Origin of the sequence: Pseudomonas sp. SJZ080 (assembly GCF_007828295.1) — a bacterium.
Classification (GTDB): domain Bacteria; phylum Pseudomonadota; class Gammaproteobacteria; order Pseudomonadales; family Pseudomonadaceae; genus Aquipseudomonas; species Aquipseudomonas migulae_A.
The window spans coordinates 10,743-68,413 of record NZ_VIUK01000022.1; the positions used below are offsets into that span (position 1 = coordinate 10,743).

Consider the following 57,671-nt stretch of genomic DNA (forward strand, 5'->3'; position numbering starts at 1 on the left):
CCTTGGAGTCTGGTGTTCGGTTTCTCGCCGCTGTTTACGGTGCTGGTGCCGGCGGGTGTCTTCCTGCTGCGCCGAGCCGGTTGATTGCACTCTATAAAACACACGAACTTGTAGGAGCCGGCTTGCTGGCGATGGGTGCTCGGCGGTCATCCAGACCCACCGCGGCGCCTCTATCGCCAGCAAGCCGGCTCCTACAGAGACCGCCACGTCCAGGATCTGCTGGGGCCTTGGAGTCTGGTGTTCGGTTTCTCGCCGCTGTTTACGGTGCTGGTGCCGGCGGGTGTCTTCCTGCTGCGCCGAGCCGGTTGATTGCACTCTATAAACCACACGAATTTGTAGGAGCCGGCTTGCTGGCGATAGAGGCGCCGCGGTGGGACTGGATGACCGCGGAGCGCCCATCGCCAGCAAGCCTGCTCCTACAAAAGTCGTCTAAAACGCCCCTGTCGCAAGACCGGGGCGTTTTTGTAGGTGCCGTCTGACCTGCGAACGTGACGCTTGCGCCGTGGATCAGGTACAATTCCCGGCTATTTTTCGGCGGGCTATGCCTGCAGCCTTTTTGAGTGTTGATCCGTGAGTGATTTGAGTCATATCCGCAATTTCTCCATCATCGCCCACATTGACCATGGCAAGTCGACGCTGGCCGATCGCTTCATCCAGATGTGCGGCGGCCTTGCCGAGCGCGAAATGGAAGCCCAGGTGCTGGACTCCATGGACCTGGAACGTGAACGCGGGATCACCATCAAGGCCCACAGCGTCACTCTGTATTACACCGCTCGCGATGGCATCAAGTACCAGCTCAACTTCATTGACACCCCGGGCCACGTTGACTTCACCTATGAAGTCAGCCGGTCGCTGGCGGCCTGTGAAGGTGCGTTGCTGGTGGTCGATGCCGGTCAGGGCGTTGAAGCGCAATCGGTAGCCAACTGCTACACGGCCATCGAACAGGGCCTGGAAGTGATGCCGGTCCTGAACAAGATCGACCTGCCACAGGCCGACCCGGAGCGCGTCAAGGAAGAAATCGAAAAAATCATCGGCATCGATGCCACCGACGCAGTCGAGTGCTCGGCCAAGACCGGCCTGGGCGTCGATGAAGTGCTCGAACGTCTGGTTCACACCATTCCTGCGCCGACCGGCAACATCGAAGATCCGCTGCAAGCGTTGATCATCGACTCCTGGTTCGACAACTACCTGGGCGTTGTTTCCCTGGTACGCGTGCGCCACGGCCGTGTGAAGAAGGGCGACAAGATCCTGGTCAAATCCACCGGCAAGATCCACCTGGTGGACAGCGTCGGTGTATTCAACCCGAAACACACCCCTACCGCTGACCTGAAGGCCGGTGAAGTGGGCTTCATCATTGCCAGCATCAAGGACATTCACGGTGCACCGGTCGGTGACACCCTGACCTTGAGCTCGACGCCAGACGTCGACGTGCTGCCCGGCTTCAAACGCATTCAGCCGCAGGTCTACGCCGGTCTGTTCCCGGTCAGCTCCGACGACTTCGAAGATTTCCGCGAAGCCCTGCAAAAGCTCACGCTCAACGACTCGTCCCTGCAGTACACCCCGGAAAGCTCCGACGCTCTGGGCTTCGGCTTCCGTTGCGGGTTCCTCGGCATGCTGCACATGGAAATCATCCAGGAGCGCCTGGAGCGCGAGTACGACCTGGACCTGATCACCACGGCGCCGACGGTAATTTTCGAGCTGTTGCTGAAAACCGGTGAAACGATTTACGTCGATAACCCGTCGAAGCTTCCCGACCTGTCCTCGATCGAAGACATGCGCGAACCGATCGTGCGGGCCAATATCCTTGTGCCGCAAGAGCACCTGGGCAACGTCATTACCCTGTGCATCGAGAAGCGTGGCGTGCAGCACGACATGCTGTTCCTCGGCACACAGGTGCAGGTGACCTACGATTTGCCGATGAACGAAGTGGTCCTGGACTTCTTCGACCGTCTCAAATCCACCAGCCGCGGCTATGCTTCGCTGGACTACCATTTCGATCGTTATCAATCGGCTAGTCTGGTGAAACTGGATGTGCTGATCAACGGTGACAAGGTCGACGCCCTGGCGCTGATCGTGCACCGTGACAACGCGAACTACAAAGGTCGCCAGTTGACCGAGAAGATGAAAGAACTGATTCCGCGGCAGATGTTCGACGTGGCAATCCAGGCCGCCATTGGCGGTCAGATTGTGGCGCGGACAACCGTCAAGGCACTCAGAAAGAACGTATTGGCCAAATGCTACGGCGGTGACGTCAGCCGTAAGAAAAAACTGCTGGAGAAGCAAAAGGCCGGTAAGAAACGCATGAAGCAAGTCGGCAACGTGGAAATTCCACAAGAAGCCTTCCTTGCAGTGCTCAGGTTGGATAGTTAGGTCCTATGTCACTAAATTTCCCGCTGTTGCTGGTCATCGCCGTGTTCGTCTGCGGCCTGTTGGCGTTGCTCGATCTGATTTTCCTGGCGCCGCGTCGGCGTGCCGCCATTGCCTCCTATCAGGGCAGCGTCAGCCAGCCTGATGGGATGGTGGTCGAAAAACTGAACAAAGAGCCGTTGCTGGTCGAGTACGGCAAGTCGTTCTTCCCGGTGTTGTTCATCGTGCTGGTGCTGCGTTCGTTCCTGGTGGAGCCGTTCCAGATTCCTTCCGGCTCGATGAAACCGACCCTGGACGTCGGCGACTTCATTCTGGTGAACAAGTTTTCTTACGGGATCCGCCTGCCGGTGATCGACAAGAAAGTCATCGAAGTCGGTGATCCGCAGCGCGGCGATGTGATGGTGTTCCGCTACCCAAGCGATCCGAACGTCAACTACATCAAGCGTGTGGTCGGCCTTCCGGGTGACCAGATCCGCTACACCGCCGACAAGCGTCTGTTCGTCAACGGCGAGTCGATTGCCGAGCAACTGGTCGGCTCCGAGCCGGGCACGCTGGGCAGCGCAGAGCTCTACAAGGAAAAACTCGGCGTCGCCGAGCACCTGATCCGCAAGGAAATGAGCCGCTATCGCGCATCGCCGGACCATACGTGGACCGTGCCTGCCGGGCACTACTTCATGATGGGCGACAACCGCGACAACTCGAACGACAGTCGCTACTGGGATGATCCGAGCATTCCCAAGGATCTGCTGGGCATGGTTCCCGACAAGAATATCGTCGGCAAGGCCTTCGCAGTCTGGATGAGCTGGCCGGAACCCAAACTCAGTCACCTGCCGAATTTTTCGCGGGTTGGCCTGATCAAGTAATCACACACGGCGCTGTTGAACACAGCGCCGAATGCATTTCTGGAACCGCCACAATCGGCGCCAGACGCATGAAAACAATGATATTCAGGACGTAATTTTTGAACACAGCGTTAATTGTCCCAAGCCTGCGCCACACCACGGCGATGGCGGTGGAATCCAGCCACGAACTCAGCGTGGGTAAACCGTGAGCGTCTCCTTAAGCCGTCTAGAGCGTCAGCTCGGCTACACCTTCAAGGATCAGGAACTGATGGTCCTGGCCCTGACTCACCGCAGCTTTGCCGGGCGCAACAACGAACGCCTGGAATTCCTTGGTGATGCCATCCTCAACTTCGTTGCCGGCGAGGCGCTGTTCGATCGCTTCCCGCTGGCCCGCGAAGGCCAGTTATCGCGTTTGCGCGCACGTCTGGTGAAAGGTGAGACGCTGGCAGTACTGGCCCGCGGTTTCGATCTGGGCGAGTACTTGCGTCTGGGTTCCGGCGAGTTGAAAAGCGGTGGTTTCCGTCGCGAGTCGATTCTGGCCGATGCCCTGGAAGCGTTGATCGGTGCGATCTACCTGGACGCGGGCATGGACGTGGCGCGCGAGCGCGTGCTGGCCTGGCTGGCCGGAGAGTTCGAAGGCCTGACGCTGGTCGACACCAACAAAGATCCAAAAACCCGCTTGCAGGAATTCCTGCAGTCGCGTGGTTGTGAGCTGCCGCGTTACGAAGTGGTGGATATCCAGGGTGAGCCGCATTGCCGGACGTTCTTCGTCGAATGTGAAATCACCTTACTGAATGAAAAAAGCCGAGGTCAGGGTGTGAGTCGTCGTATTGCCGAACAGGTAGCGGCCGCCGCAGCACTGATTGCCCTGGGTGTGGAGAATGGCAATGACTGATTCAACCGCAACACGCTGTGGCTATGTTGCCATCGTCGGCCGTCCCAACGTGGGCAAGTCCACGCTGCTGAACCACATCCTCGGCCAGAAGCTGGCGATCACTTCGCGCAAGCCTCAGACCACCCGCCACAACATGCTGGGCATCAAGACCGAGGGCGCCGTGCAGGCGATCTACGTCGACACCCCGGGCATGCACAAGGGCGGCGAAAAGGCCTTGAACCGCTACATGAACAAGACCGCTTCGGCGGCGTTGAAAGACGTCGACGTGGTGATCTTCGTGGTGGATCGCACCAAGTGGACCGACGAAGACCAGATGGTCCTCGAGCGCGTCCAGTACGTGACCGGCCCGCTGATCGTGGCGCTGAACAAGACCGATCGCATCGAAGACAAAGCCGAGCTGATGCCGCACCTGACCTGGTTGCAGGAGCAGCTGCCGAACGCGCAGATCATGCCGATCTCGGCCCAGCACGGGCATAACCTCGACACGCTGGAGCGAGTGATCGCCGAGCACCTGCCGGAAAACGATCACTTCTTCCCGGAAGACCAGATCACCGACCGCAGCAGCCGCTTCCTCGCCGCCGAACTGGTGCGTGAGAAAATCATGCGTCAGCTGGGCGCCGAGCTGCCGTACCAGATCACCGTGGAAATCGAAGAGTTCAAGCAGCAGGGCAAAACCCTGCACATCCATGCCTTGATCCTCGTCGAGCGCGATGGCCAGAAGAAAATCATCATTGGTGACAAGGGCGAGCGCATCAAGCGTATCGGCACCGAGGCGCGCAAGGACATGGAGCTGCTGTTCGACTCCAAGATCATGCTCAACCTCTGGGTGAAAGTGAAAGGCGGCTGGTCCGATGACGAGCGCGCCTTGCGTTCGCTGGGTTACGGCGACCTGTAAAGCGTCTGGCAGCACATGGATCTACTGTGGGAGCGGGCTTGCTCGCGAAGAGGATGTAGCATTCAGCATTAATGTTGGCTGTTGCACCGCATTCGCGAGCAAGCCCGCTCCCACATTGGTTTTGGCTGTTTGTAAAACGGCATTCCGTCATTGAGAGCTCCATGTCCCAGCCCATCGGCCAACCCGCCTACGTCCTCCACTCCCGCGCCTACCGTGAAAACAGCGCGTTGGTGGACTTCCTCACGCCGCAAGGTCGGCTGCGGGCGGTGTTGCGCAGTGCGCGGGGCAAGGCGGGGACGCTGGCGCGGCCGTTCGTACCGCTGGAAGTCGAGTTCCGCGGCCGCGGTGAATTGAAGAATGTCGGGCGCATGGAAAGTGCCGGTACGTCGACATGGCTCATCGGTGAGGCGCTGTTCAGCGGTCTCTATCTTAATGAACTGCTGATCCGCCTGCTGCCCTCCGAAGACCCGCACCCCGCTGTCTTCGATCACTACGCCGCGACGTTGCTTGCGCTGGCCGAAGGCCGTCCGCTGGAGCCGTTGCTGCGATCCTTCGAATGGCGCTTGCTCGACGATCTCGGTTATGGCTTCGCGCTGACCACCGACATCCACGGCGAACCCATCGCCCCGAATGGTCTCTATCGTTTGCAAGTGGACGCCGGCCTGGAGCAGGTCTACCTGCTGCAACCCGGTCTGTTCAACGGCACCGAGTTGCTGGCCATGGCCGACGCCGACTGGTCAGCCCCCGGCGCGTTGTCCGCCGCCAAACGTTTGATGCGTCAGGCATTGGCCGTTCATTTGGGCGGTCGTCCGCTCGTCAGCCGCGAACTGTTTCGCAAGCCTTAGTCTCCCCGTATGCTGTGCGCCGAATCTTTAAATTCAGGAGTGCTTCCGTGACCACCAGCAATCGCATTCTTCTTGGCGTGAACATCGACCACGTTGCCACCCTGCGTCAGGCCCGGGGTACTCGTTATCCCGATCCGGTCAAGGCAGCACTGGACGCGGAAGAGGCGGGCGCCGATGGCATCACTGTGCACCTGCGCGAAGACCGTCGGCACATCCAGGAACGTGATGTGCTGGTGCTCAAGGATGTGCTGCAAACCCGCATGAACTTCGAAATGGGCGTCACCGAAGAAATGATGGCGTTCGCCGAACGCATCCGTCCGGCACACATTTGCCTGGTACCGGAAACCCGCCAGGAACTGACCACCGAAGGCGGCCTGGACGTGGCAGGGCAGGAAGCGCGGATCAAGGCTGCGGTGGATCGCCTGGCGAAGATCGGTTGCGAAGTGTCGCTGTTCATCGATGCAGACGAGCGGCAGATCGAAGCGTCCCGTCGCGTGGGTGCTCCGGCGATTGAGTTGCACACCGGTCGTTATGCCGATGCCGAGACGCCGACGGACGTGGCTGAAGAGCTGAAGCGCGTGGCGGATGGCGTGGCGTTTGGCCTGGCCCAGGGGCTGATCGTCAATGCCGGCCACGGTTTGCATTATCACAACGTTGAAGCGGTCGCGGCGATCAAGGGCATCAACGAGCTGAACATCGGCCATGCACTGGTGGCACATGCGTTGTTTGTCGGGTTCAAGTCGGCGGTGTCCGAGATGAAGGCATTGATTCTGGCCGCCGCAAAAGCCTAAGCCGAACACAAAACCAAAATGTGGGAGCGGGCTTGCTCGCGAAGGCGGTATATCAGTCGACATCAACGTTAACTGACACACTGCCTTCGCGAGCAAGCCCGCTCCCACATTTGATCGTCGCTGTTTTGTTAAAGCTGCGGGGTTTCCTGATTCGGCTTGGTCTTGTCGACTCCCGGCACATGCAGATTGCCCTCGGCGACCTGATTGCCCTCCAGCTGCGGCTGCGTCACCCACGTCAGGATGTCGTAGTAGCGACGGATGTTCGCCACAAAATGCACCGGCTCGCCGCCGCGGGCGTAGCCGTAACGGGTTTTGCTGTACCACTTCTTTTCGGACAGGCGCGGCAGGATTTTCTTCACGTCCAGCCACTTGTCCGGGTTCAGCCCTTCCTTGGCCGCCAGTTTGCGCGCGTCATCCAGGTGACCGCTGCCGACGTTATAGGCCGCCAGTGCAAACCAGGTGCGGTCCGGCTCCTGGATCGATTCGTCCAGCTGCTCCTTCATATAAGCCAGGTACTTCGCGCCGCCCATGATGCTTTGCTTGGGGTCCAGGCGATTGGACACGCCCATGGCCTGGGCGGTGTTCTGGGTCAGCATCATCAAGCCGCGGACGCCGGTCTTCGAGGTGACGGCTGCTTGCCACAGCGATTCCTGATAACCGACCGCCGCCAGCAGGCGCCAGTCGACTTTCTCTTTCTTGGCGTAGGTTTTGAAGTGCTGCTCGTACTTGGGCAGCCGTTGCTGCAAGTGCTGCGCGAAGGTGGTGGCGCCCATGTAGCCGAGTACATCGACGTGCCCGTAGTAGCGGTCTTTCAGGCGTTGCAGAGTGCCGTTCTTCTTCACCTTGTCGAGGTAGTCGTTGATCTCGTTGAGCAGGCTGTTGTCGTCGCCGGCCGCGACGGCCCAGCTCTGGTTGCTGGCGTCACCGAGGTCAAAGGCGACCCGAATGTTGGTGAAGTAGACCTGGTTCATTGCCACTTCGTTGGAGTCGACCAGGGTCAGGTCGATCTGGCCTTCATCCACCATGCGCAGCAGGTCGACGACTTCAACCGCGTCGGACTCTTCGTACTCAATGCCGGGAAATTTCTGTTTCAGCTCCGCCAGTTGCCCGGCGTGGGTGCTGCCCTTGAGCACCATGATCTTCTTGCCGACCAGATCCTTTGCATCGGTCGGCCGCGACTGGCCATTGCGATAGATGATCTGCGGGGTGACTTCCAGGTAGGAGTGGGAAAACCGCACCTGCTTCTTGCGCGCTTCGCTGCTGACCAGGCCGGCTGCTGCGATGACCGGGCCGTTGGGCTTGCCCACCTGGTTGAACAGGTCGTCGAGGTTGTCGGCGGTTTCGATCTTGAGTTCGACCCCCAGATCCTCGGCGAAGCGCTTCACCAGCTCGTATTCGAAGCCGGTTTCACCGTTGCGATCCTGAAAGTAGGTGGCGGGGCTGTTTCGGGTAACCACCCGCAGCACGCCATCCTCCTTTACGCGCTCCAGCGTGTTGGGTTTATCAACACAGCCACTGAGCACCAGGAAGAGTCCGGTTGCGATCAGCCATTTGGCGTACCGCGGACGCAAAGCCGTTGGGGAAAACATCTGCGCAGTATACGCAAAGGACCACGAGCGCCATATCTCGACAGCGAAGGCCTTGTCTGCTAGAGAGCGAAAAACCACTCTGGAGCCCGCAGGAATGGGCCTGCTCCCCATTTTGTGACACAAAAAATAACACCTGGCGGACCGCTGTTGCAGGCCTGAATACCCGGCCCGACGTCCGGGTGACGCCGCCCGTACCGTTTCGGGTGATGTCGCGGGCGGTTTAGGCTAGAATGCACGGCCTCAAAGCACACCCCTTCCCGAGGCTGTCCCGAAGATGTTGATCCTGCGCGGCGCTCCTGCCCTTTCTGCCTTTCGCCACAGCAAACTCCTTGAGCAACTGAGCCAGAAGGTTTCGGCTGTCAGCGGCTTGTATGCTGAATTCGCTCACTTCGCCGAAGTTACCGGCGTCCTGACCGGCGACGAACAGCAGGTGCTCGCGCGCCTTCTGAAGTACGGTCCAAGCGTTCCGGTCCAAGAACCGACCGGTCGCCTGTTCCTGGTGTTGCCGCGTTTCGGCACCATCTCGCCGTGGTCCAGTAAAGCCAGCGACATCGCTCGCAATTGCGGGCTGAGCAAGATCCAGCGCCTGGAGCGCGGCATCGCGTTCTACGTGGCCGGCCAGTTCAGCGACGCCGATGCGCAGCTGATCTCTGACGCGCTGCACGACCGCATGACCCAGATCGTTCTCGGCAACCTTGAACAGGCCGCCGGCCTGTTCAGCCATGCCGAGCCGAAACCGCTGACCGCGATCGACGTCCTGGGCGGCGGCCGCGCCGCGCTGGAAAAAGCCAACACCGAGCTGGGCCTGGCCCTGGCCGAAGACGAGATCGACTACCTGGTCAATGCCTTCGTCGGCTTGAAGCGCAACCCGCACGACATCGAACTGATGATGTTCGCCCAGGCGAACTCCGAGCACTGCCGTCACAAGATCTTCAACGCCAGTTGGGACATCGACGGTCAGAGCCAGGAAAAAAGCCTGTTCGGCATGATCAAGAACACTTACCAGATGCACAGCGAAGGCGTTCTGTCCGCTTACAAGGACAACGCTTCGGTGATCGTCGGTAACGTGGCCGGCCGTTTCTTCCCGGACCCTGAAACCCGCCAGTACGGCGCGGTGCAGGAACCGGTGCACATCCTGATGAAAGTCGAAACTCACAACCACCCGACCGCGATCGCTCCGTTCCCGGGTGCGTCCACCGGTTCCGGTGGCGAGATTCGCGACGAAGGCGCGACCGGTCGTGGCGCCAAGCCAAAGGCCGGCCTGACCGGCTTCACCGTATCCAACCTGCAGATCCCTGGCTTCGAACAGCCGTGGGAAGTGCCATACGGCAAGCCTGAGCGCATCGTCACCGCGCTGGACATCATGATCGAAGGCCCACTGGGCGGCGCCGCGTTCAACAACGAATTCGGTCGTCCGGCCCTGACCGGTTATTTCCGTACCTTCGAACAGTCGATCACCACCCCGCGTGGCGACGAAGTTCGTGGTTACCACAAGCCGATCATGCTGGCAGGCGGCATGGGTAACATCCGTGCCGAACACGTACAGAAAGGCGAGATCACCGTCGGTTCCAAGCTGATCGTACTCGGCGGCCCGGCGATGTTGATCGGTCTGGGTGGCGGCGCGGCTTCCTCCATGGCCACCGGCACCAGCTCGGCTGACCTGGACTTCGCTTCGGTACAGCGCGAAAACCCTGAGATGGAACGTCGCTGCCAGGAAGTCATCGACCGTTGCTGGCAGCTGGGCGACAAGAACCCGATCAGCTTCATCCACGACGTGGGCGCGGGCGGTCTGTCCAACGCGTTCCCGGAACTGGTGAACGACGGCAATCGTGGCGGTCGCTTCGAACTGCGCAACATTCCAAACGACGAGCCGGGCATGGCCCCGCACGAAATCTGGAGTAACGAATCCCAGGAACGTTACGTCCTGGCGGTTGGCCCGGCGGACTTCGAACGCTTCCAGGCGATCTGTGAACGTGAGCGTTGCCCGTTTGCCGTGGTCGGCGAGGCCACTGCCGAGCCGCAACTGACGGTCACCGACAGCCACTTCGGCAACAGCCCGGTGGACATGCCGCTGGAAGTGCTGCTGGGCAAAGCCCCGCGCATGCACCGTTCGGCCGTTCGTGAAAACGAACTGGGTGACGACTTCGATCCGTCGACACTCGAGATTGCCGACTGCGTCGAACGCGTTCTGCATCACCCGGCCGTGGCGAGCAAAAGCTTCCTGATCACCATCGGCGACCGCACCATCACCGGCCTCGTGGCCCGTGACCAGATGGTCGGCCCGTGGCAGGTTCCGGTGGCCGACGTTGCCGTCACCGCCACCAGCTTCGACGTCTACACCGGTGAAGCCATGGCCATGGGCGAGCGTACTCCGCTGGCACTGCTGGACGCTCCTGCGTCGGGCCGCATGGCCATCGGCGAAACCCTGACCAACATCGCCGCGTCGCGCATCAACAAGATCTCCGACATCAAGTTGTCGGCGAACTGGATGTCCGCGGCCGGTCACCCGGGTGAAGACGCGCGTCTGTACGACACCGTTAAAGCGGTCGGCATGGAACTGTGCCCTGACCTGGGCATCACCATTCCGGTGGGCAAGGACTCCATGTCCATGGCCACGCGCTGGAATGACAATGGCGAAGACAAGACCGTCACCTCGCCGATGTCCCTGATCGTGACCGGTTTCGCGCCAGTGGCTGACATCCGTCAGACCCTGACCCCGGAATTGCGCATGAACAAAGGCACCACCGACCTGATCCTGATCGACCTGGGTCGTGGCCAGAACCGCATGGGCGCCTCGATCCTGGCCCAGGTTCACGGCAAGCTCGGCTCGCAAGCGCCGGACGTCGATGATGCCGAAGACCTGAAAGCTTTCTTCGCCGTGATCCAGGGCCTCAACGCCGACGGTCACCTGCTGGCGTATCACGACCGTTCCGACGGTGGTCTGCTGACCAGCGTTGTGGAAATGGCCTTCGCCGGCCACTGCGGCCTGAGCCTGAACCTCGACGGTCTGGCAGAAACCTCCGCCGACATCGCCGCGATCCTGTTCAACGAAGAACTGGGCGCCGTGATTCAGGTTCGTCAGGACGCCACCCCGGACATCCTCGCGCAGTTCAGCGCTGCTGGCCTGGGCGACTGCGTGTCGGTGATCGGTCAGCCGATGAACAACGGCGAGATCAACATCACCTTCAATGGCGACACGGTGTTCGAAGGTCAGCGTCGTCTGCTGCAACGTCAGTGGGCCGAAACCAGCTACCAGATCCAGCGTCTGCGCGATAACGCCGACTGCGCCGAACAAGAGTTCGACGTGCTGCTGGAAGAAGACAATCCGGGCCTGAGCGTCAAGCTGAGCTACGACGTCAACCAGGACGTCGCTGCGCCTTACATCAAGAAAGGCATCCGCCCACAGGTTGCCGTGCTGCGTGAGCAGGGCGTCAACGGCCAGGTGGAAATGGCCGCCGCGTTCGACCGCGCAGGTTTCAATGCGATCGACGTGCACATGAGCGACATCCTGGCCGGCCGTGTCGACCTGAACGACTTCAAGGGCATGGTCGCTTGCGGCGGTTTCTCCTACGGCGACGTGTTGGGTGCCGGTGAAGGCTGGGCCAAGTCCGCGCTGTTCAACAGCCGTGCTCGCGATGCGTTCCAGGGATTCTTCGAACGTAACGACAGCTTCACCCTCGGCGTGTGCAACGGTTGCCAGATGATGTCCAACCTGCATGAGCTGATTCCGGGCAGCGAGTTCTGGCCGCACTTCGTGCGTAACCGTTCCGAGCAGTTCGAAGCCCGCGTTGCGATGGTTCAGGTCCAGGAGTCGAACTCGATCTTCCTGCAGGGCATGGCCGGTTCGCGCATGCCGATCGCCATCGCGCACGGTGAAGGTCATGCCGAGTTCGAAAGCGAGGAAGCGTTGCTGGAAGCCGATCTGTCGGGTTGCGTGGCGATGCGTTTCGTCGACAACCACGGCAAGGTCACCGAAAACTACCCGGCCAACCCGAACGGTTCGCCGCGCGGGATCACCGGTTTGACCAGCCGCGACGGCCGCGTAACGATCATGATGCCGCACCCGGAGCGTGTGTTCCGCGCTGTGCAGAACTCGTGGCGTTCGGAAGACTGGAACGAAGATGCACCGTGGATGCGTATGTTCCGTAACGCTCGCGTGTGGGTTAACTAAGCGCCGTGTACAAGCTCAGCTTTTTTGTTCCTGACAGCCATGTCGAGGTGGTCAAGAGCGCCGTATTCGCTGCCGGTGGCGGGCGGATCGGGGCTTACGATCACTGCGCGTGGCAGGTGTTGGGCCAGGGCCAGTTTCGCCCATTGGACGGCAGTCAGCCGTTCATTGGTGAAGCGGGGCAGGTCGAACGGGTCGAGGAATGGAAAGTTGAGCTGGTGGTGGCGGATGAGTTGATCCAGTCGGTGGTGGCGGCTTTGAAACAGAGCCATCCCTACGAGACACCGGCTTACGAAGTGTGGCGGCTGGAGGATTTTTGATCCTCTGGCTGCTGTAATGAAAAACCCGCTTCGGCGGGTTTTTTGTTGCCTGCAATTCATCGAACCTACACCGCCCTTGTAGGAGCCGGCTTGCTGGCGATGGCGGTTTAACAATCAACGTTGAGGGTGGCTGTTCGACCGCTTCGCCAGCAAGCCGGCTCCTACAAGGGATAGCGTTCATTCATCCACAAAAAAGGCGACTTCCCTCGCGGGAGTCGCCTTTTCTTTACCGCCGCTAAAACTTACTCGGGCAGTTTGTATGCAATCACATAGTCACCTTGCTTGGTGCCCAGCGAACCGTGACCGCCCGCAACGACCAGCACGTATTGCTTGCCGTCCTTGCCGGTGTAGGTCATCGGCGTGGTTTGCGCGCCTGCAGGCAGGCGACCTTCCCACAACTGCTTACCGTTTTTCACGTCGTAGGCACGCAGGTACTGGTCAAGGGTGCCACTCAGGAAGCCAACGCCACCACCAGTGGTGATGGTGCCACCCAGGCTAGGCACGCCCATGCTCAGCGGGATCGGAACCGGCGAGCTGTCGCGCACGGTGCCGTTCTTGTGCTTCCACAGGACTTTGGCGGTGGTCAGATCGATCGCCGCCACATAGCCCCACGCCGGCGCCTGGCACGGCAGGCCCATTGGCGACAGCAGTGCTTCGAGGACCACGCCGTACGGCGCGCCTTTGTTCGGCTGCACGCCTTCGGTTTCGCTTTTACGCGGGCCTTGGGCAGCGATTTCGGCGGCCGGGATCATTTTCGATTTGAACGCCATGTAGCTCGGGTTCACGAAAGCGATCTGGCGCACCGGGTCAACCGAGATGCCGCCCCAGTCGAACACGCCGAAGTTGCCTGGGTACACGATCGAACCCTGCAGCGACGGCGGGGTGAACGGGCCGTCGTAGCGCATGGACTTGAAGTCGATCCGGCAGATCAGTTGGTCGAACGGCGTCACGCCCCACATGTCGCGCTCTTGCAGAGGCGGCGGCATGAGGTTGAGGTCGGATTTCGGTTGGGTCGGCGAGGTGTGATCACCTTCGACAGCGCCTTGCGGAACCGGCACTTCGTTGATCGGCACGATCGGTTGGCCGGTGCTGCGATCCAGCACGTAGATGCTGCCTTGCTTGGTGGACGCGAGAACCGCCGGCTTCACGCCGTCAGCGGTTTTCAGGTCCATCAGGGTTGGCTGGCCACCGACATCCATGTCCCACAGGTCATGGTGGGTGAACTGCATGTGCCAGCGCACGTGCCCGGTGTTGATGTCGAGCGCGGTCAGGCCGGCGGCGTGCAGTTCCGATTCAGGGGTGCGCGCACCACCGAACTGGTCCGGGGTCTGGTTGCCCATCGGCAAGTAGAGCATGCCGAGCTTTTCGTCGACGGCGAACATGGACCACATGTTCGGCGAGTTGCGGGTGTAGACCTTGCCTTCGGCAATCGGCGTGGTGTCGTCCGGGTTGCCGCTGTCCCAGTTCCACACCAGTTTGCCGGTGTGCACGTCGAACGCGCGGATCACGCCGCTTGGCTCGTCGGTGGAAACGTTATCGGTGACGTGACCGCCAATCACCACCAGGTCTTTGGTGACGGCTGGAGGCGAGGTGGAGTAGTAGCCACCGGCGTTGAAGCCGCCGATGTTGGCGCTCAGGTCGACCTGGCCTTTGTTGCCGAAGTCTTCGCACATCTTGCCGGTGTCGGCGTTCAGGGCGATCAGACGGGTGTCGGCGGTCGGCAGGAAGATCCGGCGCGGGCAGACGCTGGCGACGGGAGCGCTGGCAGTGCCGGTCGGGCTCTGCTCGGACGCGTAAACGGCGTCATCGTGATACGACACGCCACGGCAGGTCATGTGCGCCCAACCCTTGAAGTTCGCCGCGTTCTGCGTGGAGAGCTTCGGATCGAAACGCCAGATTTCCTTGCCGGTGTCCGGGTCAAGCGCGATCACCTGGCTGTGCGGCGTGCAGACGTAGAGCATGCCGTTGACTTTCAGCGGGGTGTTTTCGGCGGTGGTTTCACCCGGATCGTTCGGCCCCGGCAGGTCGCCGGTGCGGTAGGTCCAGGCCGGAACGAGCTTGTTCACGTTCTGCGGAGTGATCTGCGCCAGTGGCGAGTAACGATCACCGTGGGCGCTGCGGCCGTAGGAATTCCAGTCGCCATCCGGCATGGCTGGCGCGGTGTTGGTCATGCCCGGGACGCTGTCGCGGTCCAGTTGGCCCTTGATTTCACCGGGGTTGGTGAACTGGCTGGCCAGTGCGGCAACGCCCGCCAGCACCACGGCGATGCTCAGTGCGCCGGTGCCCATCGGTGCGGGACCGGTGATCAGCAGTGGGCGACGGAACCATGGCAGCAACATGACGATGCCAAGGGCGAACAACATGGCCAGGCGCGGCACCAGTTGCCACCAGTCCAGACCGACTTCCCACAGGGCCCACACGGTACTGGCGAACAGCACTAATGCGTAAAGCCCCAGGGCTGCGCGACGGGCAAGAATCAGCAACACCCCGGTCAGTGCCAGGCCGATACCGGCCAGCAGGTAATACAGCGAGCCGCCGAGCATGCTCAGCTTGATCCCCCCGGCCAGCATGGCCAGGCCCATTAGCAGAAGCAGAATGCCGAGCAGGGTCGGCAATAGACGGCTTCGACTCAAAGCACCATCAGTGCTCATAGTGTGGTTCTCCGTGAAGTTTCAAGTAGTCCCGCGCAAGTTCACTGTAGATGACGATCCGGCGCGGGCGTGGTTCATATAAAAACTGTTTGGTTGACGCGATCCCTTGTAGGAGCCGGCTTGCTGGCGATAGCGGTGTGTCAGGCGATGAATGTGTTGGCTGAGACACCGCCATCGCCAGCAAGCCGGCTCCTACAGGGGGTTGCGTTGTTCTTTAGAACGATGACTGGATCTTGATCCCGCCAATCAGCGCGTCATCGACCTTGTCCACGCCACCGGGGTGGCGGATGTATTGCAGGTTCGGGCGCACGGTCAGCCAGTTCGTGACGTGCACGCCGTAATAGAGTTCGGCGCTGTATTCGGTGTCCTGCGGCGGCAGGAAGCTCGGGTCATCGAAGTCGTAGACCGCGCGTGCCTGGTTGCTTGCCTCGGCGTTCTTGCGGTACGCCGGATTGACGTGAACCCGGGCCATGGCGAAACCGATGTCGTCCTTGGCGCGTGCATCGAACACGCCTTTGTAGACGACACCTGCCTGCACATAGTTGTCGATGGCGTTGGTCTTCTTGTCGTGCATCGTGCCGTTGGCGAACACACTCAAACCGCGCGAGTGATCGCTGGCAAGGCTGGTGATCTGCTGCTGAATACCGAGCCACACGCCATGCTTGCTCGACGCGCTGCGATAGGCTTCGCCGCTCAGGGCAGCGGGCTGGCCATTGCTGTCCCTGTAGGCGTCGGTCGCGTTGGCATTGCTGTAGTAATAACCGGCGCGGTATTCGCCGGGCAGGCCGTTGAGCTTCGGCGTCCACACCAGTTCCACTGGCAGGATCGCGCCCTGGGTACCACTGCCGCTAAGCTTGAAACCATTGCCGCGATCGAGGTTCGACGGGTTCTGCTCATACGCACCGACTTGCGCATACAGCTGCGGCGTCAGGTGATATTTGACCCGCACCGCCCATTGGCTGACCGGCCAGTTGTACCAGATGCCACCGACCCAGTTGCCAACCTGAGAGCCGCAGAACGCCAGGTTCTGGAAGTCGCAGGGGAAACTGTTGAAGTCTTCGCCTTCGCCGAAACGGCCAACTTTGATGTCGAGTTTGCGGTCGATGAATTTCTGCTGATACCACATTTGCGTCAGGCGCCAGGTTTGCCCGCGGCCCCAGACTTCCTGAGCTGAAGTGAAACCACCGACTCGCGGATCGTTGATGCGGTCGTTGCTGATGTTGTTGCCGTTGCGCTCAGTGATGGTCAGCTGAAATTCTGCGTCGTCCCAGCCCAGAATCTTCTGCAAGTCCAGATGAGCGCCGAGGCCGAACTGATCGCTGTAGCGGGCGGTACGATCGTGGTCGTAGCCACCGTGCAGATTGCTGCCCATTTCGCCGGTGTAATCGACCTTGAAGTCGTAGCCTTTTTCCGAAAGTTCGGTGCGAGTGCCGTTCCAGTCGCCGAGCATCCAGGGTGATTCGCTATCGAACGCGGGAGCGGCCTGGGTGCAAGTGGCAAGGCTCAAAGCGGTAAACCCACCGATCAGATTAAGGGCTTTTCGGTTGGCAACAGCAGTGCAGACAGCGCTGTCTCGCGGAGTTTGAAAATAAGGCATAAGGAAGAAATTCTGGGTCTTTTTCTGAGGAATGAACGGATACAGCAGAAGTGAAGCAGGTAGCGGAAGCGTTTCAGCTTAACGGGCGCAAGGATAATGTTCTGTTACAAATAGAGAAAGACCTTTTGCCGAGATGAATTCTTTCGGATTTGGTAACAGTCAGAACACCCTTTAGGAGCCGGCTTGCTGGCGATGGCGGCGTATCAGTCAACGCTGATATCGCCTGACACATCGCTATCGCCAGCAATCCGGCTCCTGCAATGAATTGCGTTCAGATGATCCGTCACCTTTGACCTACATTTATCAGATAGCGCACAGAACCCTTCCACCCGAACACCCCCTCGGCTAAGGTGCGCGGCTTCCCATCCTTACATCGCTCGAAGGCCCGGCATGACCGAACAGAACAACAACCCGCTGCACGGCGTGACGCTGGAGCAGATCCTTAACGCTCTGGTGGAACATTACGAATGGTCGGGCCTGGCCGAGCGTATCGACATTCGCTGCTTCAAGAGTGACCCGAGTATCAAGTCGAGCCTGACGTTCCTGCGCAAAACCCCGTGGGCGCGGGAGAAGGTTGAACGCCTGTATGTGAAGTTGATGCGCACCAAGCGTCCGCTCTGAACATGGTCAACCTGTCGACGCCAGGTGCTGCCGCGAGGCGTCGTTTTGTTGCGGTGTCCGCGGTGCTGGGCTGGACGGGGCTGGCCATTCAGCTGTACCTGATTCTCTACTCGCGCTGGAGTCTGGAGGCCAGTCTGCTGGGTGGGCTGGTGAGCTTTTTCAGTTACTTCACGGTGCTGACCAATACGCTGGTGGCGACCGTACTGACCTGCGAATGGACGTCCCGCGACTCGGCGGCGCGACGCTGGTTTTTGCAGCCTTGGGTGAGCAGCGGGATTGCGGTGAGCATCGCCGTGGTCGGCCTTGCCTACAACATTCTGTTGCGCCATCTGTGGCATCCCGAAGGCTGGCAATGGCTGGCCGATGAGCTGATGCATGACGTCATGCCGCTGCTGTTTCTGGCCTGGTGGTTTTACTGTGTGCCGAAGGGCACGTTGCGTCTTTGGCACATCGCACTGTGGGTGATCTACCCGCTGGTGTACTTCGCCTATGCATTGTTGCGTGGGCATCTGCTGGCGGCTTATCCGTACCCATTCATTGATGTGGACACGCTGGGTTATCCACAGGTGTTTGCGAATGCAGGCGGATTGTTGGCGGGGTTTTTGGTGATTGCCTTGGTGCTGATCGCACTGGATCGGTGGCGGTGATACGCCTGAATCACACGGACCTGTAGGAGCCGGCTTGCTGGCGATAGGTCCCTTGAACCCTGCATCGATTTCAAGGACGCCATCGCCAGCAAGCCGGCTCCTACAGTTTGTATGGCGTTATTCCTCGTCGCTGTCGTCCAGGCGCCAATAGCCGACGGCCTTGACGAACTGTTCATTCAACCCGTGCTCATCCAGCAACACCCGACGAATCTGTCGTGACACTTTCGTCTCGGTCGCCACCCACGCGTACAGATTGCCGCTGGGCACCTGCAACTCTTTCACGGTGGTCAGCAGATTGTTCCTGCCGCCCTCGCGCAACACCCAGATGACGTTGACTTGCGCGGCGCTTTCCAGGCGCTGCTGCTCGGCGCCGTTTTCCACTTCCACAATCACCAGCGCACGACGATTGGCCGCCAGCCCTTCCAGGCGACGGGCGATGGCGGGCAGGGCGGTTTCATCGCCGATCAGCAAATAGCTGTCGAAGATGTCCGGCACGATCATCGAGCCCCGTGGCCCGCCGATGTGCAGGAATTGCCCCGGTTTGGCCTGTTCGGCCCAGGTCGAGGCAGGGCCGTCGCCGTGCAGCACGAAGTCGATGTCCAGTTCCAGCGTGTCCAGGTCGTAGCGGCGCGGCGTGTAGTCACGCATCGCCGGCATCGGCCCATTGTCCTTTCCGGCGCCAAGTACCAGGGTTTCCAGCGCCGCTTGTTCCGCCGCGTTCTGCGGGAACAACAGTTTGACGTGGTCATCGGTGCCGAGGCTGACGAAGCCAGCCAACTCTGGCCCACCCAAGGTAATCCGGCGCATACGCGGGGTCAGGTCGACCACGCGCAGCACTTGCAGGCGACGGCGTTTGATCTCGTGCATCACACGGTGAATGGTTTGGATCACTTCAGTCATTCGGCTTGCTCCGATGCGGTTGGAACGGCTGGGTCGTCGACGATGGCTTTGGCGGTGTCGTTGAGCAGGGCGGCGACGCGCTGGATTTCTTCAACGCTCCAGCGGCCGTGGTGCAGTTGCAAGGCATGACGCAGGTTGTGCACCGCCTCGTGAATTTCCGGCGGGCGATCATGGCCTCGCAGCGAGCGTTTGCTGACATCGATGCGCACCCGCACACCTTCGAGAGCGACGGCTTGCTCGCTCAATGACAGACGTCCGGCGTCGGTCACGCTGTAGCGTTTTTTGCCACCCTCGGCGTCACCCAGAATCATTTCGCTTTCTTCCAGAAACGTCAGGGTCGGGTAGATCACGCCGGGGCTGGGGCTGTAGGCGCCGTCGAACATGCCTTCGATCTGGCGGATCAAGTCGTAGCCGTGGCAGGGCTGCTCGGCAATCAGTGCCAGCAGCAGCAATTTCAGGTCGCCGGGGGCAAATACCCGTGGCCCGCGACCGCCGCGCTCGCGGCCGGGACGTTTTTCGAAGCCGTCGCGGCCATCGCCGTGTTCGCGGTGGGGGGAATGATGGTCTCTCATTTTTCCTTCTCTCTGTCGTGTTTAGATACAACTCAAGATATATCTTATTGAGAGGGCAAGGTAGGGCGACCAACGGTCGAAGAGGCCGCGACCGGCCGCGTTTGAGCGACCTCTGCGCAGAAGGGGGATATATCTGGGGGGATCAGGAAGGCAGTGTCAGCGCCGAGCGACCTCAACCGGCAGGCATCCGGTGTGACTTCCCGGTTGCAGGTACGGTGTCAGAATTGGCGCCATGCCTTTGAGCACTTGTACCGGCAATGCGGAGGTGAACTTGAAGGCTTCGGCCGTGCGTCCCGGCACGAAGGCGGTCAATGTTCCGAAGTGGGTGTCGCCGATGTAGAACACGAAGGTCGCCGTACGGTTGATCGACTTCGAACTGAGAATCCGCCCGCCGGAACCGATGGCTTCGATGCGGTTATCCCCGGTGCCGGTCTTGCCGCCCATGGCCAATGGTTTGCCATCGGACGTGATGAAACTGCCGGACACGCGTTTCGCCGTACCGGCATCCACCACTTGCGACAGGGCCTCGCGCATGGCTGCGGCCACTTCGGACGGCATCACCCGTTTGCCGGCGTCCGGGTCATTGATCAACTTGGTTTCATACGGTGTATTCGCCGCGAAGTGCAGGGTGTCGATGCGCAGTGTCGGCATGCGCACGCCGTCGTTGAGGATGGTGCCGATCAGCTCGCCCAGCGCCGCCGGACGGTCGCCGGAACTGCCGATGGCGGTGGCCAGCGACGGCACCAGGTGATCGAACGGGTAGCCGACTTTCTGCCAGCGCGCGTGAATGTCGAGAAACGCCTCGATCTCCAGCATGGTGCGGATACGGCTGTCGCGGGCGCCCTTGTGACGACTCTTGAACAGCCAGCTATAGACTTCCTGACGCTCGAACTGACTGGCTTTGACGATCTGGCTCCACTTGGCATCCGGGTTGTTCAGCAGGTAGCCCATCAGCCACAAGTCCAGCGGATGAACCTTGGCGATGAAGCCCTGGTCCGGCAAGTCGTAGATGCCGGGGCTGTAATTTTCGTAGAGCCGTTGGAGGCGTTCATCCGTGAGTTTTTCGGTGAGTTTGACGCCTGTGAGGTGCGCGCGCACAAAGGCGTTGAAGCTTTCCTGGCTGGCTTGCGGCAGCAGATAACGATGCACGGCGGCGATGCGAATCGGCGTCGGGCGCATGCTGTCGAGGAACGTTTCGAGGCGTGCCTGGGTGTCCTTGTTCTTGTATTTTTTCCAGAACTTGAGCAGGAACGAGGTGCCCTCGCGGTCGGCGAATTCGGCCAGGTATTCCTGACGCCGAGGGTCGCGGTCGTCCCCGAGCAGTGCAGCGCTGTTGTTCGGGCCGGAGTAGGTGGTATAGCGCACCAGATCCCGCATCAGCCGAATGAACGGCAGGTTGATCGATTCACGCAGGGCATCGCGCAGGGTCGGTATGCGGCCGTTGTCTTCCTTGCGGAAGTTGACGAAGGTGTGCAGCCCGCCACCGGTGAAAAAAGCTTCGCCAGGGCTGGCCGAATACTTGCGGTCCAGTGCGGCGCCGAGCATGGCCGGCAGGTTGCGATCCTTGTTCTCGATCAGGTAATCGACGGCCCAGCGGCTCAGTCGATCCTGATCCGGAACGTCGACTTTCTTCAATTCCGGTACGGTCATCTCGGCGTACTTGTCGTGCAGCTCGGCGATGATTTGCAGGTAAGTCGTCAGCACGCGCATTTTCGCGGTGGAGCCCAATTCCAGCTTGCTGCCTTCGTTGATGTCGAACGGCTGATCGGTGCTGTCGGTCTGCACTCGCACCCGTGAGCCGTCCGGGGTCAGTTCGAACAGCGTGAAGCTGTAGCGCACTTGCGTGGTGCTGGTGGGCGTGAGCAGGCGTTCACCCATCAGGCCGATTTGCGTTGCAAAGACCGGGTCGGCCAGATGCTTGAGGTATTCGGTGGCCTGGGTTTGCAGGTCGCCTTGCAGGGTGGTGGTGGCCGACAGGTCGAGGCGATCGAGGTCGTACAGCGGCCGATTGAGCAAGCCGCCCAGTCGACTGCGCGCCACGCTGATGCCTTTGTTGGTTTCGATCGGTTGAATGGTTGGCTGGGTCTGCCAGTCGCGGTAGGTCACTTTACTGGCCAGTGCGGCCGCCGCAAACGGCGCATCGATCACGTTGTTCTGTGCCAGCAGACGAATGTGACTGTCGGTGAGGTCGGCCAGTTCGTCACGGCCCTTGGTCAGGTAGTGAGAAGGGCGGCGCTGGGCGATCATCAGCGACAGCATCTCACGCAAGGCCAGGCCTTTTTCCGCCATGCTCTTGGGATCCGTATCGGTACTGGCCAGCCGTTCATTGGCTTTTGTGAAATCGGCGCCGTACCAGACGCGCAAACCTTCGGCCATGCCGTGTACTTCGCCGTGCCCCGGCACGGCCGACAGCGGTACGCTGTTGAGGTAATCGCGCACCACGTTTTTGCGAACCTCAAGGGTTTCCGGGCCGGCCTGATAGGCGCGCACGGTCGCGGAAATCATCTGGCGGATTTTTTCCGCCCCCGACACCGTCAAGCCATCCGGTGAGTGACGGTACTTTTCCAGTTGCGTCGCCAGGGTACTGCCGCCCGCAGACTGGCCGGGCATGTGCAGCAACTTGGCAACCTGCGACCACGCGGCCATGCCGAACCGCGGCCAATCCACGGCGGGGTTGGCCCGGGGTTGACGAGGGTCGAGCAGGAAGCGGTTTTCGATGAACAGCAAACTGTTGACCACCACGGGCGGGATCGCATCGAAGCTTGAATAGAGTTGTTGCGGATATTTGTACTGATACAACGGCGCCGCCCGGCAATCGGTGATCAGCAAACCGGCCTGGATCTTCTCCGGATAGGGCACGAAAAAGCCCTTGTCGCTGTAGTCCATCAGCGCCTGGGAGAAACGGGTCTGGGCCGAGATGACGTAATCACGCTTGAGCAGCCGCGGCAGGAATTCACCCAGCGAGCTATAGCCCAATCGCAGATCGAATGGCCCGGCACCGGGGTAGCGAATGGCGTCGCTGGGGCCGGGTTGCAAATCGTATTTCAGGGTCGCGGCAAATTTGCTGACTTCCCGGGATTGAAGTTTCGAGGTGCGCATTTCCTTGGCGGCAGCCAGACCCACGACAATCGCGATTATCAACAGCAACAACCAGAAGGCACCCCAGCCGTGTTTCGTGCGACTACGGCGAGGTTTTTCGGGTAAAGGCGCTTCATCCACACGTTCAGTCGGAACCACAGTTTTACTCGAATCGGTTTGCCACAAAGCACCCATAGTCGACTGATCCATTCACGCAGATTGATCGGACTTGTCTGAAGCTTAGTCGGTGGTTGGCAATGGGGAAAATATTGTGAATACACAAATATCATGGATCCACTGCGACTGATGGCGAGGACGCTTTTGTGGCGAGGGGGCTTGCCCCCGTTCGGCTGCGCAGCAGTCGTAAACCCTTCAAACGCGATCTCTTTGAAAGAACGGATGACTGGTTTGGGGCGGCTGCGCCACCCAACGGGGCGGTGCGACGTTTCGCTAAATCCCCTCGCCACAAAGGCACCTCCACCCAAAAGGCAATGTGATGCTCTGGAATGCTTGAACTAGAGAGGTCGACGGGTAAATGCCGCGCAGGCAGGGGCATGACGTTGCACCAATACCGTGCAATACTCGGCGGCGTGTTAAATGGCGAAAAATCCTACAAAACCAAGACAATTCATCTCCTGAAATCGCGTTTTTATCGAGATGTACGCCTGAATTTTGTGATTTATAGAGTGAAATTCTCTGACGTCAGCTTTTTATACTGCACGCCCCGCTGATCCTGAAGGTTTTGTCCTACAGGACGGTTCTGCCCACGAAGCAGTACCGGTTCAGTCAAGCAATGGTTTATCAGCCAGCGCTTCGACACTCGGTGGTCATATCCAATAACAAGACGAGGTTGTACCCCTATGCCAGTCGGCAATCACCTGCCCCACGGCGAGACCGCTCAAGGCGGCCCGCTTAAACGCGAACTCGGCGAACGGCATATTCGCTTGATGGCGCTCGGTGCCTGTATCGGCGTCGGTCTGTTCCTCGGTTCGGCCAAAGCCATCGAAATGGCCGGCCCGGCCATCATGCTGTCCTACATCATCGGCGGTCTGGCGATCCTGGTGATTATGCGCGCCCTCGGCGAGATGGCGGTGCACAACCCGGTCGCCGGCTCCTTCAGCCGTTATGCCCAAGACTACCTCGGCCCCTTGGCGGGTTTCCTGACCGGCTGGAACTATTGGTTCCTGTGGCTGGTGACCTGCGTTGCGGAAATCACCGCGGTGGCGGTTTACATGGGCGTCTGGTTCCCCGAGGTGCCGCGCTGGATCTGGGCACTGGCGGCGCTGGTCAGCATGGGCTCGATCAACCTGATCGCGGTGAAAGCCTTCGGTGAATTCGAATTCTGGTTTGCCCTGATCAAGATCGTCACCATCATTGCGATGGTGGTTGGCGGCGTCGGTGTGATCGCGTTCGGTTTCGGTAACGACGGTGTGGCGCTGGGGATTTCCAACCTCTGGGCCCACGGCGGCTTCATGCCCAACGGCGTGCAAGGCGTGCTGATGTCCCTGCAAATGGTGATGTTCGCTTACCTCGGCGTCGAGATGATCGGCCTGACCGCGGGTGAAGCGAAGAACCCGCAGAAGACCATCCCCAATGCAATCGGCTCGGTGTTCTGGCGGATTCTGCTGTTCTACGTCGGCGCGTTGTTCGTGATTCTGTCGATTTATCCGTGGAATGAAATCGGCACCCAAGGCAGCCCGTTCGTGATGACGTTCGAGCGTCTGGGCATCAAGACCGCCGCCGGTATCATCAACTTTGTGGTGATCACCGCAGCGCTGTCGTCATGCAACGGTGGCATTTTCAGCACCGGGCGCATGCTTTACAGCCTGGCGCAGAACGGCCAGGCCCCGGCCGGTTTCGCCAAGACGTCGAACAACGGCGTGCCACGTCGTGCATTGCTGCTGTCGATTTTCGCCTTGCTGCTGGGCGTGCTGCTCAACTACCTGGTGCCTGAGAAAGTCTTCGTCTGGGTGACGGCGATTGCCACCTTCGGCGCCATCTGGACCTGGGTGATGATCCTGCTGGCCCAGCTCAAGTTCCGCAAAGGCCTGAGTGCCAGCGAACGGGCCGGCCTGAAATACAGGATGTGGCTGTACCCGGTCAGCTCGTACCTGGCGCTGGCGTTCCTGGTGTTGGTGGTCGGTCTGATGGCGTACTTCCCGGACACCCGCGTGGCGCTGTATGTAGGCCCGGCGTTCCTGTTGTTGCTGACGGTGTTGTTTTATGTGTTCAAGCTGCAGCCGACTGGTGTTGCGGTGCGCTCGGCGGCCTAGGGATTGGATGGGGGGCATATCCGTTGCTGTGGTCACGGCGACTATCGGTTCCGCCCTTACGGCGGGTTACTTGGAAAAGCGCCAAATAACCAAGCGCCCGCGCCCCTGACGTACGGTGGCTCGCTAATGCTCGCCATGCCCTCGCTCCGGTCCTGCTCCGTGGGCACGCCGCCATCGGCCATCCCTGGCCGGGGGCGGCTAACCCGGCATCCATGCCGGGTTGCCCACTGCGCAGAACCTCCACTCGGCCTCCCGACGGGGCAGATCAAAATCAAAAGCCAAAGCAAAGCAAAGCAAAAACGAGGCGGCCTGCCAGCCGACCTGTCTCAATGATCGTACGCATTCCCCTGTAGGAGCCGGCTTGCTGGCGATGGACGTCAACGATGACGCGGGGTGTCTGAATGAGCGCGTCGCCCAGACGTTTTTCGCGGGCAAGCCTCGCTCCTACAGGGCATCGTGTACGCTTTTGATTCCCACCACTCATCAGGCCGAGCGTTAGCTCGCCTTCAGTTTTTGATCTGAGCGCCCCCTCGAAAGGCACCGAACGAAAGGGGCAAGAGCCCTTGGTTACTTGGGGCTCTTCCAAGTGACTCGCCGTAAGGGCGAAACCAATAGCCGCCGTCACCGCAGCAACGGATATGTACACCCGAAAGAAAATGGCCGCCGGATAGATCGCTATCACCGACAAACCAGCCCCTACAAAGAGATCCGTTCAGCTACCGAACGCTGCGACCTGTTGACCGACTGGTTCAACCGTTTATTGAACTCCAGCCAGGCCCCCAGCAACGCCATCAACCCCGCCCCCACCAAGGCTGTGAATATCTGCATGGCAAACGCATCGTCGGTCATGGCATTGACCATGTCCGCCAACGGCGCCAACAACACGCCGAGGCAAAAGATTTCCAGCGAATAACGCCCCATGCGACAACTTTGCTGCGCCAGCCAGTTTTGCGTCCAGCCGGTATCGGGCAACAGCTTCGCCGTGACATACGCCAGCGCCAGAAAGTGCAGCAACCGCACCGGCGACAAGTCAGTCTTGCTGATCGGGTACAACAGGTTGCTCAGCCACGCAGGCATCAGCGCGTCATGAATTTCCGGCCACCGCCAGGAGACGGTCAGCACGCCGGTAACCACCACATACACCACGGCACTGACAAACAACGGCCGGCGCAGCAACGGGCGCGCGTCAGGTAACCGGGGGCGCTGCCCGTAAGTCGCCGCCGCGCCGCCCAACACAAACAGCAGTTGCCAGACCACGGGATTGAAATACCACACGCCATCCTTGATGGCCGCCAGGTTCCAGCCGAACCACGGCGCCAACAGGTACACGGTCAACGACACGGCCACCACCGCCCACGGTTTACGCACCAGCATCGGCAACACCAGCGGCAATCCGGCCAGCAGTACGATGTACAACGGCAGCGGGTCCATGAGGTTGGGTTTGAAGCGCAGCAGCAGTTCATCCACCAGGGCTTGCTGCGGGTTGGTGATGAAATGGTGCATGCCCATTTCTTCCACCAGATCCCGGGTTTCCACATGGCTGTTGGCGAAGAACACGATGCCCATCAGCATCGCCAGCAGGAAAATATGCACCACGTAGAGCACCCAGGCGCGGCGCAGGATCTTCACGCAGGCGATCAGATAACCATCGCGCTGAAGGATTTTGCCGTAGGCCAGGACCGCCGCATAACCGGCCAGAAACACGAAGATTTCGGCGGCATCGCTGAAACCGAAGTTACGCGGGGTGATTTGACCGAGGGGGTTGTGAGGCACGTGATCCCAGAAGATGAAGATCAGCGCCAGGCCTCGAAAAAAGTCGATTCGGTGATCGCGTTCAAACGTCATGACAGCGGGGCTCGTGAACGGGTGTTGAATTAAGAATGGATGGAGGCGCCGAAGGTTGCGCGCCGCGCAGGGTGGCGTGATTCGTGGGCAATTGCAAAACCCCGATATTACTGGATGTCTCAGATGCCCGCCCTGACCTAAGCTGGTTGTAAGGGGCCGCCCACTGGTCTGGCAGACCGATGGCGCGCAAGAACAACGGCGGACGGCCTCTGTCGAACAGTTACACGGCATTGTTCAGGAGCGTGAAACGTGAAGGTTTCGCTGATCGTTCCGGTCTTCAACGAAGAGCAGGCGATCGTCCTGTTCTATCAGGCGGTGCGCCGCGAGTTGAGGCTCGTCGGCAGTGAGGTCGAGATCGTGTTCATCAACGATGGCAGTTCCGATGGCACGGCAGAGCAGGCCAAAGCGCTGGCGCAGACCGACGCACTGGTGCTGCTGATCAACTTTTCGCGCAACTTCGGCAAGGAGCCGGCCCTGTTCGCCGGCCTGGAATATGCGACGGGCGACGCGGTGATCCCCATGGATGTCGATCTGCAGGACCCGATCAGTGTCATTCCGCGGTTGATAGACGAGTGGCAGAAAGGCGCGGATGTGGTGCTCGCCAAACGCCGTAATCGAGCCACCGATGGTTACCTGAAACGCCACACCGCCTCGCTGTTCTACCATGTGCTGAACCGTATTTCGTACACCCGGATAGAGGAAAACGTTGGCGATTTCCGGTTGATGGATCGCAAGGTGGTCGACGTCATCCGTACCTTGCCCGAGCACCAGTTGTTCATGAAGGGGGTGCTGTCGTGGGCCGGGTTCAACACCGTGGTGGTGGAGTACGAGCGCGAAAGAAGGGTGGTGGGGAACAGCAAGTTCAATGGCTGGAAACTCTGGAACCTGGCCCTCGAAGGCGTGACATCGTTCAGTACTGTGCCGTTGCGCTTGTGGACGTACATCGGCGGCAGCATTTCGATCTTCGCGGTGCTTTACGCGGTGTACATGGTTCTGGACAAGATTTTCTTCGGCAACAACGTCCCCGGTTACCCGTCGCTGATGACTGCCATTCTGTTTCTTGGCGGTGTGCAGTTGATCGGCATCGGCATCCTCGGCGAGTACGTCGGGCGGATCTACATCGAAGCCAAGCATCGGCCGCGCTATGTGGTGAAAGACATCGTCGGTGGCAAAGACCGGCTCGGGCTATAGCATGGGCCGGCTCAGCGATTTTCTCGGTAAAGAACTCGGGCCACGCCAGGTCTGGCTGTTTTTTCTGCTCGCGACGTTGCTGTATGTCGTGCCGCTGATTCTTGCGGACTTCCCGTACATCGATGACAACTGGCGTTCGCTGTCGGCCGGCATGGCCTGGGCAGAGCAGGGACGCTTGTTCACCCAGCTGTTCTACAACCTGCTGACGTTTGGCAACGCCGCGCCGAACATCTTTCCGTTGCCCCTGTTGATCGCCACGCTGGCCATGGCCTCGGCGTTGACCCGGCTGACATTTCATTACTTTCCACAACCGACGATTGCCTGTTGCCTGGTGCCGCTGCCACTCTGGTACAACCCGTTTTTTCTGCAGAACCTGTCTTATCAATACGACGGTCCCGCCATGGCCTTGAGCCTGGTGGCGGTGATCTATGCGATCACTTTTCGTCACCCCTCGCGCAGCCGGCAATGGTTGGTGCCGGCATTGCTGATTGCACTGGCGCTGGGGCTGTATCAGATCAGCCTGAATGTGTTTCTGGGCTTGTGTTGCCTGGAACTGCTCAGGGGCGTGAATGACCGAGTGGCCTGGCCCCAGCTGTGCGGGTTGATCGGCTGGAAACTGGCGCAGGTCACCCTGGGCTGGCTGATTTATTGCGCCAGTGCCGTGGCCTTCATGAGTCAGGATCGCGCGTTGTTATTGAACTGGGCCGCCGCGCCGCTGCTGCAATTGCACGTCAACATCGGCAGAGTGCTGGAAAAGGTCGTGCTGCTGTTTCACGGCGGATTCGCCTGGGTGTTCGCTGCGCTGTTGCTCTGCGCGATTGCCGGTGCAATCCAGGTGGGACTGCAGGTGCGAGCGCGTCCGGACAGCGGACTGAAGAAAGGCCTGATTGGCCTGCTGTGTCTGCTGACCTTGCCGGCAGTGACGCTGTTGGTGTCGGGTGTCGCGCTGTTTTTCCGTGACTTCAACGAGGGCGCCCGGACCTTGATGGGTTTCGCCGTGCTGCTGGTGCTGTTGTTCTACTTGAGCCACCTGGCGCTGGCGCAGATCCATGAACGGCTGCCGTTGTTGCTGGTGCTGCCATTGCTGGCGATGTTGTCGTTGTCGTTCGCTTACGGTCGGGTGCTGACGGTGCAGAAAGCCTTCTCGACCAGTGCGCTGTTCAGCCTCGAGCACGACATAGCGGCTCATCGACAACTGCGCGAGGCCAAGCGGATCTACATGTCGGTGACGTACTCCGATCACTGGTTGCAGGCTGCCGCAGGTTCGTTCAAGCAGATGCCGGTGTTGCACTATCTGCTCAACATCGACTTTTTCATGCTGGCCGAGAACCTGCCGAAAGTGGGCATCACCAACGTGGTCGCGGAGAAGGAGCATCGCAATGCGACGCGCGTGGGGTATCTGGGGTATCCGGCGCTGGTGGAGCGCCAGTACTACCGGATTTATCTGTTGGGTGATTACGGTTTCATCGTCATGAAAGAGCCGGCCCCGATCAAGGCGCTTCGCTGGTGAAGCGCCCCGCTGGTCTCAAGCCGCTGCCATTTCATTGGGCTCAAAGCTGTCCGCCCGCGCCATCTGCCACATGCGCGAATAGAACTCGCCGTTCACCTCGCCAGTGAGCAATTCCCCCGGTTTCAAGAATACATGCAGCTGCGAGAACAGCTTGATCTCGGTGGCCGACATGCGCCGCACCAGGTGCTTGGCGGACAACTGCGACGGATGTTCGAGACCGGCGGCGGCGAGCATTTCGGCCAGGGCCTTGAGGGTATTGCGGTGGAAGTTGAACACGCGCTGCGCCTTGTCCGGGACGACGAGTGCGCGCTGGCGCAAGGTGTCCTGGGTGGCGACGCCCGTCGGGCATTTGTTGGTGTGGCACGACTGCGACTGGATGCAACCGATGGCGAACATGAAGCCGCGCGCCGAGTTGGCCCAGTCGGCGCCGATGGCCAGCACGCTGGCAATGTCGAAGGCGCTGACGATCTTGCCGCTGGCACCGAGTTTGATCTTGTCCCGCAGGTTCAGGCCCACCAGCGTGTTGTGCACGAACAGCAAACCTTCGCGCATCGGTACGCCGATGTGGTCGGTGAATTCCACAGGCGCCGCCCCCGTGCCGCCTTCCTTGCCATCGACGACGATGAAGTCCGGGAGGATGCCGGTTTCCAGCATGGCCTTGGCGATGCCCATGAATTCCCAAGGATGACCGAGGCAGAACTTGAAGCCCACCGGCTTGCCGCCGGACAGTTCACGCAGTTGCTGGATGAAGTGCATCAGTTCGATCGGCGTGGAAAACGCGCTGTGCCGCGACGGCGAGATGCAGTCTTCGCCCATCAGGATGCCGCGGGTTTCGGCGATTTCCCTGGTGACTTTGTGCTTGGGCAGAATCCCGCCGTGTCCGGGTTTGGCCCCCTGGGACATCTTGATCTCGATCATCCGCACCTGCGGCGTTTGCGCTTGTGCGGCGAAGCGTTCCGGGTCGAAGCGCCCGTCTGCGGTGCGGCAACCGAAGTAGCCGCTGCCGAGTTCCCAGGTCAGGTCGCCGCCGTTTTCCCGGTGATAGGCACTGATGCTGCCTTCACCGGTGTCGTGGGCAAAGTTGCCGAGTTTGGCGCCCTGGTTCAACGCGCGAATGGCGTTGGCGCTGAGGGAGCCGAAACTCATGGCCGAGATGTTGAACACCGATGCCGAGTACGGCTGAGTGCACTGCGGGCCGCCGACGAGGGTGCGGAAACTGCTCGGATCACTCAACGGGGCCGGGCGCATGGAGTGGCCGATGAACTCGAAACCCGATTGGTACACGTCGATCAATGTGCCGAAAGGTTTATCGGCGCTTTCATTCTTGGCGCGCGAATAGACCAGCGAACGCTGGGCCCGGGAGAAGGGCAGGGCGTCGCTGTCGGATTCGAGCAGGTACTGGCGGATTTCCGGACGAATGCCCTCCACCAGGTAGCGGATGTTGCCGAGGATCGGGTAGTTGCGGCGCACCGCGTGGGGGCTTTGCAGCAGATCGAACAGGCCGATCAGGCTGAGCACGCCCGTGACGACGGTGATCGGCCAGAGCCAGTCGTGTTCCAGGAAGGGCAGGCTGGCGAGGGTGAAGATCACGCAAGCGGCAAAGAAGGCGTAGCGGCTCAGGAGTGACAGGCTCATACGGTTTCCTTGGGTTCGGACTCAATGTAATGGCTAAACAAAAATCACTGTGGGAGCGGGCTTGCTCGCGAAATCGATCTTTCATTCAACATTGATGTCGACTGAACCAGCGTTTTCGCGAGCAAGCCCGCTCCCACAGAAAAGCATTGCAGCACGGTGTCAGGCATTTTGCGCCTGAAGAAAAATCGAAAACAGCTCGGACTGGGACTTGATCCCCAGCTTGCTGTACATGTGTTTCTTGTGGACTTTCACGGTTTCGACAGAGATTTCCAGCTTACGGGCGATTTCTTTACTGGAACAACCGCTGAGCATCAAACGCCCGACATCCAGCTCGCGCGCGGTCAGTTGCGCGCCTTTGAGTTGCTGCACCGAGGCTTCCAGCTGAACCCGCCAGTCACCCTGGACCGGCGCCGGCGCGAGGGCCACGACTTCGTTGATTTCGTACGGCAGGCGCTGGCGCAACAGGCCGAGCACCCACGGCTGGATCAACGACAGCAAGGCGATCTGCTGACCGCTGAAACGCTGCTTGCTGCCCAGTGACAGGCACAGCGTTCGGTCGCCTTCGAGCTGGCAATTGAACTGGATTTCGTCGGCCACCACATTCAGACGAAAGTAGCGCTGGTAATACTCGGTCAGCTCGAAGTGCTCCGGCGCCACTTCCGACAGGCGATAGAGCCCGGTGCGCGACTGCTCGCGGCAGGCGATGTAGAACGGGTCGAGCAGGTACAAACCGCGCAGGTAATCCTGGAACAACTGATCGGGGCTGCCGTCTTCACCCGGGCATTCGGCGAACACTTGCGGGGGCTGATCGGCGCTGAAAAGCAGCGCCACCCAGCTGTCGAAGGTCACGTACTGATCCAGCAGGCGCACCAGCTGCGTCCAGAAATTGGGCTTGTCGAGGGCGTCGATCAGTTGCCCGACCGAACGGTGCCAGGCGATGTCGTCTAACGAGAGTGTCATGGGTCTACCCCTATCGGGTTACCCCGGCCGCGTGATTCCCTGGCCGGTTGCTTGCTGCGCATACTGGCGCACAGACAACGGCCGGGCAATCTTTCTGCCGCCCGGCCACTAGAACAAGGACTACCCATGAAGGTCGAACTCGCCCAACTGGCGGGCCGTGACAACGACACGGCTTACAACCTCGAACGCGCATTGGCGACGATTGCTGCCTGCGCGGCCGACACGCAGCTGATCATGTTTCCGGAAAGCCACCTGATGGGCTTCCCGTCGGCCGAGACGGTGGCGGCGGTGGCCGAACCATTGAACGGCCCCACCGTCAGCGCGGTCGCCGCCGCGGCCCGCGAGCGCAACATCGCCGTGGTGATCGGTACGGCCGAGAACGACAACGGTCGTTTTTTCAATACCACGCTGCTGATCACCCCTGAAGGCATCGCGCTGAAATACCGCAAGACGCACCTGTGGGCGTCGGACCGCGGTGTGTACGAACCGGGCGACCGCTACGCCACGTGCCTGTGGAACGGCGTGCGGGTCGGCCTGCTGATTTGCTACGACATTGAATTCCCGGAAACCGCCCGCGCCCTGGCGCAACTGGGCGCCGAATTGCTGATCGTCACCAACGGCAACATGGACCCCTACGGCCCGACTCACCGCACCGCGATCATGGCCCGCGCCCAGGAAAACCAGGCGTTTGCGCTGATGGTCAACCGGGTCGAAGAGGGCGATGGCGGGCTGGTGTTTGCTGGCGGCAGTGCGCTGGTGAATCCGTTGGGCACGTTGTTGTTCGAGGCCGGGCGGGAGGAGGGGCGGTTTGCGGTTGAGCTGGACCTGAATCAGCTGACGGCGGCGCGGCAGGATTATCGGTATCTGGATGATCAGCGGCTGAAGTTGCCGGGGGAGATGGTCGAGCACGCATCCGGACTTCGGGAGCTGCTGATTCCTTCGCGCTGATTCGGATTTTGTGTCGCCCGGGCTGGCGTCTTCGCGAGCAAGCCCGCTCCCACATTGGTTTTTTGAACGTCCGAGATCAAATGTGGGAGCGGGCTTGCTCGCGAAGGCGTCAGACCGGTCGACACACCTGTTTGACGATTCACCCAGAACAACAAACGCAATACCCGTAATTTGCGCCGAACTCGGCTCTGCCATAAATCCAATAAAATTCGGAGTAGTCGCTCATGGCTCGTTTGCAACGCACCCTCTCATTAGGGTCGGTGGTGCTGTTCGGCATCGCCTACATGACGCCGATCATTGTGCTCGGCACGTTCGGCATCCTCGCTCAATCCACCGCCGGCATGGTGCCGGCCGCGTACCTCGCGGCGCTGGTGGCGATGTTCTTCACCGCCATGAGTTACGGCCGAATGGCTTCGGCATTTCCCGTGGCCGGCTCGGCTTACAGCTATGTGCGCAAGGCGATCAGCCCGAAACTCGGTTTCATCGCCGGTTGGGCAGTGCTGCTCGATTACCTGTTCCTGCCGATGGCGATCTGGCTGATCGGCGCGGTGTACCTCAACTCCGCGTTCCCGGCGGTGCCGCAGTGGGTCTGGGTGCTGGCGTTCATCGGCATCACCAGCGCGATCAACATCGTTGGCCTGAAACTGGCCAACGGCATCAACGCCTTGCTGATGCTGGTGCAGTTCCTGGTGCTGATTGCCTTCGTCGCGCTGTGCGTGCATTACGTCGGCGGCGATGCGAGCACGCCGTTATGGTCGGTCAAACCGTTCTTCAACGGTGACATGCAGATGCCACTGATCATGAGCGGTGCGGCCATCGCCTGTTACTCGTTCCTCGGTTTCGACGCGGTCAGCACCCTGACCGAAGAAACCCGCGACCCGCGCCGCACCATCCCGCGGGCGATCATGCTGATTACCCTGATCGGCGGGCTGATCTTCGTCGGCGTGTCGTACTTCGTGCAGATTGCGCATCCGTCTTTCCAGTTCGACAGTGTCGACTCGGCGGCCTATGAAATTGCCCGCAACATCGGTGGCGACCTGTTCGTGTCGATCTTCCTGATCGGCCTGATCGTCGGTCAATTCGCTTCGGGTCTGTCGGCACAGGCCAGTGGCTCGCGGCTGCTGTATGCCATGGGCCGCGACGGTGTGCTGCCGAAATCCTTCTTCGGTACGTTGCATGAGCGTTTCGGGACGCCAATCAACAGCATCCTGCTGTGCGCAGTGGTGGCGTTGCTGGCGCTGAAACTGGACGTCACCACCTCGACCTCGTTCATCAACTTCGGCGCGTTCCTGGCGTTCAGTCTGGTGAACCTGTCGGTGATCTTTCATTACTGGATTGGCGGCGAGAAAAAGGGGCTGCGTGAGTGGGTGCTGTTCCTGATTTTCCCGTTCATTGGCCTGGCGGCGGATTTATGGCTGATGGTCAGCCTCGATCACCTGGCGATTTACCTGGGCCTGAGCTGGCTGGCGATTGGCGTGGTGTACCTGGCGGTGCTGACCGGCGGATTCCGTCGTCAGCCCCCGGAGATGGATTTCCAGGAAGCCACATAACGCACGCGGAACACCTTTGCAGGAGCCGGCTCGGTGGGTGTTCAGGCTGCGGGTTTTGATTGGTGGATCGGCAGTTCGACCCGAAAAGTGCTGCCAACGCCAACTTCACTCACCACCGAAATATCCCCCCTATGTTTCTTCACGATGCCATAGGACAGGGACAGGCCCAGCCCTGTCCCCTGGCCCACCGGTTTGGTAGTGAAGAACGGGTCGAAGATTTTCTGCAGGCTTTCCGGCGGGATGCCGGCGCCGGTGTCGGCGACTTCGATCCATACGGTTCCCCCTTCCGCCCCGGTGCGCAGGGTGAGGGTCCCACGTTCCGCGCCGATGGCCTGCGACGCGTTGACGATCAGGTTCATGATCACCTGGTTGATCTGCGAAGGCAGGCATTCGATATCGGGCAAGACCTGATAGTCCTTCACCACATCGGCCTTGTACTTCAGTTCATTGGCCACGATGTTCAGCGTCGATTCGATGCCGTGCTGCAGGTTCGCCCACTGCCACTCCTGGTTGGAGTCCACCCGCGAGAAGTCCTTCAGGTCCTTGACGATCTGCCCGACGCGGCTGATGCCGTCCTTGGATTCCTTGATCAGCAGCGGTATGTCGTCGCGCAGGAATTCAAGCTCGATCCGGTCACGCAGTTCATGCAGGCGCTCGACCAGCTCGCTGGAACCAATGGCCTCTTCTGCATCTCGATAGGCGTCGAGCATTTCCTGCAGCTGTTTGAAATAGCCATCGAGGGCGCCGAGGTTGGAGGAAATGAAGCCGATGGGGTTATTGATTTCATGGGCGACACCGGCCGCCAGTTGCCCCAGTGAAGCGAGTTTTTCCGACTGCACCAGTTGCGATTCAAGCTGTTTGCGCTCGTCGATTTCCCGCTGCAGCGCCTCGCTGGCCTGTTTGAATTGGGTCGTGCGCTGGTCCACCAGATGCTCCAGATGGCTCATCTGCACAAAGGCCCTTTCGGTCATGTCCCATTTGGTCAGCAGGGTGTTGGCCATCTGCTGGACTTCAATGTTGTCGAACGGTTTTTTCAGAATCAGCAGCCGGTCATGGGCCTGCAACCGGTCCAGCAGTTCATCCCACGAATAGTCGGAATACGCGGTGCACACCACCACTTGCAGACGCGGGTCTTCCTGCCACAAATGCTCAATCGTCTTTGCACCGTCCCAGCCCTCCGGCATTCGCATGTCGACGAAGGCCAGCGCATAGGGGCGGCTTTCCTTCAAGGCATCGTTAAGTTTGCCCAGGCCCTCTTGCCCGCCATACGCCGAATCCAGCTCGAACGGGAGGCGGGTGGATTTCACTTCACTGCCAAACAGCGCCGCTTCCATTGCGTCCAGCTCGACAGTCGGCACCGGCGTCGGCGTGAGGATCTTGCGGAAATCCACATGAATGGACGGTGTGTCGTCGATCAGCAGAATGCGCCGGTTCGACTGTTCGCTCATGCTACCTCCGTGACAGGTTTCAGCGGGATCTGCAGGGTGAATTGCGCGCCCTTGCCCGGCCCGTCGCTGTGGGCGGTGAGGTGGCCGTTCATTTCGATGGCGGCCAGGGCACAGCTGTGCAAGCCGAAGCCGTGACCTTCCTTGCGGGTGGTAAAACCGTGGGCAAAGATGCGCGTCATGTTTTCCGCAGCGATGCCTTCACCGTCATCCTTGACGCTGACTTGCAGCGTCTCGTTGTCGACGATTTTGACCCCGAGGGTCATTTGCCGCGGACGATTGCTGAGGTCGGACATGGCGTATTTGGCGTTGCTGATCAGGTTGATCAGGATCAGCAGCAAGCGGTGTTTGTCGCCCATGACCTGCGGCACCTCACCGTACTCCTTGACCACCGTGACGTGATGGCGGGTCAGCGCGCCGGCGTTCATGCGCAGGGCGTCCTCGAGCAATTCGCTGATGTGCAGCGGCTCCATCAGGCTGTTGGCGCCCGCGTAGGATTGCTGGGTGGCGACGATGTCCTTGATGTGGTCGACACTTTTGCTCAACTGCGCGAGTTCGTCGGTCATGCTTTGTTGTTCGAGGGCGATGGCCTCCACCAGTTGATTGAGGTAGCCAGGCAGCAATTTGCCTTTGTCGTCCTGGGTGAGGAAGGTGCCAAGGTCGCCGGGGTGTTCGTTGATCAGTTGCATTGCCTTGCCCAACCCCTGGGCCTTGCTGGCGCGCAGTTTTCGGCTGACCAGATCGGCCGAGATGTTGACGCTGTTCAGCACATTGCCGACGTTGTGCAGCACATTGGTGGCGATCTCGGCCATGCCGGCCTGGCGTGCGGTGTCGAGCAGTTCGCTCTGGGTGTCCTTGAGTTCGCGGGTGCGTTCTTCCACTCGCAGTTCCAGTTCGTCATTGGCGGTTTTCAAGGCCTTGTTGACGCGACTGATGGTGGTGAAACTGCGCATCAGGTGAATCGCCAGGTACACCAGCAGCAAGACCAGCAGCACAGAGAACACCAGCATGTAAAAGTGATAGCGCTGCTCGATGGCATCAGTCTGTTGCTGGTCCGTATTCAACAGGCTGGTGATCTCGTCCAGACGTTCGGCGACGGGAACTGCTTCGATGTTTTCCAGCAAGCGGTTGACCACCGGTTGTTCGCGCAGAATCAGTGAAATGTGGTTGCTCAGAATATCGATCGGGCTGTGAAACTGTTCAGGCAGGCGCAACTTGTTCACCCCTAGCTTGTTCAGTCCGACCAGAATGTCGGCGGCCCTGTCGTCGGAGGTGACCTGGGCGAATTCCAGGCTGCTGAGCAGCAGATCGTAAGTGTCGGTGGCGATATTCTGCAGTTGCAGTTTGTCGCCATCGACCAGCCGGGCCAGTTGCTCATGAATGTCATCCTCGGCAGTGGGCAGGAACGCCAGCGAGTTGCGCAGCACCGCGTTGTGGGATTTGAACTGCTCTACCAGCCGGGTCTTTTCCTGGATGGCGGTCAGGTATGCATCATGGCTGGCGCGCCAGATCGGCGAGTCGTTGCGACCGTGGTTCGACTCCAAGGTGTCGAACCGCTCCCACAGTTCTGCCATCCCGGTCAGCGGCGTGGCCAGCGGATCGTAGTTGTGGTTGGTGGCGATCCTGGCCTTGAGGATCTCGGTTTCCCATTGCGCGTTCAGCTGTTTGATCCGACCGATCAGGTCACGGGATTCAGCGTAGGTCGACGTCTCGTTCGAGTTCGATTTGAGGTACAGGAACGCCAGCGTCGAGGCCAGCATCACGGCGACGATGCCCAGCAATGCCAGGTTGCGACGGTTAGACATTTTCATAAAGGCTTGCCTCCCCATTCACCCGTCAACGTCTTGAGAAACTGGATGATCAGGGTTTTGTCCTCGATGGAAGGAACGCGCCCGAGCTGGAACCTGAACATCACGTCCACCGCCTCTTCGAGGGTCTTGGCCGAACCGTCGTGAAAATACGGCGCGGTCACCGCGACATTGCGCAGGCTCGGTACCTTGAACACGTTGCGGTCCTCTTCATCCTTGGTCACCAGATAGCGACCCAGGTCGGTGTCCGTCGGGTTGCCGCGAACCTTGAAGTAATCGCCCATGACGCCGAACTTCTGGAACATGTTGCCGCCGATGTTCACGCCCTGGTGGCAGGCGATGCAGCCGTAGTCCTTGAAACGCTGGTAACCGTACTTTTCCTCGAGCGTGAGGATGTCGGTGTCGCCCAGCAGGTATTGATCAAACCGCGAGTTGCTACTGAGCAGCGTACGTTCGTAAGTGGCCAGCGCATTCTGCACATTGTTCATGGTCACGCCGTCCGGGTAGGCCTTGCCAAATGCGCTGTGGTACGCCGGGTCTGCGGACAGCGTTTGCACCACATATTCCCAATCGCTGCCCATTTCGCTGGGGCTCTGCACCACGGCGTGGATCTGGGTTTCCAGAGTGTCGGCGCGGCCGTTCCAGAACTGCCTGAAATTCAGGGTAGCGTTGAACACGCTGGGGGTGTTGATCGTCACTGGCACACCGTTGAAGCCGATGGAAAACGCCTGGGTATCGGCGCCCCCCTTGTCCAGACGATGGCAACTGGCGCAGGACAGTGTGTTGTTGACCGACAGGCGCGGCTCATTGAACAACTGGCGACCGAGTTCGACCCGCAGCGGGTTTTGCTGTGGCACCGGGGGCAGCGGTTTGAGCGGTTCATCCAGAGGCGCGGCGCTCGCGCTCAGACAAAATCCGAACAGCGGCACCAGGAGCAGGTGGTGAATGGATGGCGACATCTGATAATTCCTTGGCTGAAAGCCCATGTGTCGTTACGCATCGTTCACGTGGCGGTAAATGGAGCCGGTTTCACGGACCACAGGTACTGGACGAAGCTGTCCGGTTCCACGGCTTTGCTGAAGTAGTAACCCTGGCCTTCCTCGCATTGATGGGCCCTGAGGAAATTCAGTTGTTCGAGGGTTTCCACGCCTTCGGCGATGATGGTCAGCTTGAGGCTGCGCCCCAGGCTGATGATGGCGCTGACCAGGGCGGCGTCGTTGCTGTCTTTGCTCAAGCCGCGAATGAACGACTGGTCGATTTTCAGCACGTCGATCGGAAAGCGCTGCAAGTAACTCAGGCTGGAGTAGCCGGTGCCAAAGTCATCGATGGCCAGACGCACACCCATCGCCTTGAGCCGGTTCAGGGAATTGACGGTGGTCTCGATGTTTTGCATCAACACGCCTTCGGTGATTTCCAGCTCCAGCAAGGACGGCTCCAGGCCTGTCTGTTCGAGGATCTGTTCGATGCCATCGACAAAGTCACGCTGACGGAAATCGATGGCTGACATGTTCACCGACATGCAGATTTTTGGCAGCCCGAGGGCCTGCCAGGCACAGGCTTGTCGGCAGGCCTCGGCCAACACCCATTTGCTCAGCGGGACGATCAGACCGCTGTCCTCGGCGACCCCGATGAACGCCGATGGATAGACCAGGCCGTGCCCCGGCTTTTGCCAGCGGATCAAGGCCTCGGCACCGACCACCTGGCCGTTGCCCAGATCCAGTTTGGGTTGGTAGTGCAGGACAAACTCATTGCGCTCCAGCGCCAGGCGAATGCCGGTCTCGATGCTTTGGTGATCGCGCGCGCGCTGGTTCATTTCGTCGATGAAAAAACTGAAATCGTTCGGTCCGCTTTCCTTGATATTGCGCATCGCGGTTTCGGCTTTCTTGATCAGCTCGATGGCGTCGAAACCGTCATCGGGATAAATGCTGATGCCCAGGCTCGCGGTCACGCTCAGGTCATGTCCGGCGATGTGCAGGGGCGCGCGAATAGCGTTCAAGAGTTTGTCGGCGATGCCCTTTGTCTGCTGTGGATGGCGGATATCGGCGAGGATCACCACGAATTCGTCGGAGCCGTAACGAAACACCGAATCGGACTCGCGCACGGTAGCCACCAGGTTGCGGCTGACCTGTTTCAACATTTCGTCACCGGCCGGATGGCCGAGCGCATTGTTGATGCGCTTGAAGCGATCAAGCCCCAGAAACATCACCGCCAGTTGCTTGTCATGTCGTCGGGACAACGCCAGTGACTGGTTCAGCCGGTCACCCAGCAACGTGCTGTTGGGCAACTCGGTCAATACGTCGTACTGCAACAGGTGAGACACCTTGAGCAATTCGTGAACCCGCGCTTCGATGGTTTGCTCCAGGCTCAGCACCTTCATCGCCGCGTCCTGGGCCATCTGCCATTTCCAGGTCAGGGCGCTGGCCATCTGGCGGATTTCCAGGCTGTCGAAAGGTTTTTTCAGCACCAGCATCTGGTCGCCAAACTCCAGCCGTTCGGCCATGGCTTCCCAGGTGTAATCCGAATACGCCGTGCACAACGCGATTTGCAGGTGTGGATCGGCCTTCCACAGTTGTTCAATGGTCTCCAGCCCGTCCCAGCCCGGAGGCATGCGCATGTCAGTAAACACAAGGGCGTAAGGATGACCTTCGTCCAATGCACGCTTGACCAGCTCAAGGGCTTCCTGACCCTGAAAGGCCGAGTCGAGCTGGAACGTCTGCCGATCATTCTGCGGCGTGCCGAACAGTGCTGCTTCAGTGCCCGCCAGGCTCTGTTCGTCTTCGGTTTCGGGGCCGAGGATCTTGCGGAAATCCTCATGAATCGAAGGCGTGTCGTCGACGATCAGGATGCGCCGGTTGGTCCGCACGAAAGGCGCTTTCATCCCTTGTCCTCCGTGGATGGCATGATTCTCCCGGCTTTGAGCAGCTCGGCGGCCTGCTGGCTGCTGACGGCCTTGCTGAAGTAATAACCCTGGGCGTTCATCGGTGACCCGGTGGCCATCAATGAACTGCGCTGTTCCTGGGTTTCGACACCTTCGGCAATGATGCCGATCCCTACGTCCCGAGCGAAGTTGATGATGGCGCGCAAGGTGTTGGCGCTGGACGGATCGTGAGCGGCTGTGTCGATGAAGGCCTGGGCGAGTTTCAGGTGATTGACCTGATAGGTCTTGAGGTAATCGAACGAGGAATACTCGGTGCCGAAGTCGTCGATGGCGATTTTCACACCCAGATCACGCAAGCGTGGCAACACGTCGTTGTGGGTCCATTTGGTCTGGGCCAGTGTCGCTTCGGTGACGTCGAACCGCAGGTCCCCGGCGCAGAGCTCCCAGCGCGCGGTGGTGCGCAGCACGTCATAGATCAGTTCGGGACCACTCTTGAGCTGGGCCAGGGACAGCTTGATCGCAATCACCGGTGGCGCGACACCCTCATCACGCCACTGGCGCATCTGCCGGCAGGCTCGATCCAGCACCCAATGACCGAGTGCGATGATCGTGCCGGTCTTTTCGGCGGCAGGCAGAAACGCCGGCGCTTCCAGCAAACCACGATCGCGGTGATTCCAGGTGACCTGCGCTTCCATCCCGAGGATCTGGCCGCTGGTCAGGTCCACTTCCGGCCAGTAACGCAGTTCGAGTTCATTGTGCTCGATGGCCTCTCTCAACTCGCTGGCGATGGTCATGCGTTCGACCACTTCCTGATTGATCTCCTCGGAGTGGAAGTGGTACTGGTTGCGGCCCTTTTCCTTGGAGCGATAGAGCGCCATGTCAGCCTGGGTCAACATGCCGTCGGCGCTGGTGATGGTCGGGCTGTAGCTGCTGATGCCGATGCTGACCGATACCCGTATATCGTTGCCGGCCAGGGAGTAGGGCAGCACAAGTGCATCGCGGACCTTGGTGGCGAGGGCGGCAGAGTGGGTCGGGTCGCTGACGTCCAGTTGCAGGATCGCGAACTCGTCGCCGCCGAGACGGGCGACCACATCGTTTTCCCGCACGCAGGCCTTGATGCGCCGGGCGACTTCTTGCAGCAACAAGTCGCCCACCGGGTGACCGAGGGTGTCGTTGATACGTTTGAAGTGGTCCAGGTCGAGATAAAACATGGCGAATGCTGTTGCGCCGCGACGTGCGGCGGCGAAGGCCTGGTGCAGCCGCTCGATCAGCGTGGCGCGGTTGACCAGCCCGGTCAGTCCGTCGGTGCGTGCCAGCAGGAAGATTTTTTCCTCGGCCACCTTGCGTTCGGTGACGTCGATGATGATGCCTTCGACTTCCTGCAGGCGGCCTTCGTCGTCGCGTACCGGGATGTAGCGGTTTTCCACCCAGCGCCAGTCACCGTTGCCGGTGCGCATCCGGAATTCGATGGAGGCGCCTGCGGCATGGCGGTCCAGCACCCGGGCCATGGCCGCGTCGACCTTCGATTGATCCTCGGGATGGATCAACTCCTTGGCCCAATTGGCCGAGGCCACCAGTTTCGCCGCGACATGACCGTATTTGGTGATGTTGTGCGAGATGTACATCAACGGAAACGATGGCTCGCCCCGCAATCGATACAGGATGGTCGGGCTGTTCTGCACAATGATGTTGGCATCGGACAGTTCCCGGGTGCGCTCCTCGACCGCTTGCTCGAGCAGCGACATCTTCAGCGCCGCATCTTCGGTCATCTGCCACTTGGCGGTCAGCGCGCTGGCCATCTGGCGAATTTCGATGGCATCGAACGGCTTCTTGAGAATCAGCAGGCGGTCGCCCAGCTCCAGGCGTTCGTCGATGTCTTCCCAGGAGTAGTCGGAGTAGGCCGTGCACAACGCCACTTGCAGCTTGGGGTCGACTTGCCACAGGCGTTCGATGGTTTCCAGGCCATCCCAGCCCGGTGGCATGCGCATGTCGATGAACGCCATTGCGTAGGGCATGTCGTTGGCCAGCGCCGTTTCGACCTTGTCCAGCGCTTCGAGGCCCTGGAATGCCGAATCGAGTACGAAACACTGAAGTGTGGCCGTCACTGTCGTGCCGAACAGGGCTTGTTCAGCACTGGTCAGGCTGTCGTCATCGGATGAGGGCGGGCTGAGGATCTTGATAAAGTCCTCATGGATCGAAGCCGTGTCGTCGACGATGAGAATCCGCCGGTTGGTCCGCGCCAGCAGCGTATTCATCGCAATTTCCCTGGACCGGCAGCAGTTAGATGCACAGTGTTCATAAGGGTCATCCTTTTCCCTGACCACCTGGCCGAACGTACAGATTATGGATCCGAGTGAACTGAGCATAGTCGCCCGGAAGCGACTTCGCGCAACTGACTGAAACGAATCATTGCGGTGACGGGGCGAAAATCATCTAGCCTGTAGGTCAGGATCCGGCAATAGGGGATGTTTGCCCGGTTCCCGACATGATGCTGTACCGTTTTAGCCTGAGGTAATGCCATGGAAGAGCAACTCCCCACAACGTCCACCGATAAACCCAAGGTGCTGCTGGTCGATGATGAGGAATCCATCCTCAACAGCCTGCGTCGCCTGTTACGCGGCCAGCCGTACGAGGTGCTGCTGGCCACCAGCGGCGCCCAGGCCCTGGAAATCATGGCGCAACAACCCATAGATCTGGTGATGAGCGATGCACGGATGCCCAATATGGACGGGGCCACGCTGCTGGCGCACATCCACAAGCTTTATCCCGATACCGTCCGGATCATGCTGACCGGTTATGCCGATCCGTCAGCCATTATTAAAGCCATCAATGACGGGCAGATCCACCGTTACATCAGCAAGCCCTGGCACGATGAGGAAATGCTGCTGATTTTGCGACAATCACTCGCGTATCAGCATTCCGAGCGTGAACGGTTGCGTCTGGTCCAGGAAACGTGGGATCAGAACCAGCAATTGAAGCTGCTCAACATCACCCTGGACAAGCGTGTCGCCTCCCGTACCGCTGAACTGCAACAGACCGCCGACATGCTCGACCTGGCCTACGAAGAGCTCAAACGCAGCTACGTCACCGGCACCGAGATGTTCTCGCTGCTGGCCAACCTGCGCATGCCGCCAGCCAAACAGACCAACCGCCAGATCATCGAGTTGGTGCGGGTGTACTGCAAGCTCCATGGTCTGGACGAAGGCACCAGTCGCGACCTGACCATGGCGGCGGCGCTCTACAACATCGGCAAGCTTAGCTGGACCGACAGCATGATGACCGCCCCCGCGGACCTGTTGCATCACAATGATCGTGAGCGTTATCGCAATTACCCGAAGCAGAGCGAATCGCTGTTGATGACGCTCGACCCGATGAAGGATGCCGCCCGTCTGATTCTTCACCATCAGGAGCGTTGGGACGGCACCGGTTTCCCCGACCGACTCAAGGGCGAGGCGATTCCCGTCGGTTCGCGGTTGCTGAAACTGGCGGTGGATTTCATCGAGTTGCAGCGCGGGTTGATCCTGGAGCGGCAGATGAACAGTGATGAGGCGCTGGTGTATATCCGCAGCTATGCCGGAAAACTCTACGACCCCGGGATGGTGGAGGACTTTATTCAGGTGTGTGCCGCCTACCTGAGCGATGTGTCGTTGGCCGATCCGGCGGTCAAGGTCATGACCACTCGGGAATTGGCACCGGGGATGATCCTGGCGCGCAACCTCAATGCCGACAACGGCATGCTGCTGCTCAATGCCGGCAAGGTGTTGAACGGACCGCTGGTGGATAAGCTGATCGCATTCGAAGCCATGGAGGGGGCGAAATACAGCATTTTTGTGAAGGTGCCGGAGGAGGTGGAGGTCGCTCTCCTGGAGGCAGGTCAGGCTTCCCCGGCGCTGCACTGATCCCCTGTCGGAGCGAGCTTGCTCGCGAAAAACCAGAGAACGCTGCGGGCTGCCAGGCCTACAGCGTTATCGTTGACGATCATCGCGAGCAAGCTCGCTCCTACAAGAGGTGAGCACTGCTCTGCCAGATGTTTTTCGGCGTGACGACGCGCTGATACTCATGTGATCCTTGCGCCTTTTCAGCCAAGGCCAATCTTTGTTCATGACCTCTTCATCTCCCGCCTCACCCCGCATCATCCGCATCGCCGCCGCCCTGTTGATCGGTCCCGACGGTCGTACCCTGCTGGTTCGCAAGCGCGGCACCGAGGCTTTCATGCAACCGGGTGGCAAGATCGAGGCCCACGAACAACCGGCCTGCGCGCTGGCCCGTGAGCTGGACGAAGAGCTGGGACTGGTCATCGATCCGGCACACGCGATCTATCTGGGGCAATTCTCGGCACCGGCCGCCAATGAGCCAGGATTTATCGTACAGGCCGAACTCTTCCAGCTGACGATTGATTCAGACGTGTCCCCGGCAGCGGAAATCGAAGAGGTATGCTGGATCGATCCGGCGACCGACGGCGATGTCACCCTGGCGCCATTGACACGAGACCTGATCCTGCCGTTTTATCGAGCCTCGCTGACCGCGATCGCCTGATTATTCACGGACCAAGGACTGCCCATGATTCCACTTCAAGACTTGCTGATTTTCGCCGCTGCCGCGTTGCTGATGGTACTGACGCCGGGGCCGAACATGATCTACCTGATCTCCCGTTCGATCTGCCAGGGCCGCAGGGCCGGGGTAACCTCGTTGCTCGGTGTGGTCGCCGGATTCTTCGTGCATCTGTTCGCCGCAGCGGCGGGGTTGACGGCGGTGTTCCTGGCGGTGCCAATGGCCTATGAAGTGTTGAAGTGGGCCGGTGCGCTGTACCTGATATGGCTGGCCTGGCAGGCGGTCAAACCGGGCGCGCGGTCACCGTTCGAGGCGCAGCAGTTACCGGCGGATTCGTCGCGCAAACTGATCACCATGGGGTTTCTGACCAGTGCCCTGAACCCGAAAATCGCCGTGTTCTACCTGTCAGTGTTTCCACAGTTCATCACGCCTGAGCATGGCTCTGTGTTCACTCAGAGCGTGGTTCTCGGTTTGACCCAGATCAGCGTCAGTTTCTGCGTCAATCTGTTGATCGCGGTGTTTGCGGCAAGCATCGCGTCCTGGTTCGTCAACAACCCGACCTGGCTGGCGATGCAACGCTACTTCATGGGGTTTGTCCTGTCGGCGCTGGCGGTGCGGCTGATGCTTGAGCAACGAAGGGTAGCGTGAACATGTGGATTGAGCGGCTTGATGCCAGCCATGCCCTGGACTATCGGGCGTTGATGCTCGAAGCCTATGACTTGCACCCTCAGGCGTTCACCTCCAACGTGCGCGAACGCGCGACGATGCCGCTGAGTTGGTGGGAATCGCGCCTGACCAGCAAGCTGGATGTGGTGTTCGGCGCATTTGAGGAGGGGCAATTGGCGGGCATCGTCGGCCTTGCCTTCGAACCCCGTGAAAAGGCCCGGCACAAGGCGACGCTGTTTGGCATGTATGTGTCCGGTAAGGTCCGTTTGCGCGGGATCGGTTATCAACTGGTGCAGACGGTGTTGGCCGAGGCGCAAACCCACAAGGGCCTGAGGCTGGTTCAACTGACCGTCACCGCGGGCAACGAAGCGGCGTTCAACCTGTACCAGCGTTGCGGCTTCATCCAGTTTGGCCTGGAACCGATGGCGCTGCGGGTTGGTGAAGACTACTTCGACAAGATCCACATGTGGCGCGAGATCTGAACCCACCACAACCCTCTAGGAGCCGGCTTGCTGGCGATGGCGGTTAATCCGGCCACATAAAGGTTGACCGACTATCGCTATCGCCAGCAAGCCGGCTCCTGCAGGTCGGTGTTGTTTTATCGGACCGCGCTGACCCCATCCAGCGTGGAAAACGATGTGTCCTTCGCCGTCAGCAGAAAATCACGCATGTACGGCGCATCCAGCATGTCCGCGCGAATCCCCGCGTACAACGTCGCAAACAAGCCTTTCTCACCCAGCCGCTTGGCCTTCACATAGCCCCGTGAGCTGTATTCATGCAGCGCCCAGTGCGGCATGCCACACACGCCACGGCCGCTGGCCACCAGTTGCATCATCATCACCGTCAGCTCCGAGGTGCGGACCTGGGCCGGTTCGATGTCGGCCGGTTCGAGGAAGCGGGTGAAGATGTCCAGCCGATCACGCTCCACCGGGTAAGTGATCAGTGTTTCCGTAAGCAGATCTTCAGGAACGATATACGCCTTGCTCGCCAAACGGTGCTGATTGGCCACCGCGAGCATCGCTTCATAAGTGAACAGCGGCACATACGTGATGCCGGCGATTTCCAGCGGATCGGAGGTCACCACCAGATCCAGATCCCCACGGGCCAGGGCTGGCAGCGGGGCGAAGGAGAAACCCGACGCCAGGTCCAGTTCCACTTCCGGCCAGGCATCGCGAAACTGGTCGATGGTCGGCATCAGCCACTGGAAGCAACTGTGACACTCGATTGCCATGTGCAGACGGCCTGCGGTGCCACCGGCCAGCCGCGCGATATCGCGCTCGGCACCGCGCAGCAACGGCAAGGTGGCGTCGGCCAGTTGCAGCAGGCGCAAACCGGCGCTGGTGAAGCGCACCGGTTTGGTCTTGCGCACGAACAACGGCATGCCCATGCGCTCTTCCAGCTCTTTGAACTGATGGGACAGCGCCGATTGGGTCAGGTGCAGACGGTCGGCGGCATCGACCAGGCTATCGGCTTCGCGCAAGGCGTGCAGGGTCTTCAAGTGGCGGATTTCAAGCACCGGAGGCTCCATGAGGAAAACTTGTGATCAACACGAAAAGGTTGAGTTTGTCTCATGTTGGGTTGGCTGTCGACAATAGGGCCATCTTTTACAGGGAGAAACTCACCATGGCTCTGGCCCACACACTTGGTTTTCCGCGCATCGGCGCTGACCGTGAATTGAAAAAAGCCCTCGAATCCTACTGGAAGGGCGATCTCGATCAGGACGCGTTGAAAAGCGTCGGTCGCCAACTGCGTGCCACCCACTGGCAATTGCAGAAAGACGCCGGCATCGACCTGCTGCCGGTCGGCGACTTCGCCTGGTATGACCAGGTGCTGACCCATTCCCTGACCTTCGGTGTGATCCCGGAGCGTTTCGACAGTGCCAAAAACGCCAACGGCCTGCCGACGCTGGACACGCTATTCGCCATGGCCCGTGGTGCTACCGCAGCCTGCTGCGGCGGCGAACACACCAAAGCGCAATATGCACAGGAATTGACCAAATGGTTCGATACCAACTACCACTACCTGGTCCCGGAATTCACTGCTGACCAGCCGTTCAAACTGAGCTGGGAACAGCTGTTCGACGAAGTCGATGAAGCCAGGGCACTGGGCCACAACGTCAAACCGGTGATCATCGGCCCGCTGACTTACCTGTGGCTGGGCAAGGCCAAAGGCAACGACTTCGACAAACTCGACCTGCTGGAACGCCTGCTGCCGATCTACGGCGAAATCCTCGGCCGCCTCGCCGCCCAAGGCGTGGAGTGGGTGCAGATCGACGAGCCGATCCTGACCCTCGATCTGCCGCAAGAATGGAAAAACGCCTTCGAACGCGCTTACCACATCCTCCAGTATTCGCCGCTGAAAAAGCTGGTGGCGACCTATTTCAGTGGTCTGCAAGACAACCTCGGTCTGGCCGTCGGTTTGCCAGTACAAGGTTTGCACATCGATGCGGTGCGCGCCCCCGACCAACTGCTCCACGTGCTCGATCGTCTGCCGACCTACAAGATTCTCTCGGTGGGTCTGGTCAACGGCCGCAATGTCTGGCGTTGCGAACTGGAGCCAGTGCTCGCACAACTGCAATTTGCCCAGGAACGCTTTGGCGACAACCTGTGGGTCAGCAGTTCCTGCTCGCTGCTGCACAGCCCGGTGGACCTGGAGCGTGAAGACAAACTCGATCCGGAACTGAAAAGCTGGCTGGCGTTTGCCGTGCAGAAGTGTGGCGAAATCGCTGTGCTGCGTGATGCGCTTAACGATCCGCAATCGCCCAAGGTGCAAACCGCACTGGCCGAGAGCCGGGCGATTCAAGCCCGCCGTGCCGAGTCTCCGCGTATCCATAAACCTGAAGTGCAAGCCCGCATCAACGCCATCGGTGCGGCCGACAGCCAGCGCCAATCGCCGTTTGCCAAGCGCATCGAGCAACAACGTGCGCGGCTGAAGCTGCCGGCGTTTCCGACGACCACCATCGGTTCGTTCCCGCAGACCGGTTCGATCCGTCTGGCGCGTCAGGCGTTCAAGCAAGGCAAGCTGTCGGCCAACGATTACACCGACGCCATGCACAGCGAAATCCGCCACGCCGTGCAAGTCCAGGAGCGTCTGGGGCTGGATGTGCTGGTGCACGGTGAAGCCGAGCGCAACGACATGGTCGAGTACTTCGCCGAGCAACTGGACGGCTACCTGTTCACTCGGTTTGGCTGGGTGCAGAGCTACGGTTCCCGTTGCGTGAAACCGGCGATCATCTACGGCGACCTGAGCCGTCCTGTCGCCATGACCGTCGACTGGATCACCTACGCGCAAAGCCTGACCGACAAGGTCATGAAAGGCATGCTCACCGGGCCGGTGACCATGCTGATGTGGTCGTTCCCACGTGAAGACGTCTCGCGCAAAGTCCAGGCGCAGCAGTTGGCGTTGGCCCTGCGTGACGAGGTGGTGGACCTGGAAAACGCTGGCATCAAGATCGTGCAGATCGACGAAGCGGCGTTCCGCGAAGGTTTGCCGCTGCGTCGGGCGCAATGGCAGGAATACCTGGACTGGGCGGTGGAAGCGTTCCGCTTGAGTGCGTCCGGTGTGCGCGATGAAACCCAGATCCACACCCACATGTGCTACAGCGAATTCAACGATGTGATCGAGGCCATCGCGGCGATGGATGCGGACGTGATCACCATCGAAACCTCGCGTTCGGACATGGAATTGCTGGAGGCCTTCGAAGCGTTCGACTACCCGAACGACATTGGCCCGGGGGTGTATGACATTCACTCGCCACGGGTGCCGGACACGGCGGAGATGGTCAAGTTGATGAGTAAAGCCGTGCAGAGGATTCCGGCGCAGCGGTTGTGGGTGAATCCGGATTGCGGTTTGAAGACCCGGGCTTGGCCGGAAACTGAAGCGGCTCTTGTCAACATGGTGGCGGCGGCGCGGCAGTTGCGTAGTCAGTTGGCTTGAATCTGCGGCGTCTGTCCGGACGCCATCGCGAGCAAGCCCGCTCCCACAGGTACGATGTCGATCACAAATTTTGTGTACGGCTGAATCCTGTGGGAGCGGGCTTGCTCGCGAAGAACGATAACGCGGTCTCGAACATGACCGTTCAGCACTCTTCATCAAACTGTCACGTAACTGTGGCAGCGCGCTTGATCAAACTTCATCAGACTCGCGCTCTACTGGGGTTCTGCGTTTCGGTGTTTTTTCATGTGTGCACGATTTTTTTCGACAGTGGTTTTCCTGGCCGCGTTGTTGTTCGGCCTGCCGTCTTTTGCGGCTTCTCGATGTGATGTCAATGTTGCGACGGAACACGTCGATCTGGCGCAGGTGAGCCTCGCGTACCAGAGCATCGGCCGTGCCTCGGATCCGGCACTGCTGCTGGTGATGGGCCTTGGCGGGCAGTTGATTCACTGGCCGGACGAGGTGGTGGTCGCGCTGTGTCAGCAGGGCTTTCGGGTGATTCGTTATGACAATCGCGATGTTGGCCTGTCCACTTGGCGACAGGCGCCTGTCGATGCCAATCTGACTTTCGAAGTGCTGCGCTACAAACTCGGTTTGCCGGTTTCCGCGCCGTATTCCCTCACGGATATGGCCGACGATGCGCTGGGTTTGATGGATGCATTGCACGTCGATCAATTTCATGTGCTCGGTGCGAGCATGGGGGGGATGATCGCCCAGCATATGGCGGCCATGGCGCCGCAGCGGATCGAGAGTCTGACGTTGATCATGACCACCTCCGGCGCCGAAGGCTTGCCGGCGCCGAGCGCAGCGCTGGTGCAATTGCTGTCGCGCCGGGGCGCACCGAATCGTGAAGTGGCGCTGGAGCAGCAGGCTGACTTGCTCGCGGCGCTGGGCAGTCCGACGGTGAGCGATGATCGGCAGGCATTGTTGCATCAGGCGGCGCTGTCCTATGACCGGGCGTTCAATCCTGAGGGCGTGAAGCGTCAGATCATGGCGATCCTCGCGGAGCCGAGTCGGGTGGCGTTGCTCAATCAGTTGCGGGTGCCGACGCTGGTGGTTCATGGCACTGCCGATCCGTTGTTGCCGGTGATGCATGGGGTGCATTTGGCGGCGCATATTCATGGTAGTCAGTTGAAGCTGATTCCCGGGTTGGCCCATCGTTTTCAGGAGGCGTTCAAGGCGCCGTTGCTTGCGGCTGTGTTGCCTTATTTGCAGGCTCATCGTGAAGACACCTCGCATTGGGCGCAGATCGATCCTGGGGTCGAACATAACCTTCTGTAACGTCGCAATCCGTCTGAACTGTCTTTTGTTGACCGAGTACATATCCGTTCCTGCGGTAACGGCGGCTGGCGGTTTCGCCCTTACGGCGAGTCCCTTTTGGCAAACGCCCCAAAAGGAACCAAAAGGTCTCGCCCCGAGCGTCCGGCCCCTCGCTAAGGCTCGGCGTTCCTTCGCTCCGGCATTCATCCGGGGGCATCGCCCTCCGGTTGGCTTCGCTGGCACCTACATGCGATGAGTTCGACTGCGTCGAACGGCGCTGCGCGCCACTCCCCGGATGAACACCTCCACTCAGCCTCCCGAAGGGGCGGGTGGATCAAGATCAAGAGCTGCAGGCGAGCTAACGCTCGGCCTGATGAGTGGTGAGAAGCGGTGTACGCCGATCTGCTTTTGTAGGCGCCGGCTTGCTGGCGATGGCGGCCTGCCAACCCACCTGTTCTCGCGACTATACGCAGACCTCGCAGGAGCCGGCTTGCTGGCGAAGGCGCCCTGCCAACCCACCTGTTCTCGCGACTATACGCAGACCTCGCAGGAGCCGGCTTGCTGGCGATGGCGGCCTGCCAGCCAATCTATTCTCGCGGCTATACGCTGATCTTGTAGGAGCCGGCTTGCTGGCGATGGCGGCCTCACAGCCGGCCTGTTCTCTCGGATATACGCTGATCTTGTGGGAGCGGGCTTGCTCGCGAAGACGGTCTGCCAGCCCACCTGTTCTCGCCGACATACGCTGACCTTGTAGGAGCCGGCTTGCTGGCGATGGCGGCCTCACAGCCGACCTGTTCTCGCGGAAATACGCTGATCTTGTGGGAGCGGGCTTGCTGGCGATGACGGCCTGCCAGCCAATCTATTCTCGCGGCTATACGCTGATCTTGTAGGAGCCAGCTTGCTGGCGATAGCGACCTCACAGCCGACCTATCTCTTGCAGACCTACACCGCGGACTCGCACAATCCCGCTTCCACCGGTATATCGTTCGTCATTTCCAGCCTGTGTTCAGCCTGCGAGGTGTGTGATGAGTGCTCCCCTGAAGATCGATTTCGTCAGCGACGTGTCTTGCCCTTGGTGCGTCGTCGGTCTGTACGGCCTGACGCGCGCTCTGGATTTGCTGGGGGACGAAGTCCAGGCCGAAATCCGTTTCCAGCCGTTCGAGCTGAATCCAAAGATGAGCCCGGAAGGGCAGAACATCACTGAACACATCACCGAGAAATACGGTTCGACCCCGGAGCAATCGCAAAAGAACCGCGAGATGATTCGCGCACGCGGGGCCGAAGTCGGGTTTGCCTTTCGCACCGATGGCAACAGCCGCATCTACAACACTTTCGATGCTCACCGCTTGTTGTACTGGGCGGGGCTGGAAGGGTTGCAGTTCAATCTGAAGGAGGCGCTGTTCAAGGCGTATTTCACCGACGGCGGCAATCCTTCCGACCCCGGTCAGTTGGCGCAGATCGCGCAAAGCGTTGGTCTGGACCGGCAGCGGGCCGAAGCGATCCTGGCGTCGGACGAGTTCGCCAGGGAGGTGCGCGAGGAAGAGCAGTTGTGGCTGTCCCGTGGCGTCAGTTCGGTGCCGACTGTTGTTTTCAACGGACAGTACGCAGTCAGCGGCGGGCAACCGGTGGAAACCTTTGTCGGGGCGATTCGGCAGATCATGAGCGAAGCGAAGGGCGGCATGGTCAGCTGATCGGATCGCAGTTGAATAGAAATATATCAATGTGCCACTATGGGTTTAAGCCGTTCCTGCCGACATAGGCAGCAACGATTTCAATCATAGGGATTTGATCCATGACTCTTCACGCCTTTCGCACGTGGGCAGCGCTCACATTGCTCGCTTGCCTGACCCTGACCGGCTGCGCCCACATCCAGCCGCCTGTTCCGCTGGATAAGCAATTCTGGGATGCCAAGGAGCCGACCATCGGCGTGGCAATCACTGTGGTGCCGGCGCCGGTGCTGGCGCTGACCGGTCAACAGGGGATGCTCGATTACGCGATCAATCGGGGCGTGAACAGCAAACTCAGCGACAACGTCGAAAAATGGCAAGTGCGCGATCTGAACACGTTGCCGGATGTCATCGTCGCCAAGCTGCAGGCCAAGGGCTACAAGGTCAAGCGAATCAACGAGCCGGTTGACCTGAATGTCTATAAGCAAACCAGTTTCCGTGAAGGTTACATGGGCCGTGACTTGACGCCGATCAAGGGCGCTTACGGCGTCGATCGCCTGTTGCTGGTGAATGTCTTCGCCACTGGCGCTACCCGCAGCTACTACGGATTCGTACCGACCAGCGTGCCGATGGCGCAGGTGAGCGGGCAGGGTCTGGTGGTCGATCTGGCCGACAATAAATTGCTGTGGTTCAAACCCTTCACGGCGGTGCAAGCGGCTCAGGGCGAGTGGGATGAGCCGACCTACACCAACCTGTCCAATGCCTTCTATCAGGCCATGGACAATAGTCGTCAGCAAATGATCACGCCGTTCGAACAATGAAGCGCCCTATCATCGTGGCCAGTGCGCTGGCCCTGCTGATGCTCACCGGTTGCGCGCAGAAACCGGCGCCCGAGGCCGGTTTCAAGTCGCAGAGTGCCGCGTCCTACGTCCAGGCTCATGGACTGAAAGTGGACATGCAACTGCCGCAGGCGTTTGTCGGTGCCAGCACGGTGATTGACGCCGAGTCGGCGCAGAAGGCGGCTTCGTCGAGTCATAACCTGGTGGCGGGTGCCAATGCGGCAGGGCTGGCCGGTTTGCTGGTGGCAAGCCTGATCAACACCCAGATGGGCAGCGGCAGCTTGCAGCGCGATGCGGAAAAGTCTGCGCTCAAGGATTCGCGTCCGATGGCTGACTTGCTCGCTGGCGTGCCATTGCAGGAACGTCTGCAACAGCGCTATCAACAGGCGTCGCAAGTGGCCGGGCTCAAGCAAGGGGAGGGGCAAGTCACCGCGCGTCTGGTGATCGAACCGAAGCTGATGCTCACCCCCGATCGCGGCAGCTTTGTGCTGGTCAATCAGGTGCAGGTCCAGGATATTGCCGGTTCGGCGCTGTACCGCATGCGCATCGAAGTGGCGAGTCAGCCGATTCGGCGTTGCGGCAAGGAATGTATCGACGACGGCGCTCTGGATCTGGCGAAGGTCACGGCCGTGCTCGACGAGTGCATCGACGAGTCCATGCGCGTGCTGGCCACCGACCTGATGCTGCCGGCACCGCCGGAGGCCGCCCAGGAAACCTTGCGGTATGTGCTCGATGGCCAGCGCGTGGTCGAGCGCGGTTACCAACTCGCCAACAACGGCAATTACTGGCGTTACCGCAACCTCTACGGCGCGGTGAAATCAGTCCCGGTGCCGTTCGAAGATGCGCTGACGCAAGCGCAGTTGCAGAAGGTTTATGCGCACTAGCTTCGCAGGTCATGCCCGCGCTGCTCGTGGGCATGATAGTCAGCGCACAATCTTGTCCACATGAATCCCCAGCTTCTTCAACCGATACCAGAAGCTGCGCTCGGAAATCCCGATCAGCTGCGCCGCGGCTGCCTGCACGCCGTTGCTCTGTGCCAGCGCCGCCAGAATGTAGGTTTTTTCCACCTCCGCCAGCGCCGCTTCCAGGTCTGCCGGTACGCTGCCCTCAGCGATCAACGTGGCGCCGTCGGCGGAGCTTGAGGCAAACAGGTACGCCGGCAGGTCTTCCTCTTCAATCACCGCGCCCGAGGCGACAATGGTCGCCCGCTCCACACAGTTCTGCAGTTCGCGAATGTTCCCCGGCCACGAATACCGGGCCATGGCCTGCAACGCCTGCGGGCTGAAACCGCTGAAACGTTTACCGGCCGCAGCTCCCAGCGTGTGGGCGAAATGCCGGGCGAGCGGCGCAATGTCTTCAACCCGTTCGCGCAGGGCCGGTAGCGGAATCGGGAAGACGTTGAGGCGGTAGTAAAGGTCTTCGCGAAACTCCTTGTTGGCCACCGCGTCCAGCAGGTTTTTGTTGGTCGCCGCGATCACCCGCACATCGACCTTGCGCTCGCGCGGATCGCCCACCGGTTCGATCACTCGCTCCTGCAAGGCCCGAAGGATTTTTGCCTGCAAGGCCAGCGGCATTTCGCCGATTTCATCGAGAAACAGCGTGCCCTTGTCGGCCTGCTGGAAGCGCCCGACGCGATCCGCCACCGCGCCGGTAAACGCGCCTTTGCGGTGGCCGAACATTTCGCTTTCCAGCAGCCCTTCGGGGATTGCCGCGCAGTTCACCGCGACGAAAGGTTTGTCGGCGCGATTGCCGTGGGTGTGGATCGCCCGGGCGACCATTTCCTTGCCGGTGCCGCTTTCGCCGGTCAGCAGAATGGTCGCGTTGCTTTCGCGCACCGAGTCGATGGCGTGCAGCACCCGCCGAAAGCTTGGGCTGTCGCCGATCAGGCTGTCGATCTGCCGGTGTTCGTCGAGCTCGGCGCGCATGCGCTGGTTGTCTTTGAGGATGTCGCGAAATTGCAGGGCCTTGTTGACAGTGATGTCCAGCTCATCGATGTCGAACGGCTTGGCGATGTAGTCGAAGGCGCCGTTGCGCATTGACTGCACGGCGTTTTTTACCGTGCTGTAGGCGGTCATGACGATCACCGGCAACTGCGGAAAACGGCTTTTGATTTCTGCCAGCAGTTGCGGGCCGTCCATGCCGGGCATGCGCCAGTCGCTGATCACCAGGTCGATGTCTTCGCACTCCAGCACCTTGAGCGCGTGCAGGCCGTTGCCGGCGGTGAACACCACAATGCCGTTCTGACTGAGCGCCGAGGCCAGCAGGTCGCAGAGCTTGGGCTCGTCGTCGACCACCAGTACGTTATGTGTCATCGCTGCCCTCGTCGAAGTCTTCACCGTTGGCCGGAATGTACAGGCTGAACGTGGCCCCGGCATCTTTTTCACTAACGCATTCAATGCGTCCGTCATGACTCTCCATGATCGAGAACACCTTGGCCAGACCCAGCCCGGTGCCCGAGGCCTTGGTGGTGACGAACGGCGTGAAGATCCGTTCGAGCATGTCCGGTTCGATGCCTTGACCGGTGTCGCTGATGCTGATCACCGTGTAGTGCCGGTCGCTGCTGATGCCCAGGGTCAGCCGGCCGCCGTCGGGCATGGCGTCGATGGCGTTGACGATCAGGTTCAGGCCGGCCTGCTTGATTTGCCGCGCGTCGGCGTAAAGCGTCGCGGCGGGCGATTGATCATCGATTTGTACATCGATGTTGTGGCTGGCCAGCTCCGGCGCACAGAAGCCGACCAGTTCATCCACCAGCGGGCGTGCCAGTTGGGTCGAGCGCATCGGTGCGCTGGGTTTGGCGAAGTCGAGGAAGTCGGTGATCAGGTCGTTGATCCGACTGACTTCGCTGACCACGTACTCCAGATGACGCTTGTCGGTCTCGGGCAAATCGGCGCGCCGGTGCAGCAGTTGCGTGGCGGTTTTGATGATGCCCAGCGGGTTGCGGATTTCATGGGCCAGACCCATCGCCACTTCGCCCAGCGCATGCAGGCGATCACGCCGACGCAGTTGCGATTCCAGATGCTGCAACTCGCCGAGGCGTTCGCTCATGTGGTTGAAGGTGCTGCTCAGTTCCGCCAGTTCGTCGCCGCCGGTGACCGGCAGGCGTTGGCGATAATCCCCGGCGATCACCGCTTGCACGCCTTTGGACAACCCGCGCAACGGCTTGGTCAGGCGCTGCGACACTAGCCAGCCGACCGCCAGGGACGCCGCTGAGCTGAGCAGGAAAATCAGGATGAACAGGTTGCTCTGATTGACCAGCCCGACCAGGCTGGTGTGGCGCAGCAGGCCGCTGAAAATCACCCCTTGCAGCTCGCCGTTTTCGTTGAGGATCGGCCGGTAGATGCCGCTGTAGCGGTTGGTGAACTGTTCGATCGGCTGTTTGGTGCTGCGCAGGATTTGTTCGATTTTTTCCGGCACGGCCGCCGGGTGATCCTCGAAGCGCTGGGTGGAAAAAATCTCCGAGAAGTCATTGGCCTTGGCCAGATACAGGCGCAGGTCCAGCGAGTGCACGTCGGCCACGCTGGTGAGGAAACTGTTGTCGAGGTAGGTGGCAATCACCAGTTTGTAATCGACGCCGTCCTGATCCGTTTCGAAGGTCGAGACCACCGTGCCGGTCGCCACGCCACCGACTTGCAGGGTTTGCAGCACCGCCTTGGGCGCGATGCTGATCTGGCGGACGATGTCGTCGGCGGCGGTGCTGAACACCACTTTGTGATCGCTGGTGCGCACCAGCGCCACGACGTCGATGCCCATGGAGTCGGCGATGTCGGTGGCCAGTTTGTCGTGTTTGTTCGCCAGCCGATCGGTGGGCGGGCGCGTGTAACGCAGGAACAGCTGCGCGACCCGGGCGTTGTCGCGCAGGATTTCGCTGATTTCGTCTTCGACGATCTTGGTCGATTCCTGCAGCCAGATGCGTACGTTGCTGTCGAAAATCTGC

General features: G+C 60.2%; 43 protein-coding genes and 1 pseudogene (1 of these 44 only partly in view). 25 read left to right on the forward strand and 19 right to left on the reverse strand.

All coding sequences use genetic code 11. The features are described 5' to 3' along the window. The first annotated feature begins 135 nt into the window (after nucleotides 1–135). The 7 genes from FBY04_RS32440 to pdxJ all read left to right on the forward strand — a co-directional run bounded on the left by FBY04_RS32440 (nucleotide 136) and on the right by pdxJ (nucleotide 6,635). Nucleotides 136–309: a hypothetical protein gene (locus FBY04_RS32440; protein WP_159439543.1), complete on the forward strand. Its 174-nt coding sequence runs from the start codon at nucleotides 136–138 to the stop codon at nucleotides 307–309. A 261-nt stretch (nucleotides 310–570) separates the two neighbouring features. Beyond that, entirely contained in the window at nucleotides 571–2,370 is a 1,800-nt protein-coding gene (gene lepA / locus FBY04_RS24230) for a translation elongation factor 4 (RefSeq protein WP_084323046.1), read from the forward strand. A 5-nt stretch (nucleotides 2,371–2,375) separates the two neighbouring features. Continuing rightward, complete coding sequence (lepB, locus tag FBY04_RS24235) at nucleotides 2,376–3,230, forward strand: signal peptidase I (protein ID WP_084323045.1); 855 nt, start codon at nucleotides 2,376–2,378, stop codon at nucleotides 3,228–3,230. A 184-nt stretch (nucleotides 3,231–3,414) separates the two neighbouring features. Continuing rightward, on the forward strand, nucleotides 3,415–4,104 hold the full coding sequence (rnc, locus tag FBY04_RS24240; RefSeq protein ID WP_017340629.1) for a ribonuclease III: 690 nt from the start codon (nucleotides 3,415–3,417) through the stop codon (nucleotides 4,102–4,104). Next, nucleotides 4,097–4,999, forward strand: a complete 903-nt coding sequence (gene era, locus FBY04_RS24245; protein ID WP_008026691.1) for a GTPase Era — start codon at nucleotides 4,097–4,099, stop codon at nucleotides 4,997–4,999. Before rnc ends, era begins: the two co-directional genes overlap by 8 nt. 161 nt (nucleotides 5,000–5,160) lie before the next feature. After that, nucleotides 5,161–5,844, forward strand: coding sequence for a DNA repair protein RecO (recO, locus tag FBY04_RS24255; protein WP_145317409.1), 684 nt, complete (start codon nucleotides 5,161–5,163; stop codon nucleotides 5,842–5,844). Between the two features lie 47 nt (nucleotides 5,845–5,891). After that, nucleotides 5,892–6,635: a pyridoxine 5'-phosphate synthase gene (pdxJ, locus tag FBY04_RS24260; RefSeq protein WP_084323043.1), complete on the forward strand. Its 744-nt coding sequence runs from the start codon at nucleotides 5,892–5,894 to the stop codon at nucleotides 6,633–6,635. A gap of 128 nt (nucleotides 6,636–6,763) precedes the next feature. Here the strand turns inward: pdxJ and mltF are convergent, their stop codons facing one another. Next, the gene (mltF, locus tag FBY04_RS24270; RefSeq protein ID WP_084323042.1) at nucleotides 6,764–8,224 is read right to left on the reverse strand and encodes a membrane-bound lytic murein transglycosylase MltF; all 1,461 of its coding nucleotides are present in this window, start codon (nucleotides 8,222–8,224) and stop codon (nucleotides 6,764–6,766) included. 274 nt (nucleotides 8,225–8,498) lie between these two features. On the opposite strand from mltF, the gene purL reads away from it, so the two are divergent. Next, a complete protein-coding gene (purL, locus tag FBY04_RS24275) occupies nucleotides 8,499–12,395 on the forward strand; it encodes a phosphoribosylformylglycinamidine synthase (protein ID WP_084323041.1) in 3,897 nt (1,298 codons plus the stop codon). Between the two features lie 5 nt (nucleotides 12,396–12,400). After that, entirely contained in the window at nucleotides 12,401–12,712 is a 312-nt protein-coding gene (locus tag FBY04_RS24280) for a YqfO family protein (protein WP_084323040.1), read from the forward strand. A 242-nt stretch (nucleotides 12,713–12,954) separates the two neighbouring features. Here FBY04_RS24280 and FBY04_RS24285 read toward each other — a convergent pair whose 3' ends face one another. Together FBY04_RS24285 and FBY04_RS24290 are read right to left on the reverse strand one after the other, a co-directional pair. Beyond that, nucleotides 12,955–15,363, reverse strand: coding sequence for a glucose/quinate/shikimate family membrane-bound PQQ-dependent dehydrogenase (locus tag FBY04_RS24285; protein WP_145317412.1), 2,409 nt, complete (start codon nucleotides 15,361–15,363; stop codon nucleotides 12,955–12,957). A gap of 214 nt (nucleotides 15,364–15,577) precedes the next feature. Then, complete coding sequence (locus tag FBY04_RS24290; RefSeq protein WP_145317415.1) at nucleotides 15,578–16,960, reverse strand: carbohydrate porin; 1,383 nt, start codon at nucleotides 16,958–16,960, stop codon at nucleotides 15,578–15,580. A 390-nt stretch (nucleotides 16,961–17,350) separates the two neighbouring features. On the opposite strand from FBY04_RS24290, the gene FBY04_RS24295 reads away from it, so the two are divergent. Then, nucleotides 17,351–17,581 carry a VF530 family DNA-binding protein gene (locus FBY04_RS24295; protein WP_007903672.1) on the forward strand — a complete coding sequence of 77 codons (231 nt, stop codon included), beginning with the start codon at nucleotides 17,351–17,353 and terminating at the stop codon, nucleotides 17,579–17,581. A 2-nt stretch (nucleotides 17,582–17,583) separates the two neighbouring features. Beyond that, a complete protein-coding gene (locus FBY04_RS24300) occupies nucleotides 17,584–18,228 on the forward strand; it encodes a Pr6Pr family membrane protein (RefSeq protein WP_145317418.1) in 645 nt (214 codons plus the stop codon). 117 nt (nucleotides 18,229–18,345) lie between these two features. Here the strand turns inward: FBY04_RS24300 and FBY04_RS24310 are convergent, their stop codons facing one another. The 3 genes from FBY04_RS24310 to FBY04_RS24320 form a co-directional block, all read right to left on the reverse strand. Beyond that, the gene (locus FBY04_RS24310) at nucleotides 18,346–19,128 is read right to left on the reverse strand and encodes a siderophore-interacting protein (protein ID WP_084323036.1); all 783 of its coding nucleotides are present in this window, start codon (nucleotides 19,126–19,128) and stop codon (nucleotides 18,346–18,348) included. Next, nucleotides 19,125–19,700: a PadR family transcriptional regulator gene (locus FBY04_RS24315; RefSeq protein ID WP_145317421.1), complete on the reverse strand. Its 576-nt coding sequence runs from the start codon at nucleotides 19,698–19,700 to the stop codon at nucleotides 19,125–19,127. Before FBY04_RS24315 ends, FBY04_RS24310 begins: the two co-directional genes overlap by 4 nt. Nucleotides 19,701–19,856: 156 nt before the next feature. Further along, entirely contained in the window at nucleotides 19,857–22,973 is a 3,117-nt protein-coding gene (locus tag FBY04_RS24320) for a transglycosylase domain-containing protein (protein ID WP_145317424.1), read from the reverse strand. 665 nt (nucleotides 22,974–23,638) lie between these two features. On the opposite strand from FBY04_RS24320, the gene FBY04_RS24325 reads away from it, so the two are divergent. Next, nucleotides 23,639–25,051: an amino acid permease gene (locus tag FBY04_RS24325; protein WP_145317427.1), complete on the forward strand. Its 1,413-nt coding sequence runs from the start codon at nucleotides 23,639–23,641 to the stop codon at nucleotides 25,049–25,051. Between the two features lie 271 nt (nucleotides 25,052–25,322). On the opposite strand, the gene FBY04_RS32445 is transcribed toward FBY04_RS24325, so the two are convergent. Together FBY04_RS32445 and FBY04_RS24330 are read right to left on the reverse strand one after the other, a co-directional pair. Beyond that, nucleotides 25,323–25,739, reverse strand: a complete 417-nt coding sequence (locus FBY04_RS32445) for a hypothetical protein (RefSeq protein ID WP_178118323.1) — start codon at nucleotides 25,737–25,739, stop codon at nucleotides 25,323–25,325. Nucleotides 25,740–25,747: 8 nt separating this feature from the next. Further along, the gene (locus FBY04_RS24330) at nucleotides 25,748–26,896 is read right to left on the reverse strand and encodes an OpgC family protein (RefSeq protein ID WP_145317430.1); all 1,149 of its coding nucleotides are present in this window, start codon (nucleotides 26,894–26,896) and stop codon (nucleotides 25,748–25,750) included. A gap of 249 nt (nucleotides 26,897–27,145) precedes the next feature. On the opposite strand from FBY04_RS24330, the gene FBY04_RS24335 reads away from it, so the two are divergent. Beyond that, nucleotides 27,146–28,087: a glycosyltransferase family 2 protein gene (locus FBY04_RS24335; protein WP_084323031.1), complete on the forward strand. Its 942-nt coding sequence runs from the start codon at nucleotides 27,146–27,148 to the stop codon at nucleotides 28,085–28,087. A gap of 1 nt (nucleotide 28,088) precedes the next feature. After that, nucleotides 28,089–29,597, forward strand: coding sequence for a glucosyltransferase domain-containing protein (locus tag FBY04_RS24340; protein WP_145317536.1), 1,509 nt, complete (start codon nucleotides 28,089–28,091; stop codon nucleotides 29,595–29,597). 15 nt (nucleotides 29,598–29,612) lie between these two features. Here the strand turns inward: FBY04_RS24340 and FBY04_RS24345 are convergent, their stop codons facing one another. Both FBY04_RS24345 and FBY04_RS24350 read right to left on the reverse strand, forming a co-directional pair. Then, nucleotides 29,613–31,232, reverse strand: coding sequence for an FMN-binding glutamate synthase family protein (locus FBY04_RS24345; RefSeq protein WP_145317433.1), 1,620 nt, complete (start codon nucleotides 31,230–31,232; stop codon nucleotides 29,613–29,615). Between the two features lie 159 nt (nucleotides 31,233–31,391). Then, the gene (locus tag FBY04_RS24350; protein ID WP_145317436.1) at nucleotides 31,392–32,192 is read right to left on the reverse strand and encodes a LuxR C-terminal-related transcriptional regulator; all 801 of its coding nucleotides are present in this window, start codon (nucleotides 32,190–32,192) and stop codon (nucleotides 31,392–31,394) included. A gap of 126 nt (nucleotides 32,193–32,318) precedes the next feature. Between FBY04_RS24350 and FBY04_RS24355 the strand changes: the two genes are divergently transcribed. After that, entirely contained in the window at nucleotides 32,319–33,140 is an 822-nt protein-coding gene (locus FBY04_RS24355) for a carbon-nitrogen hydrolase family protein (protein ID WP_145317439.1), read from the forward strand. A gap of 224 nt (nucleotides 33,141–33,364) precedes the next feature. Beyond that, the gene (locus tag FBY04_RS24360) at nucleotides 33,365–34,690 is read left to right on the forward strand and encodes an APC family permease (protein ID WP_145317442.1); all 1,326 of its coding nucleotides are present in this window, start codon (nucleotides 33,365–33,367) and stop codon (nucleotides 34,688–34,690) included. Nucleotides 34,691–34,731: 41 nt separating this feature from the next. Here the strand turns inward: FBY04_RS24360 and FBY04_RS33320 are convergent, their stop codons facing one another. From FBY04_RS33320 to FBY04_RS24385, 6 genes and pseudogenes are all read right to left on the reverse strand, one after another. Further along, the gene (locus FBY04_RS33320; RefSeq protein WP_371850940.1) at nucleotides 34,732–35,400 is read right to left on the reverse strand and encodes an ATP-binding protein; all 669 of its coding nucleotides are present in this window, start codon (nucleotides 35,398–35,400) and stop codon (nucleotides 34,732–34,734) included. 57 nt (nucleotides 35,401–35,457) lie between these two features. After that, nucleotides 35,458–35,544 (reverse strand): annotated as a pseudogene (locus tag FBY04_RS33325) (hypothetical protein); the annotation flags it as partial. A gap of 590 nt (nucleotides 35,545–36,134) precedes the next feature. Further along, nucleotides 36,135–37,946, reverse strand: coding sequence for a DAHL domain-containing protein (locus FBY04_RS24370; protein ID WP_145317445.1), 1,812 nt, complete (start codon nucleotides 37,944–37,946; stop codon nucleotides 36,135–36,137). Further along, entirely contained in the window at nucleotides 37,943–38,902 is a 960-nt protein-coding gene (locus FBY04_RS24375; protein WP_145317448.1) for a cytochrome-c peroxidase, read from the reverse strand. The genes FBY04_RS24370 and FBY04_RS24375 overlap by 4 nt, the downstream gene beginning before the upstream one ends. Before the next feature lie 44 nt (nucleotides 38,903–38,946). Next, nucleotides 38,947–40,821 (reverse strand): bifunctional diguanylate cyclase/phosphodiesterase, encoded by a 1,875-nt coding sequence (locus tag FBY04_RS24380; RefSeq protein ID WP_145317451.1) that lies wholly within the window; start codon nucleotides 40,819–40,821, stop codon nucleotides 38,947–38,949. Further along, complete coding sequence (locus tag FBY04_RS24385; RefSeq protein ID WP_145317539.1) at nucleotides 40,818–43,082, reverse strand: EAL domain-containing protein; 2,265 nt, start codon at nucleotides 43,080–43,082, stop codon at nucleotides 40,818–40,820. The genes FBY04_RS24380 and FBY04_RS24385 overlap by 4 nt, the downstream gene beginning before the upstream one ends. A 258-nt stretch (nucleotides 43,083–43,340) precedes the next feature. Between FBY04_RS24385 and FBY04_RS24390 the strand changes: the two genes are divergently transcribed. The 4 genes from FBY04_RS24390 (at nucleotide 43,341) to FBY04_RS24405 (ending at nucleotide 46,520) form a co-directional block, all read left to right on the forward strand. Next, on the forward strand, nucleotides 43,341–44,720 hold the full coding sequence (locus FBY04_RS24390) for an HD domain-containing phosphohydrolase (protein WP_084323021.1): 1,380 nt from the start codon (nucleotides 43,341–43,343) through the stop codon (nucleotides 44,718–44,720). Nucleotides 44,721–44,922: 202 nt separating this feature from the next. Then, entirely contained in the window at nucleotides 44,923–45,357 is a 435-nt protein-coding gene (locus tag FBY04_RS24395) for an NUDIX domain-containing protein (protein WP_084323020.1), read from the forward strand. 24 nt (nucleotides 45,358–45,381) lie between these two features. Continuing rightward, a complete protein-coding gene (locus tag FBY04_RS24400; protein ID WP_145317454.1) occupies nucleotides 45,382–46,020 on the forward strand; it encodes a LysE family translocator in 639 nt (212 codons plus the stop codon). A 2-nt stretch (nucleotides 46,021–46,022) separates the two neighbouring features. Then, nucleotides 46,023–46,520, forward strand: a complete 498-nt coding sequence (locus FBY04_RS24405) for a GNAT family N-acetyltransferase (protein WP_084323018.1) — start codon at nucleotides 46,023–46,025, stop codon at nucleotides 46,518–46,520. Nucleotides 46,521–46,636: 116 nt separating this feature from the next. On the opposite strand, the gene metR is transcribed toward FBY04_RS24405, so the two are convergent. After that, nucleotides 46,637–47,554, reverse strand: a complete 918-nt coding sequence (gene metR / locus FBY04_RS24410; protein WP_084323017.1) for a transcriptional regulator MetR — start codon at nucleotides 47,552–47,554, stop codon at nucleotides 46,637–46,639. Nucleotides 47,555–47,661: 107 nt separating this feature from the next. Here metR and metE point away from each other — a divergent pair, with 107 nt between their 5' ends. The 5 genes from metE to FBY04_RS24440 all read left to right on the forward strand — a co-directional run bounded on the left by metE (nucleotide 47,662) and on the right by FBY04_RS24440 (nucleotide 54,621). Continuing rightward, on the forward strand, nucleotides 47,662–49,974 hold the full coding sequence (metE, locus tag FBY04_RS24415) for a 5-methyltetrahydropteroyltriglutamate--homocysteine S-methyltransferase (RefSeq protein ID WP_145317457.1): 2,313 nt from the start codon (nucleotides 47,662–47,664) through the stop codon (nucleotides 49,972–49,974). 243 nt (nucleotides 49,975–50,217) lie between these two features. After that, nucleotides 50,218–51,252 (forward strand): alpha/beta fold hydrolase, encoded by a 1,035-nt coding sequence (locus FBY04_RS24420; RefSeq protein ID WP_084323015.1) that lies wholly within the window; start codon nucleotides 50,218–50,220, stop codon nucleotides 51,250–51,252. Between the two features lie 1,004 nt (nucleotides 51,253–52,256). After that, a complete protein-coding gene (locus FBY04_RS24430) occupies nucleotides 52,257–52,922 on the forward strand; it encodes a DsbA family oxidoreductase (RefSeq protein WP_084322681.1) in 666 nt (221 codons plus the stop codon). A 101-nt stretch (nucleotides 52,923–53,023) separates the two neighbouring features. Beyond that, the gene (locus FBY04_RS24435) at nucleotides 53,024–53,719 is read left to right on the forward strand and encodes a hypothetical protein (protein WP_084322682.1); all 696 of its coding nucleotides are present in this window, start codon (nucleotides 53,024–53,026) and stop codon (nucleotides 53,717–53,719) included. Continuing rightward, a complete protein-coding gene (locus FBY04_RS24440; RefSeq protein ID WP_145317462.1) occupies nucleotides 53,716–54,621 on the forward strand; it encodes a hypothetical protein in 906 nt (301 codons plus the stop codon). The genes FBY04_RS24435 and FBY04_RS24440 overlap by 4 nt, the downstream gene beginning before the upstream one ends. Nucleotides 54,622–54,660: 39 nt before the next feature. On the opposite strand, the gene FBY04_RS24445 is transcribed toward FBY04_RS24440, so the two are convergent. Then, complete coding sequence (locus tag FBY04_RS24445; RefSeq protein WP_145317465.1) at nucleotides 54,661–56,049, reverse strand: sigma-54 dependent transcriptional regulator; 1,389 nt, start codon at nucleotides 56,047–56,049, stop codon at nucleotides 54,661–54,663. Continuing rightward, on the reverse strand, nucleotides 56,039–57,671 hold the 3' portion of the coding sequence (locus FBY04_RS24450) for an ATP-binding protein (RefSeq protein WP_145317468.1). 140 nt of this gene lie beyond the right edge of the window; 1,633 of the gene's 1,773 nt are visible here — the last part of the coding sequence; its start codon lies beyond the right edge, outside the window — the gene reads right to left on this strand; the stop codon is at nucleotides 56,039–56,041. The genes FBY04_RS24445 and FBY04_RS24450 overlap by 11 nt, the downstream gene beginning before the upstream one ends.

What these genes read in the sequence shown, in the direction of transcription:
- recO (WP_145317409.1), top strand. Translation starts at nt 5,161, where the DNA reads ATGTCCCAGCCCATCGGCCAACCCGCCTACGTCCTCCACTCCCGCGCC.
- FBY04_RS33320 (WP_371850940.1), bottom strand. Translation starts at nt 35,400, where the DNA reads ATGCTCGACGCCTATCGAGATGCAGAAGAGGCCATTGGTTCCAGCGAG.
- FBY04_RS24405 (WP_084323018.1), top strand. Translation starts at nt 46,023, where the DNA reads ATGTGGATTGAGCGGCTTGATGCCAGCCATGCCCTGGACTATCGGGCG.
- FBY04_RS24440 (WP_145317462.1), top strand. Translation starts at nt 53,716, where the DNA reads ATGAAGCGCCCTATCATCGTGGCCAGTGCGCTGGCCCTGCTGATGCTC.
- FBY04_RS24360 (WP_145317442.1), top strand. Translation starts at nt 33,365, where the DNA reads ATGGCTCGTTTGCAACGCACCCTCTCATTAGGGTCGGTGGTGCTGTTC.
- FBY04_RS24395 (WP_084323020.1), top strand. Translation starts at nt 44,923, where the DNA reads ATGACCTCTTCATCTCCCGCCTCACCCCGCATCATCCGCATCGCCGCC.
- lepB (WP_084323045.1), top strand. Translation starts at nt 2,376, where the DNA reads ATGTCACTAAATTTCCCGCTGTTGCTGGTCATCGCCGTGTTCGTCTGC.
- FBY04_RS24435 (WP_084322682.1), top strand. Translation starts at nt 53,024, where the DNA reads ATGACTCTTCACGCCTTTCGCACGTGGGCAGCGCTCACATTGCTCGCT.
- FBY04_RS24340 (WP_145317536.1), top strand. Translation starts at nt 28,089, where the DNA reads ATGGGCCGGCTCAGCGATTTTCTCGGTAAAGAACTCGGGCCACGCCAG.
- FBY04_RS24445 (WP_145317465.1), bottom strand. Translation starts at nt 56,049, where the DNA reads ATGACACATAACGTACTGGTGGTCGACGACGAGCCCAAGCTCTGCGAC.
- era (WP_008026691.1), top strand. Translation starts at nt 4,097, where the DNA reads ATGACTGATTCAACCGCAACACGCTGTGGCTATGTTGCCATCGTCGGC.
- FBY04_RS24375 (WP_145317448.1), bottom strand. Translation starts at nt 38,902, where the DNA reads ATGTCGCCATCCATTCACCACCTGCTCCTGGTGCCGCTGTTCGGATTT.
- FBY04_RS24390 (WP_084323021.1), top strand. Translation starts at nt 43,341, where the DNA reads ATGGAAGAGCAACTCCCCACAACGTCCACCGATAAACCCAAGGTGCTG.
- FBY04_RS24300 (WP_145317418.1), top strand. Translation starts at nt 17,584, where the DNA reads ATGGTCAACCTGTCGACGCCAGGTGCTGCCGCGAGGCGTCGTTTTGTT.
- FBY04_RS24420 (WP_084323015.1), top strand. Translation starts at nt 50,218, where the DNA reads ATGTGTGCACGATTTTTTTCGACAGTGGTTTTCCTGGCCGCGTTGTTG.
- FBY04_RS24430 (WP_084322681.1), top strand. Translation starts at nt 52,257, where the DNA reads ATGAGTGCTCCCCTGAAGATCGATTTCGTCAGCGACGTGTCTTGCCCT.
- FBY04_RS24320 (WP_145317424.1), bottom strand. Translation starts at nt 22,973, where the DNA reads ATGGGTGCTTTGTGGCAAACCGATTCGAGTAAAACTGTGGTTCCGACT.
- purL (WP_084323041.1), top strand. Translation starts at nt 8,499, where the DNA reads ATGTTGATCCTGCGCGGCGCTCCTGCCCTTTCTGCCTTTCGCCACAGC.
- FBY04_RS24355 (WP_145317439.1), top strand. Translation starts at nt 32,319, where the DNA reads ATGAAGGTCGAACTCGCCCAACTGGCGGGCCGTGACAACGACACGGCT.
- FBY04_RS24295 (WP_007903672.1), top strand. Translation starts at nt 17,351, where the DNA reads ATGACCGAACAGAACAACAACCCGCTGCACGGCGTGACGCTGGAGCAG.
- metE (WP_145317457.1), top strand. Translation starts at nt 47,662, where the DNA reads ATGGCTCTGGCCCACACACTTGGTTTTCCGCGCATCGGCGCTGACCGT.
- mltF (WP_084323042.1), bottom strand. Translation starts at nt 8,224, where the DNA reads ATGTTTTCCCCAACGGCTTTGCGTCCGCGGTACGCCAAATGGCTGATC.
- FBY04_RS24345 (WP_145317433.1), bottom strand. Translation starts at nt 31,232, where the DNA reads ATGAGCCTGTCACTCCTGAGCCGCTACGCCTTCTTTGCCGCTTGCGTG.
- FBY04_RS24350 (WP_145317436.1), bottom strand. Translation starts at nt 32,192, where the DNA reads ATGACACTCTCGTTAGACGACATCGCCTGGCACCGTTCGGTCGGGCAA.
- FBY04_RS24400 (WP_145317454.1), top strand. Translation starts at nt 45,382, where the DNA reads ATGATTCCACTTCAAGACTTGCTGATTTTCGCCGCTGCCGCGTTGCTG.
- FBY04_RS24330 (WP_145317430.1), bottom strand. Translation starts at nt 26,896, where the DNA reads ATGACGTTTGAACGCGATCACCGAATCGACTTTTTTCGAGGCCTGGCG.
- FBY04_RS24290 (WP_145317415.1), bottom strand. Translation starts at nt 16,960, where the DNA reads ATGCCTTATTTTCAAACTCCGCGAGACAGCGCTGTCTGCACTGCTGTT.
- FBY04_RS24310 (WP_084323036.1), bottom strand. Translation starts at nt 19,128, where the DNA reads ATGACTGAAGTGATCCAAACCATTCACCGTGTGATGCACGAGATCAAA.
- FBY04_RS24370 (WP_145317445.1), bottom strand. Translation starts at nt 37,946, where the DNA reads ATGAAAATGTCTAACCGTCGCAACCTGGCATTGCTGGGCATCGTCGCC.
- FBY04_RS24285 (WP_145317412.1), bottom strand. Translation starts at nt 15,363, where the DNA reads ATGAGCACTGATGGTGCTTTGAGTCGAAGCCGTCTATTGCCGACCCTG.
- FBY04_RS24380 (WP_145317451.1), bottom strand. Translation starts at nt 40,821, where the DNA reads ATGAAAGCGCCTTTCGTGCGGACCAACCGGCGCATCCTGATCGTCGAC.
- FBY04_RS24315 (WP_145317421.1), bottom strand. Translation starts at nt 19,700, where the DNA reads ATGAGAGACCATCATTCCCCCCACCGCGAACACGGCGATGGCCGCGAC.
- FBY04_RS24325 (WP_145317427.1), top strand. Translation starts at nt 23,639, where the DNA reads ATGCCAGTCGGCAATCACCTGCCCCACGGCGAGACCGCTCAAGGCGGC.